The organism is Glaciecola sp. KUL10, assembly GCF_003203515.1.
GTDB lineage: Bacteria > Pseudomonadota > Gammaproteobacteria > Enterobacterales > Alteromonadaceae > Glaciecola.
The window spans coordinates 115,344-173,014 of sequence record NZ_BGNG01000001.1 but is presented as its reverse complement, the minus strand read 5'-3'; the positions used below and the strand labels follow the sequence as shown (position 1 = coordinate 173,014).

At 39.5% G+C, this 57,671-nt stretch carries 43 protein-coding genes and 1 pseudogene (1 of these 44 only partly in view); 13 read left to right on the top strand and 31 right to left on the bottom strand.

Annotated features, from left to right (window positions below):
• The first annotated feature begins 121 nt into the window (after positions 1-121).
• From KUL10_RS00755 to KUL10_RS00715, 9 genes are all read left to right on the top strand, one after another.
• Positions 122-793 (top strand): hypothetical protein, encoded by a 672-nt coding sequence (locus tag KUL10_RS00755; protein WP_146216740.1) that lies wholly within the window; start codon positions 122-124, stop codon positions 791-793.
• Positions 790-2,754 carry a hypothetical protein gene (locus tag KUL10_RS00750; protein ID WP_110427001.1) on the top strand — a complete coding sequence of 655 codons (1,965 nt, stop codon included), beginning with the start codon at positions 790-792 and terminating at the stop codon, positions 2,752-2,754. The genes KUL10_RS00755 and KUL10_RS00750 overlap by 4 nt, the downstream gene beginning before the upstream one ends.
• On the top strand, positions 2,744-3,676 hold the full coding sequence (locus KUL10_RS00745; protein ID WP_110427000.1) for an ATP-binding protein: 933 nt from the start codon (positions 2,744-2,746) through the stop codon (positions 3,674-3,676). The genes KUL10_RS00750 and KUL10_RS00745 overlap by 11 nt, the downstream gene beginning before the upstream one ends.
• A 1-nt stretch (position 3,677) precedes the next feature.
• Entirely contained in the window at positions 3,678-5,459 is a 1,782-nt protein-coding gene (locus tag KUL10_RS00740; RefSeq protein WP_110426999.1) for a hypothetical protein, read from the top strand.
• 368 nt (positions 5,460-5,827) lie between these two features.
• Entirely contained in the window at positions 5,828-6,385 is a 558-nt protein-coding gene (locus KUL10_RS00735) for a hypothetical protein (RefSeq protein WP_110426998.1), read from the top strand.
• Positions 6,386-6,677: 292 nt separating this feature from the next.
• On the top strand, positions 6,678-7,358 hold the full coding sequence (locus KUL10_RS00730) for a hypothetical protein (RefSeq protein ID WP_146216739.1): 681 nt from the start codon (positions 6,678-6,680) through the stop codon (positions 7,356-7,358).
• Positions 7,359-7,371: 13 nt separating this feature from the next.
• On the top strand, positions 7,372-8,238 hold the full coding sequence (locus KUL10_RS00725; protein ID WP_110426996.1) for an NAD(P)-dependent oxidoreductase: 867 nt from the start codon (positions 7,372-7,374) through the stop codon (positions 8,236-8,238).
• Between the two features lie 158 nt (positions 8,239-8,396).
• On the top strand, positions 8,397-9,032 hold the full coding sequence (locus KUL10_RS00720; RefSeq protein ID WP_110426995.1) for a hypothetical protein: 636 nt from the start codon (positions 8,397-8,399) through the stop codon (positions 9,030-9,032).
• Positions 9,029-9,766, top strand: a complete 738-nt coding sequence (locus tag KUL10_RS00715; protein ID WP_110426994.1) for a DUF3307 domain-containing protein — start codon at positions 9,029-9,031, stop codon at positions 9,764-9,766. The genes KUL10_RS00720 and KUL10_RS00715 overlap by 4 nt, the downstream gene beginning before the upstream one ends.
• 6 nt (positions 9,767-9,772) lie before the next feature.
• Here KUL10_RS00715 and KUL10_RS00710 read toward each other — a convergent pair whose 3' ends face one another.
• The 4 genes from KUL10_RS00710 to KUL10_RS00695 form a co-directional block, all read right to left on the bottom strand.
• Positions 9,773-11,905: an EAL domain-containing protein gene (locus KUL10_RS00710; RefSeq protein WP_110426993.1), complete on the bottom strand. Its 2,133-nt coding sequence runs from the start codon at positions 11,903-11,905 to the stop codon at positions 9,773-9,775.
• A 97-nt stretch (positions 11,906-12,002) separates the two neighbouring features.
• Positions 12,003-12,152 carry a DUF2256 domain-containing protein gene (locus tag KUL10_RS00705; RefSeq protein WP_110426992.1) on the bottom strand — a complete coding sequence of 50 codons (150 nt, stop codon included), beginning with the start codon at positions 12,150-12,152 and terminating at the stop codon, positions 12,003-12,005.
• The gene (locus KUL10_RS00700; protein WP_110426991.1) at positions 12,139-13,695 is read right to left on the bottom strand and encodes a cryptochrome/photolyase family protein; all 1,557 of its coding nucleotides are present in this window, start codon (positions 13,693-13,695) and stop codon (positions 12,139-12,141) included. Before KUL10_RS00700 ends, KUL10_RS00705 begins: the two co-directional genes overlap by 14 nt.
• A 1-nt stretch (position 13,696) precedes the next feature.
• Positions 13,697-15,133: a deoxyribodipyrimidine photo-lyase gene (locus KUL10_RS00695; protein ID WP_110426990.1), complete on the bottom strand. Its 1,437-nt coding sequence runs from the start codon at positions 15,131-15,133 to the stop codon at positions 13,697-13,699.
• 134 nt (positions 15,134-15,267) lie between these two features.
• On the opposite strand from KUL10_RS00695, the gene KUL10_RS00690 reads away from it, so the two are divergent.
• From KUL10_RS00690 to KUL10_RS00680, 3 genes are all read left to right on the top strand, one after another.
• Complete coding sequence (locus KUL10_RS00690) at positions 15,268-16,554, top strand: DASH family cryptochrome (protein ID WP_110426989.1); 1,287 nt, start codon at positions 15,268-15,270, stop codon at positions 16,552-16,554.
• Positions 16,555-16,568: 14 nt separating this feature from the next.
• Positions 16,569-18,041, top strand: a complete 1,473-nt coding sequence (locus KUL10_RS00685) for a cryptochrome/deoxyribodipyrimidine photo-lyase family protein (protein WP_110426988.1) — start codon at positions 16,569-16,571, stop codon at positions 18,039-18,041.
• Between the two features lie 126 nt (positions 18,042-18,167).
• The gene (locus tag KUL10_RS00680) at positions 18,168-19,289 is read left to right on the top strand and encodes an energy transducer TonB (RefSeq protein ID WP_110426987.1); all 1,122 of its coding nucleotides are present in this window, start codon (positions 18,168-18,170) and stop codon (positions 19,287-19,289) included.
• Positions 19,290-19,306: 17 nt separating this feature from the next.
• On the opposite strand, the gene KUL10_RS00675 is transcribed toward KUL10_RS00680, so the two are convergent.
• On the bottom strand, positions 19,307-19,627 hold the full coding sequence (locus KUL10_RS00675; RefSeq protein WP_110426986.1) for a hypothetical protein: 321 nt from the start codon (positions 19,625-19,627) through the stop codon (positions 19,307-19,309).
• A gap of 151 nt (positions 19,628-19,778) precedes the next feature.
• Between KUL10_RS00675 and fabA the strand changes: the two genes are divergently transcribed.
• On the top strand, positions 19,779-20,297 hold the full coding sequence (gene fabA, locus KUL10_RS00670) for a bifunctional 3-hydroxydecanoyl-ACP dehydratase/trans-2-decenoyl-ACP isomerase (RefSeq protein ID WP_110426985.1): 519 nt from the start codon (positions 19,779-19,781) through the stop codon (positions 20,295-20,297).
• A gap of 69 nt (positions 20,298-20,366) precedes the next feature.
• On the opposite strand, the gene rmf is transcribed toward fabA, so the two are convergent.
• The 26 genes and pseudogenes from rmf to KUL10_RS00540 all read right to left on the bottom strand — a co-directional run.
• Positions 20,367-20,543 (bottom strand): ribosome modulation factor, encoded by a 177-nt coding sequence (gene rmf / locus KUL10_RS00665; protein ID WP_110426984.1) that lies wholly within the window; start codon positions 20,541-20,543, stop codon positions 20,367-20,369.
• A gap of 292 nt (positions 20,544-20,835) precedes the next feature.
• Positions 20,836-22,521, bottom strand: coding sequence for a DUF3466 family protein (locus KUL10_RS00660; RefSeq protein ID WP_110426983.1), 1,686 nt, complete (start codon positions 22,519-22,521; stop codon positions 20,836-20,838).
• 28 nt (positions 22,522-22,549) lie between these two features.
• On the bottom strand, positions 22,550-24,460 hold the full coding sequence (locus KUL10_RS00655) for an ABC transporter ATP-binding protein (protein WP_110426982.1): 1,911 nt from the start codon (positions 24,458-24,460) through the stop codon (positions 22,550-22,552).
• Complete coding sequence (locus KUL10_RS00650; protein WP_233499660.1) at positions 24,457-24,723, bottom strand: glutaredoxin family protein; 267 nt, start codon at positions 24,721-24,723, stop codon at positions 24,457-24,459. Before KUL10_RS00650 ends, KUL10_RS00655 begins: the two co-directional genes overlap by 4 nt.
• A complete protein-coding gene (gene rlmKL / locus KUL10_RS00645; RefSeq protein WP_110426981.1) occupies positions 24,720-26,831 on the bottom strand; it encodes a bifunctional 23S rRNA (guanine(2069)-N(7))-methyltransferase RlmK/23S rRNA (guanine(2445)-N(2))-methyltransferase RlmL in 2,112 nt (703 codons plus the stop codon). Before rlmKL ends, KUL10_RS00650 begins: the two co-directional genes overlap by 4 nt.
• Positions 26,824-27,828 (bottom strand): quinone-dependent dihydroorotate dehydrogenase, encoded by a 1,005-nt coding sequence (gene pyrD, locus KUL10_RS00640; protein ID WP_110426980.1) that lies wholly within the window; start codon positions 27,826-27,828, stop codon positions 26,824-26,826. The genes rlmKL and pyrD overlap by 8 nt, the downstream gene beginning before the upstream one ends.
• A 61-nt stretch (positions 27,829-27,889) precedes the next feature.
• Positions 27,890-32,725: an NAD-glutamate dehydrogenase gene (locus tag KUL10_RS00635; protein WP_110426979.1), complete on the bottom strand. Its 4,836-nt coding sequence runs from the start codon at positions 32,723-32,725 to the stop codon at positions 27,890-27,892.
• A 195-nt stretch (positions 32,726-32,920) separates the two neighbouring features.
• Entirely contained in the window at positions 32,921-35,245 is a 2,325-nt protein-coding gene (locus tag KUL10_RS00630; RefSeq protein ID WP_110426978.1) for an RND family transporter, read from the bottom strand.
• 6 nt (positions 35,246-35,251) lie between these two features.
• Positions 35,252-36,310 carry a sialidase gene (locus tag KUL10_RS00625; RefSeq protein ID WP_233499659.1) on the bottom strand — a complete coding sequence of 353 codons (1,059 nt, stop codon included), beginning with the start codon at positions 36,308-36,310 and terminating at the stop codon, positions 35,252-35,254.
• A 51-nt stretch (positions 36,311-36,361) separates the two neighbouring features.
• Positions 36,362-37,729, bottom strand: a complete 1,368-nt coding sequence (locus KUL10_RS00620; protein ID WP_110427568.1) for a DUF1329 domain-containing protein — start codon at positions 37,727-37,729, stop codon at positions 36,362-36,364.
• A 10-nt stretch (positions 37,730-37,739) separates the two neighbouring features.
• Entirely contained in the window at positions 37,740-39,818 is a 2,079-nt protein-coding gene (locus KUL10_RS00615; RefSeq protein ID WP_110426976.1) for a DUF1302 domain-containing protein, read from the bottom strand.
• Positions 39,819-39,981: 163 nt separating this feature from the next.
• Entirely contained in the window at positions 39,982-40,212 is a 231-nt protein-coding gene (locus KUL10_RS00610) for a DUF2835 family protein (RefSeq protein ID WP_110426975.1), read from the bottom strand.
• A gap of 13 nt (positions 40,213-40,225) precedes the next feature.
• Positions 40,226-42,811 carry an aminopeptidase N gene (gene pepN, locus KUL10_RS00605; protein WP_110426974.1) on the bottom strand — a complete coding sequence of 862 codons (2,586 nt, stop codon included), beginning with the start codon at positions 42,809-42,811 and terminating at the stop codon, positions 40,226-40,228.
• Positions 42,812-42,821: 10 nt separating this feature from the next.
• Positions 42,822-44,279: a Na+/H+ antiporter NhaC gene (nhaC, locus tag KUL10_RS00600; protein WP_110426973.1), complete on the bottom strand. Its 1,458-nt coding sequence runs from the start codon at positions 44,277-44,279 to the stop codon at positions 42,822-42,824.
• A gap of 13 nt (positions 44,280-44,292) precedes the next feature.
• Positions 44,293-45,632: pseudogene (locus tag KUL10_RS00595) on the bottom strand (sodium-dependent transporter).
• A gap of 72 nt (positions 45,633-45,704) precedes the next feature.
• Positions 45,705-47,771: a carboxy terminal-processing peptidase gene (prc, locus tag KUL10_RS00590; protein ID WP_110426972.1), complete on the bottom strand. Its 2,067-nt coding sequence runs from the start codon at positions 47,769-47,771 to the stop codon at positions 45,705-45,707.
• 16 nt (positions 47,772-47,787) lie between these two features.
• Positions 47,788-48,444 (bottom strand): RNA chaperone ProQ, encoded by a 657-nt coding sequence (proQ, locus tag KUL10_RS00585; protein WP_110426971.1) that lies wholly within the window; start codon positions 48,442-48,444, stop codon positions 47,788-47,790.
• 27 nt (positions 48,445-48,471) lie between these two features.
• Complete coding sequence (locus KUL10_RS00580; protein ID WP_110426970.1) at positions 48,472-48,756, bottom strand: hypothetical protein; 285 nt, start codon at positions 48,754-48,756, stop codon at positions 48,472-48,474.
• A complete protein-coding gene (locus KUL10_RS00575; RefSeq protein ID WP_110426969.1) occupies positions 48,753-49,268 on the bottom strand; it encodes a GAF domain-containing protein in 516 nt (171 codons plus the stop codon). Before KUL10_RS00575 ends, KUL10_RS00580 begins: the two co-directional genes overlap by 4 nt.
• A 99-nt stretch (positions 49,269-49,367) precedes the next feature.
• Positions 49,368-50,597, bottom strand: coding sequence for a nucleoside recognition domain-containing protein (locus tag KUL10_RS00570; RefSeq protein WP_110426968.1), 1,230 nt, complete (start codon positions 50,595-50,597; stop codon positions 49,368-49,370).
• A gap of 512 nt (positions 50,598-51,109) precedes the next feature.
• Complete coding sequence (locus KUL10_RS00565; protein WP_110426967.1) at positions 51,110-51,631, bottom strand: gamma carbonic anhydrase family protein; 522 nt, start codon at positions 51,629-51,631, stop codon at positions 51,110-51,112.
• 89 nt (positions 51,632-51,720) lie between these two features.
• A complete protein-coding gene (locus tag KUL10_RS00560) occupies positions 51,721-52,581 on the bottom strand; it encodes an acyl-CoA thioesterase II (protein WP_110426966.1) in 861 nt (286 codons plus the stop codon).
• A 41-nt stretch (positions 52,582-52,622) separates the two neighbouring features.
• The gene (locus tag KUL10_RS00555) at positions 52,623-54,452 is read right to left on the bottom strand and encodes a protein kinase (RefSeq protein WP_110426965.1); all 1,830 of its coding nucleotides are present in this window, start codon (positions 54,450-54,452) and stop codon (positions 52,623-52,625) included.
• Positions 54,449-55,348 carry a 23S rRNA (adenine(2030)-N(6))-methyltransferase RlmJ gene (locus tag KUL10_RS00550; RefSeq protein ID WP_110426964.1) on the bottom strand — a complete coding sequence of 300 codons (900 nt, stop codon included), beginning with the start codon at positions 55,346-55,348 and terminating at the stop codon, positions 54,449-54,451. The genes KUL10_RS00555 and KUL10_RS00550 overlap by 4 nt, the downstream gene beginning before the upstream one ends.
• A gap of 107 nt (positions 55,349-55,455) precedes the next feature.
• Positions 55,456-57,108, bottom strand: coding sequence for a dihydrolipoyllysine-residue acetyltransferase (locus KUL10_RS00545; RefSeq protein WP_110426963.1), 1,653 nt, complete (start codon positions 57,106-57,108; stop codon positions 55,456-55,458).
• 7 nt (positions 57,109-57,115) lie between these two features.
• Positions 57,116-57,671 carry the 3' portion of an alpha-ketoacid dehydrogenase subunit beta gene (locus KUL10_RS00540; RefSeq protein ID WP_110426962.1) on the bottom strand. It continues 422 nt past the right edge of the window, so the window shows 556 of its 978 coding nt (coding positions 423-978); its start codon lies beyond the right edge, outside the window; its stop codon occupies positions 57,116-57,118.

The following is a 57,671-nucleotide window of genomic DNA, read 5'->3' as shown; positions in this document are numbered from 1 at the left end:
AAGGATTTATGCCCAAGGTAGACACCAATATTTGTTGTTAACCACAATTATTATTGTTGTTTTGAGTCAAATATCAACAGTTATTGTATTTTTTTCACACACCCATGGAATTGGTGAACATATGAATCTTCGTTTAGCAAAATTGAACGTAAACAACCCCAAACAATGCAATCTCAATGCGAAAACCTTGGTAAAACATGATTTTTATGAGAAATGTATGTTAAAACACCCTTTACGCTCACATTTTACGAGTCGATTTGCACTGTTGTATGCAGCACTTTTAGAATCGAAAAATTCAGTTCTTTCATATGTTCCCCGCCCTTACAAGATCGCATACCAAAAGACTTTTTATTACCCAGACGTACACGTAACGACCAAAAAGACACGGTTTGTGGTAGATATCGTGCCTGCATCGCTATCGGGAAACGTAAAGTCAGCAGGCCCCTCAATAGAAGAAAAAAACGCCTTTTTCTCAGCAGTAGATATTTCCTACAAAGTCATAACCACTAAGGAAATCATTAATAAACAAATTAAGGCTGAAAGCTGGCTTGATATTGTACAACGTTTATATTTAGCACGTCCCATTGATACCGACTTTGAGTATAAAACCATCTTAACATTGTGCGGATATGGAAAAACTAATACTACCCTTTATAAAATTCTAGAAGATGCGTCTGAGTTAGACATTTACAGAGCCGAAATTGCTTTGTTGAGATTAGTTTTTGATGGAAGGTTGAAGATAGATGTCAGCAAACATTCCTTTAATCATCACACTAAGGTCTCTGCAAAGTGAGCGCTTGGAAACAAAGATTAATCACACAGCCAGAACTTACCTCACTTGAATACTGGCCGGAAATACCTCTGTCACAACTATCGATAAAGCAAAGAAGGATATTTGATAAAAACATTAGAATAGTTGCATGTATATTAAATGGGGATAGCCTTACCAGCGCAGCAAAAAAACACAGTGTTTCTATCTCTCAAGTTCATAAAATATTAAATAGAGCTTTAGGAGGTGCACTAAATGAGCCTCCTGCCCTCTATCAAGCGCTTATTCCTTACTATCGAGTAAAAAAACCAAAACGAATCATACCTCTTGATTCTCTTGAGGCTAAAAAAGGTCACATGTATTCGTTTGAAACCTTACTAGAACAAGTCCCCAATTTACGTAAAAACCTAGATAATTTGTTAATGGCCAGACTAAAAGACGCTAAGAATGGACAAGTAGAAAGCGTTAGGGGGCTATTTGGAGAATTTAAACGGACACTTGAGGAAGTTAATTGGCCTAAAAATGTTTATCCGTATACCTGCGTAAACTGTGGGTATGAGGCATTACGATTATACTTTCATAGACGAAAGCAACACTTGATTGAAACGACAGCTCAAAGTAAGCAAGCTAAGAAGCATCGAAATGAATATTTTGATTTACCTGCTGAGGAGCGCGCATTACGAGAAATTCAGATAGATGAAAAATTAATTGATACACCAACTAATATTAGTATTACGTTTGGTAATCAGGTGCATGTTCTCAGAGTTTCAAGGTTCTCACTCATTGCTGCGGTGGACACCGATACTGATTGTTGTTTAGGCCTTCAACTTGTATTTTCTAGAGCGGCAAACCAACAAGATATGATGGCACTTTTTAGAAAAATCTTAACTCAACAACAATCGCTTAACTTGGGTGAGTTTGCTTCAGAGTTATTGGATGATGCTTCATATCCATTTCATAAAGACGGTAACAGTAATGGGTTTATTTTCTCAAACATTAAATTAGACAATGCGCTCATTCACCTCGCTAATTCAGTGAGAACCTTAGTTTGTGATAAGTACGGCGCTACCTTGAATGTTGGACGCCCTGCGAAACCAAATGACCGCAACTGGATTGAATTTGCGATGAAAAGACTTAATGGTTTTTCACATAGACTTTCATCCACGACGGGAACAGGTATTAGTGATGATAGAAAAGAAAGCAAAAAACTAGCAAAAACGCCCCCTATAATAAGTTTTGAACAACTTCAACAGGCACTACACTTAGAGATGTTAAACCATAACGTTGTGCCACAGGCAAGACTTCATGGAATATCTCCTCTTGCAAAATTCAATAGAGATATAACTAATCTAAGCATCCCTAGGTTACCTACATCAATGGAAACGTTTTGGGAACACTATAGCGAACGTGTGAAAAAGAAAATTCATGGGAAAGCTGCCGGATTAAGTCGATTCATAAATTTTCATTACTTGAAATATACAGGTAACGCACTTTACGAAACCAACGACGACTATGTTGAAATAAGGTTTAATCGAGAAGATATTCGTATTTTAGATGTATATAGCTTAACCGGTACTCAGCTCGGAAATATAAAAGCCCCTAATTATTGGCAAGCCTACCCCTATAGCATTTACCTGGTGACACTTTTGTTTAAAAAGATAAAAAAAGAAAACTTATCGAGAGTTGACCCTTTCGCTAACTATTTTTATCAATTACTCAAAAATAAACATAAACCTAGCTCAGTTTTAAACTTGACTCAATTGTTAACAGATATTGGTACTTTATCAACAACCTCCTTCGATATTGATGGCTCACTAGATGGCTCCCCCAAACTGACTAACAACGAAATAAGGCTAATAGATATTGGCAACGATGAGTCATCAACTAGTGATGCCACCTCAAAAGCACAAAACAAAGACGCAGAAATTCCAGATTGGGACGAGATTATGTTTAACACAACAATTGGGGAAAAACATGACATTTGATTCAGCTATCCACCCATTATTTAAACCATTTGGCCTTAAGTTGCCAACGAAACAAATAACTGTTTTGCACAAGACAATTACTCAATGGATTTGGTTTGGCGCAACGGGTGGATATATTGAGGGAGATTCTAGAGCGGGGAAAACTACAGCAGTTGAAATGTTGTCCACGTCACTCAAAGATAGGGAGGGAAATATACTACCATCTATGATTATTACTGTGCCGGAGAGAGATAACAAAACAGTTAGAGCAATACATTTGAATAATTGTGTTGTAGCAGGAATACCATTTACTGCCAGAGCTAGTTCTGATGCATTAAGCGCTACTTGGTGTTTTCATATAGCTGAACGATGTTCGCAAGATGAATCAGATACCTTTGTATTATTCGTAGATGAAATGCAAAGACTAATTCCGAAGCAATTCAACGCATTTGCAGAATTGCATGATAAGTTGAGAGCTATGGGGATATTGCTGGTAGTAATATTTTTAGGCAATCGGTATGAAAGCAATGAACTCATTACAGAAGTTCAGTCAAATAGCTACAGTCATATAAGAGGCCGTTTTTTTGTGCATAGCACCAAGTTTTACGGATTGAGAAACAAGGAAGAACTTAAACAATGTCTATCTTTGTATGATAGTACTTTCTTTCCCTTAGGATCATCTATTTCTTACACGGAGCATTTTTTGCCCCAACCATTTTCGAACGACTGGCGGTTAGAAGCACAAACCGAATTGATTTGGAATGTGCTAAATCAATATAAAAGAGACATGGGCTTAGAGTCGGTCGGAATGCAATATGTCATCATGACTATAAAGCTTCTACTTTGCGATTATTTACCTAAGATAGGTGTAGAACGCTTGTGCGATGAAATGGTCAGTAAATGTGTAGAGTTGTCGGGGCTTAAGCAATCAAGGTTTTTGTAGCATGAACGAGAATATGAGCCGTCTTAGCTTTGATGATCTAATTAAAAATTACGATACAATAAAACAAAATAAAAAGAAAATATATGCTGATAATGACCGGTTTGCAACGCTAGCTTTCAATACTGGAGAGATGTATCAATTGCCATGGGAAAGTGGCTTCGCAAAGTTTAGACGGTTTCTGGCAGTCAATCCAAGTATACGATTCAGCGACCTTAACAAAAGTTCATCAAATAAAGCGATTACTCAGGACGCGCTTAGTGCAGTTTTTACGAGATTATTTGCGCTAGAACCGGCAAAATTTAGTGCATGCCGCCCATTGTTAACTCTATCTTCGGGATCGCAAGGTATTTCTAGAAATTGCCCTGGGTGTAGTAAAAATGGATTTCATTCCGACTTTTTCGAATATGAATGGGTTGAGCGCTGCCCTGTTCATAATCTTCCACTTGTGAAAACGTGTGTTGATTGCGATAAACCATGGCCAATATTAAACGAATACAACGCTAGGGATTGCTACTCCTGTACTAAGATACCCCCAATAAAACTGAGCGACATGAAGATAATTAGACTTCATCATAATCAAGCGAAGAGTCAATTTGAAAGTTGGAAACAATTCATAGACCAAAGTTCCAAACAATTTGGGATAGTAGGCTACCCACAATATAGCAATACTAGCAAGTTCAGAATGATTTGTTTATCTGATAAAGACGCGCTCGAATATTGGCAATATTTTAACGTATCGAATGAGCAGCGCCAAAATAAGAATAAAGTGGAAGTATCTCAAATAAACTCTAAAGTTTTTAACGTTACCTCAATACACCGAAAAATACACATGAGTGAACACCACTACCTCGACAAGTATCTAAAAAAGAGAAAAAAATGGAGTAAAGGGGTGCGGCGCAAAGTTGCTAATGCCTTGGAAAAATTTTGTAATAACCACGCCAGTAATACACATAAGTTTCACCGCCAATCTCTTTTTTCTTCACATATAAACTCTGGTAAGAAAGTAAAGATTTGTCCGTATTGTTTTTCCGTAAATTTATGGTTGGATACAACATCAGATTTTGCGCTGTCTTATTCAGACAGTTATTTTTTTGTGAAGCAGCCTTCTATCGATGATTTGTTGAGGAAAGCGCCTTCGTATAAATCAATCGCACTCTTAGGGCGCGACGTCTTCAATAATCATTTGATTATTGAAGATACCAAGAACAACCAAGAATTCTTGAAATGGTCATTAGAATATCATTTAAGAGGATGGTTTATCGAAATATTCACTTCGGTAAATGATGCATTACCAGCCTTTGAAGAAAATAAGTGGCCGCAAGTAGACAGTCACGGGCAGTTCGCCAGTTTTCTGCAATCTCGTATATATGAATTTTGGCACTCTAATGATCATTTTGGGACCATACGCACGGTCAGTGACACATTAGAACAAATTACCGTAACCGGTAAGCAAAGTTTACTTCCATCTTTTGATGATTTGTTTAAGCTTGCATCGTATTCTGGATTAAGCTGCACGCACTTTTTTGAATCCAGTGTGTTAGTCGAAGATAGTGACGAGCGAGAGAAGTACTACTTTATTTATGATTATGGGGATCGTCCTCCCAAGAGTAATCCAGTTCAAAATAAACTAAGCGGTTTAGATGAGGTAAAGAAATTTATTAAAGCGAAGAGGCTAAATAGACAGCATCTAGAGGACGAACTCAAACAAATGACGCTAGAATTCGCAAAAAAAACAAATGACCCTTTCTTTAGGAAACGAATTATAGGTTTCAAACTTCCTTAGTGCATAAACTGCTTAATTTTATATGAAATATACTTCGTGCTAAGACTTAAAAATATAGCATAACTGTTTTACTACTTAAGAAGGATGTTTGTAAAATTAAAAAATCATCTCTACCTTTTTACTACTTAAGAAGGAATATAGGGCGTAATTCTTCGAAATGGGCTGTTTTAGCTAAAATATTTTTTACCACTTTAGAAGGTTGTCCGTAACGTAGGCTCAAATTTAATAAGAAAAATTACACCAACGAAACAACACTAAACAAATATATCTACCCTTGAGATCTAGAAACAGAAAAGCCAGAAATTTTTGAATTTCCTAAACTCATTACTTATAGTGCTTGAAAATAAAATTTTATCTCAGAAAAACTTATGTCTATGAAATCTCAAATTTTACTTTGCTCATTTATTTGCTTTTCTATCACTTATATTGCTGACGCAGCTCAGCAATCCGAACAAGAAACAGCGGTAGATTTAGAGCGCATAGAAGTCACGGGTATTCGTCCACTTGCTTTTTTCAGAGAGCAATTATCACTTACCAAACAAGCAATGTTAGATACGTTTAATAATGAGATTACAAATGCTGATATGCATTTTGTTTGTAAAAGGCAACAAAAAGAAAACTCAAGGATTCATGAGGAAGTTTGTCGGAGCGCTTTTGAAATTCGAATTAGAGAAGAATTGATGTCAGAAGGTATTCGGTCAGGTGAGAATTTATTGGATGGTATCAGTATAGGCTCAGGTTCAGCTGCAATTGGAACAAAGGAAATAGATAAGCTAAAAGGCCAAAAAGCAGTGTTAATTGAGGAATTGGCGAAGACGAACGAGCGTTTTAAAGCTAGTATTATTGAATATAATAAAGCAAAATTTTTTTTTGAAAAAGCGCATGCAGATAAGTTTGGTAAATTGAGCCCTTACTTCAAGAATTGAACCAATATATCGCCGTCGAGTACAGTAAAAGTCTTTTCAAGGTAGATAAAATTATTTTGAACAAATCTATAAAAAGTAACTCTGAGATTTAGTTTTATAATTAGATTTTGTTTTAACAATCAATATTTACCACACAAATACCTACCACAAACAATCGAGCGTTATTGATATCGATTTATTTAGTATCGATGAATCTTGTCGTGATGCTCCCACGGGCGTTAATCAGCGTTCAAAAAGGAGTAAATACGCATTTCTGTTTGTTGTTTCGGTTTTTATTCATTTCGTGTTAATTGTGTTTATAGCTTATTCAGCCAAACAGAGTTCTATTGATTTGGTGGATAACCATACCCTTAAAAATACTGAGGTAAAAAGCTATTTATTCATCCGTCCCAAAGTCAAATCGAAGCCTTCCATTGCGCCAGAGAATGAAGCGACCAATGAACAAATAGACAATAACATTATCTTGCCCGAAGCTTCTCAGGTTATTCAAAAGCAAATTGTTGAGCGAAATGTTGAAGCAACATTTATCAATACTGATCCGGTTGAGATAAAAGAATTGTCGCCAACCACCTCGAACAGTAAAAACACTATTCTTTCGCTAACAAAAGACTTAGGTAATCAATCAATTATTATCAAATCTTCAAATTTCGCAGAACGTTCAATGTCGAGTTATTTTCAAGAACACAATCGATATAAAGAAAATGAAATGAGCAAAATAGCCGCTGAGGAATTTAGGCAACGTCAGAACTCTACCGTAATTAACACAAAAAGGACAATCGACACCTCCCCTACTTCTGCTTTAAATATTGAACTTATCGATGAAAAGTTGGTAGCTAACAAGGTAAAAAATGTAAACTGTGATTCAGGTGTGAATAAGGCGCTTGTCATTTTGGTGAGTAGTACAGGTGGTGCAGTAAGGTGTACACCAAAACCTGATATTCAGTCGTTCATTGATAAGCACCAAAATAAATAATTAAGGAATATAAATGAAAGTCGCTTTTATTGGTTTAGGTGCAATGGGGTTCCCTATGGCCGGGCACATTGCTTCTCAAGGCTTTAAGGTCAATGTATTTAATCGCTCTCAAGCCAAGTCACAATCTTGGGTTGAAAAGCATAAAGGGTGCGCATTCCCTACCCCACGCTTAGCTGTATCTGGATGCGATGTTGTGTGTATTTGTGTGGGTAATGATGACGATGTTCGCTCGATCGTGTTTGGCGATGATGGTGTGTTAGCCGGTTTAAATAAGGGTGCACTAGTAATTGACCATACAACTACATCGGCAAGTTTGGCCAAAGAGCTTCATAAAGCCTTTGCTACTTCTCAGATTGACTTTTTAGATGCCCCAGTTTCTGGTGGTCAAGCAGGTGCTGAAAACGGCAAATTAACAACGATGGTCGGTGGTGACTCACAAGTCTACTCAAAAGCAACAGCGGTGCTCGATTGCTATTCACTTAAACATCAATTAATGGGTGATGTTGGTGCAGGTCAAACAACCAAAATGGTCAATCAAATTTGTATTGCAGGTGTGCTTCAAGGGCTATCGGAAGCGCTTCATTTTGCAGTAAATGCAGGTTTAAATACTGATCAAGTCGTTGATGTTATTTCAAAAGGAGCCGCTCAGTCTTGGCAGATGGAAAATCGCGCGCATACCATGGTAAAAGGCGAATTTGACTTTGGTTTTGCGGTTGACTGGATGAGAAAAGATCTAAAAATTGTATTAGAAGAGGCTAATAACAATCAAAGCTCACTTCCGCTAACTGCGATGGTAGATCAATTTTATGCGAAGGTTCAAAAACAAGGTGGTGGTCGCTTCGATACTTCTAGTTTAATTACTTTGTTAAATGAGAAATAGAAACATATGTCAATCTTGCGTTTTGTTTACGAAAACAAATACATTTTAATTTGGCTCATGCAAACAAATACGTTTAATTAACAACAAAGCAAACGAAATGATTTGCTTTTGGCGATAGCACTGCTACAATTTTTTCGTACAACCGAGGTGGTAATAATATGATAGCAGTGCTAACCGCTGACTTAGTCAACTCAAGCCAGTTAGATAAACAAGCCTACGTAAAGGTCATACAGTTTTTAAAATTACTGTTAAGTGAACTAGTTGAAGAAGAAAACATAAGTTTTGAGATATCAAGGGGTGATAGCTTTCAAATTGTCTTTACTAACCCTGTGATTGCACTGCGCTTATCTTTATTAATTAAATTTGCGTTATTATCAGGTCGATATTCTGAGAGCATAAAAGTGACACAGTCGCTAGCTGTCGGTGAGTTCGAGCACCTAACCAATAAACCAGGTGAGTCAAGCGGAGCCGTTTTCATTAACTCTGGTCGAGGGTTAGATAACACGGCCAAAGGCAACCTAAGTTTGCACAGCACAATTTTAAATCAACAAGGCTTTCATTTAGCCACTCAATTTTTAAATCATCACCTAACACAATTAAGTAAAAAACAGGCAGAAGTTAGTTACTTTTTCCTAAAACATAAATACCCAGAGCAAGGCATAATCGCTTCAGAACTAAAAATTACACGACAGAATGTAGCCACTCACTTAAAACGAGCGGGCGCTGACCTAATTAAAACATTTATTATTGAATATGAATCACTGATTCAACAACATTTGGAGCAATCTTCGTGACTTTTTTCTTTGCTATGCTCTTTGTTCACCTTATCGGTGATTTTTACACTCAAAAACAAAGCTGGATTGACTGCAAAATTACCAACAAACACCTTTCGATTGGGCTATTTAAACATATCTGCGTTCACCTAATTTTGACCAGTTTGGTGGTTGTATTTTTAACAGATTTAAATATCAAAGCGACTATTTTGATTATTTCAATTATTGTTTTAAGCCATTATCTAATTGATATATGGAAAACATATCAACAATTTACAATACTTTCATTTGTAGCCGACCAGTTTGCACATATAGTCGTGATATTATTGGTAAGTATGTGGATAGCAGGCATATTTCAAGACAACACATTGACTCAACTATCCCAATTGTTGAAGCTTGATTACTTACAAGTTCTTGTAATTTATCTATTGGCCTTTAAGCCTGTTTCTTTGCTGATGTATTTGCTATTAAGGAATTATACCACTCAATTAAATGAATCAAACAGCACATCAGTAGGGCTCGATAACGCGGGCGAATACATCGGTTTTCTAGAACGCGGTTTAATTATTTCTTTTATCTTATTAGACAGTCTAGCGTCGGTAGGCTTCTTATTAGCTGCCAAAAGTGTCTTTAGATTTGGCGACATGAGGCGCGAATCGGACCGTAAGCTCACCGAATATATTATGTTGGGTACATTATGCAGCTTTAGCTTTGCTTTATTACTTGGGCATATTGCAAAGTTTTTGCTGTCTTAATGTCAATTACTTTAAATAACGATTGGCTATAAAATCACCCAACGGAGTTGGTTTACCAAGTAAGAAACCTTGAAACTGCTGAACACCTAAAGATACTAAAAGTCTAAATTGTTCTTCAGTTTCTACCCCTTCAATAATAGTTTTAGTTTTTAATGCGCGGCACATTTCTAATATTGCATTAAATAAATTCAGTGCTTTATCATCTGAATTGAGCTCGTATAAAAATGAGCGGTCTATTTTTACAACATCAAATGTGAATTGGCGAAGGTAACTCAATGCAGAATAGCCTGTTCCAAAGTCATCAAGTGATATTTTAAAACCACTATCCTGAATCGCTTTTAAGCGTAAAAATGGATCATCGCCTTCGATCATAAATACACTTTCTGTAACTTCCAATTCAACTAATTCTCGTCTCACATGATGCTTATCTACGATACTAATTAATTGTTCTAAAAAACTATCGTCTGTCACCTGCGTCGCGCAAATATTGACTGATACAGGTATTTCGTAGCCAAATTCTTTTAGTGTTGCAATACCTTTGCATGTGGCTTCTATTGCGCATAAACCTAGTTCACTTTCTAAGCCATTTTGCTCAATAATTGGAATGAAGATACTGGGCGGAACTGAACCATACAAAGACGACTGCCATCGACATAATACTTCGCTACCGATTAACTCGCGCTCTTCATCGAATTTACCTTGAAACACAAAATCTAAAGTATTGTTTTTGAGCGCCGACTTAAGCTCACTTAACATCGTGACACGCTTAATCGCCTCATCGGTCAAGCCTTTGTAATATAACTGCCAACAGTTTTTACCTTGTTCTTTTGCACTGTACATAGCAGCATCTGCATTTCTCAACAAGGATTCTGCATCTTTTCCATGTTCTGGGAACAATGCTACGCCGACAGAGGCAGAAACCTCAATTTTTTGCCCTTCAACAGTAAACTGTGTAGCGTCCACGCAATCAACAATTTGTTGAGCAATTACATTCCATTTTATTTCATCTCTCTTGGGGTAGATAACAACAAATTCATCGCCGCCCCACCTTGATAAAATACTCATTTGAGGGAGTTTATCATTAAGCTTAAATGCAAGATCTTTTAGTAACTCATCTCCAGTTTCGTGACCAAATGTGTCATTGACTGTTTTAAAGCCATCAATATCGATAAAATAACAAACTAATTTATTGGCGTTCACGACGTTTAATAATTCATCTAAGCGGTGTTGTAATGAATTACGGTTCAATAAATCGGTTAAAGGGTCAAAGTGTGCAAGCTTATGCAGTTTCTTTTCTGCTAATTTTCTCTCAGATAAATCTCTTATAGTTGCAATAATGTATTCATTGTTCGCTTCCTCATCAATAAACTCGCTCATCGCTACTTCAATAGCAATCGGCTTTTGATTCGGGATTAACAAACGTGACTCCGTTTTGGTAACAGACGATTCAAATAGTTGATTGATCACATCACGCCTAAGTTCGACAAATTCGCTTAAACTGACGTTCGTAATATCCAATAATTCAGAACCTACAATATTGATAAATGCATCATTTACTTCAATTATTTCAAGGGAACGCGTTAATATAAGCATTGCATCCCGAGATTTTGAAAAAGCATATGACATTAGCTTAAAGGAGCTTTCTGTATGTCTAACGTTTGATATATCTTTTAAGGTTCCCGTAATGCTGTTCGCAGTATCGTCGTTTAACTCGACAACTCTGCCTCGGGCCCTCAACCATCTAACTTTGTCTTGAATAAATGCTCTAAATTCAATATCTAACTCTTGAGTTTGTCCGCTTTTAAGCATCTCCCAGGCACTTTGAACCTTGTTGTAACAGCTAGGATGGACGATTTCAGAGAGTGCTTTAAAATTAAAAACAGACTTTTCTACAGATTTGTTTTTATTGGAAAAACTCTTTATTAAAAAGGAATTAGAGCTATAGCACCAACTCCAAAACGACTCGTTAGTTGCCCAGAGAGCAAGTTCCAACTCGTTTTTGGCTTTTTCGGAATTCAGAAATTGAGAGTAAAGTTGTAAACTTTTACTGTTTAAAAGTTCTTCAGCCTCAATGCGCGCTTTCTTCTCACGCTGCACTCTTCTTTCGAGGCGTTTTATTTTATTGGCATCTTCAGTCAAACAAGCACCTAACTCACACTATTTCATATGAAAAATAACGCGCGAGATTTGATAAATTATTTTCAGTTTGTAAAGTATAACGCAATATAAATAATACTTAAGTACCAGCTTTGTTTTTTTTGCGATTACTACTGCATCTTTTAGAACAATACTTAACTTCTTTCCAATTCTTTTGCCATTTTTTACGCCATTTAAACGGCAAACCGCAAACAAGACAGGTCTTACTTGGTAACTCAGACTTCTTCATTATTTTCGACTTTCAACAAGAATACGTTTGCATCCTCTTTCATGTGAGAAAGTTTTTCAGGATCCATTTTTGACATGGTTCGATATATCATTGCCATTCTAGGATTTTTTTCAAAGCGGGATTGATGGCGTATTAAAAAATCCCAATACAAATAGTTAAATGGGCATGCCTGAGGACCGGTTTTTTCCTTCACGCTGTAGTGGCAATGAGAACAGTAATTCGACATTTTATTGATATATGCACCACTGGCCGCATAGGGCTTACTGGCAAGTTGACCGCCATCAGCAAACAATACCATGCTGCTGACATTGGGCAACTCGACCCATTCGTAAGCATCGGCATATACAATTAAATACCATTCGTTGACTTGCTCGGGATCTAGCCCAGCTAATAAAGCAAAATTACCTAAAACCATAAGCCTTTGAATATGGTGGGTATAGGCGTTTTCTTTGGTTTGTGAGACACATTGGCTTAAACAGTTCATCTGCGTGTTTGCCGTCCAGAAAAACTTAGGGAGCGCTCGTTTTGCTTCTAAATAGTTATCATTTTTGAGGCCTGGCATAAAGTACCAATAAAACCCTCTGATATACTCTCGCCAACCCAAAATTTGTCGTATAAATCCTTCTACAGAATTAATCGGAGCATCGCCATTGTCATATGCATCTTGCGCTGCTTTCATGACTTCATGAGGCATCAACAAACCACAATTTAAGTAAAATGAAACATGCGAATGATACATCCATGCTTCATCTTGTGTCATTGCGTCTTGATAGGTACCAAATAGTGGAAGCCTTTGCTCGATAAACTCATCCAGTACCTTTAAGGCTTGTTTGCGAGTGGTGGCATAGTGAAAGTCACTTAGATCGCCAAAGTGATCATCGAAATGCTCTTTAACTAAACTGATTACTTCGTTTGTAATATCATCGGGTGAAAATTTAGTGGGCTCTGGAACTTTATGGTCTTTTGGTAGTTTGTTCCTGTTGTCTGAATCAAAATTCCATTTACCTTTTTCAGGTTGTTTATCATCCATTAAATAACCTGTTGATTTGCGCATCTCTCGATAGAAATACTCCATCCTGAATTGTTTTCTTCCATCCGCCCACTTTTTAAATGCATCAGGCTCAGCAACAAATCGATTGTCTTCGGTGATATCAACTTCTACAGACAATTTCGTTTGCCATGTTTTTATTTCTTCAGCAAGGCGATATTCTGCTGGATGAGCAACAACGACGCGTTTAATTACTTGCCCACCCTCTTTCTTTTTACTATTAATGAACGCTTCGACTTCTGCATATAACGAGCCTTTGTTATCACTATCGTCATATTTTACGTATTTGACTTGATATTCATTACTCCTTAGCTCTTCAGCAAAGTGACGCATTGCGCTAAACAAGAAAGCAATTTTCTTTTTATGATGTTTTACATAAGTGGCCTCTTCCCTAACTTCAGCTAATAAAACGATGTCAGACGTTTTATCAAAGCCTTCAAGAGAAGACATAGATGTTGATAATTGATCACCCAGTAATAAGACAAGTGTCGACACACTACCCTCCTTTTATTTCAGAAAAAGCATCAAGTGCGCGAAGCCTAGATGACTTCAAATCAACAATGGGTTTAGGGTAATTTTTACCCAGTACAACAGAGCAAGCGTTTAAGATATTACTAGGGGCTTCCCACGGCTTGTGAATAAACTTAGGCGGCAGTTTTGCTAATTCAGGACAGTAGCGTTTGACGTATTCTCCTTCTTTGTCGAATTTTTCGCCCTGCAATATGGGGTTAAACACTCTGAAGTATGGCGCAGCGTCCGCGCCAGAACCTGCAACCCACTGCCAACTAGCAGAATTAGCCGCAGCATCGGCATCAAGTAAGCAATCCCAAAACCAGCGTTCACCCTCTCGCCAATCAATTAAAAGGTTTTTAACTAAAAATGAACCGACTACCATACGAATACGATTGTGCATGTAGCCAGTTTGATAAAGCTCTCTCATTCCTGCATCAATAATTGGGATCCCAGTATTGCCAAATTGCCAAGCTTTAAGATCCTTTTCATCTTTACGCCATGGGAACTTATCAAATTTTGTATTGAAATTATCAGTATGGATATTAGGCCAGTGATACAGTAAATAGTGACTAAATTCGCGCCAGCCTAATTCACTTAGAAATACATCAATGTTTTTATTTTCAATATCGCCATCAAACGCGTCTAAAACTGCGTACCAAACTTGATTAGGAGATATTTCTCCAAAATGTAAATGAGGGGAAAGCTGTGAGGTACCTCTTATTGAAGGAATATTGCGACCGTCTTGATATGCCAAACAAGCTTGCTCAATAAATCGAGATAACTTAGACGCAGCCCCCTCTTCTCCTGGCGCCCAGTGATTGGTAAAATCACTGTCCCAATCTAGTTTTGGCAATAATTCAAGCGCACTCAAATTGGCTTCAAAATTATAATCCACTTCGACAAAAGACTTTGGTTGAGTGGTGGAAATCGGCAGTCGAGGTTGTGAATGCACTAAGCACCCTTTTCGATAATACGGCGTGAATACCTTATAGGGTGTCTTATCTTTTTTGAGAATATTCATTGGTTCCCATAATAGGGACGCATTAAAACTCGTTGCAATCAGACCTCTTTCTTTGATAGCCGTTTTTATTTCACTATCTCGTTTGATTTGCCAGTCTTCATATTGCCTATTCCAAAATACTGCGTCTATTTGGTGCTCATCTATCAGGCTCTTGAGAATGGCTTTGGGGTCACCTTTAACTATTAATATGTTGTTTTGCAAGGCTTTACCTAAGCTAGTAAGTGAATGATGAAGCCACCAAGATGAAGCCCCTCCCAATTGGGCGCGCTCTGGCGCTGTTTCATCAATGATATAGACGGGTAATACGTGTTCAAACTCGCTTGCAGCATCAAGTGCTGGATTATCTTTAACTCGCAAGTCTTGTCGAAACCAAATCAGTGCTTTTTGTTTATTTGTCATAGAGTTATTAACAGAAACCGATGATTAATATGATTAACGAATTTGTACTCAATTGGACTACATACAGATCGTAAATACCTTTATTTGAGTAAGTATTTGTATAACAACCTTGGATAAGAAAAGAGTTATATAAATTGAAATCACTACATTGGTTCCGTCATGATTTAAGAGTGCACGACAACCCTGCATTAAAACAAATAAATCAAGATGCAAGTGAATTACTCTGCGTTTATGTACTAGACGAGCAACAGCTTGAGCAACAAGACTTTGACCCTATGCAGATAGGCAAGCAAAAAGGCATGGTAAATCTAAGTCAACATCGGCGACACTTTTTGTATCAATCCTTGGTTGATTTAAATAATAATTTAGCGAAACTCGGGCAGAAACTTTACGTAGCATATGGAGAGCCAGTCAGTGTGTTGTCTGATTTATGTAAAACGCATGAGATTGAGTGTGTATCTAGCACTTGGCATCCTGGTGTTATCGAACAAGAACAATGGCGATCATTGCAAGCGATTTCCAACAAACAGCAGTATCTTCAATTAAATGGAAATCTACTTTACGAAGAAGCTGATTTTCCATTCTCACTTGAAAATATGCCTGATACTTTTTCACCGTTTAGGCGCAAAGTCGAAAAGTATTGTGACGTAAAATTAAATACTGTCCATATCGACGATTTTGCTCCCTGTGTAGATACTCAATATTTATTTGAAGTTGATAAGCTCAACATTAGCGAAGTAACAGGTGAATATACTGGCGGTGCTTCTGCTGCGCTGGCGCGTGTCCAAGAATATTTTTGGCAAACAGATAATATTGCACATTACAAAGAAACGCGTAATGGCTTTGACGGATGGGACTTTTCTTCGCGACTATCCGCATGGCTGGCGCTTGGCTGTATTTCACCCAAACAAGTGTTGGTCGAACTTCATGATTATGAAAAGCAACGCACAAAAAACGAATCCACATACTGGTTGTTTTTTGAGTTGCTGTGGCGTGAATTCTTTCATTGGCAACATCATAAGCACGGTGCAAGGTTTTTCAAAAAGTCAGGTGTTCAAGGCAAACAATTGAATACGAAATTTGATCATCACAATTTTAATAACTGGGTCAATGGTACAACTGGCTATCCAATTTTAGATGCCTGTATGCGCCAGTTAAAAGATACAGGTTTTATGTCAAACCGAGGCCGTCAAATTGTGGCCAGTTGCTTTGTTCATGAACTGCAACAAGACTGGCGCTATGGTGCGGCTTACTTTGAACATCAACTCGTAGATTTTGATGTGGCTAGCAATTATGGAAATTGGCAATATCTGGCTGGCGTGGGTTCAGATCCGCGTGGGCATCGACAATTTAACTTGGTCAAACAAGCTCAGCATTATGACCCAGATGGCAGTTTCGTTAATTCATGGCTTAATAAGTAACGTTTGAAAACCGAATGAAACCGTCGATCAATATTGTTTGGTTAAAGCGTGACTTAAGGCTTCGCGATCATGAACCACTTGCCAATGCTATTGCGCACAAGCAACCTATTTTATTACTGTATATCGTTGAGCCTATCAATCTGAAAGATCCCCATATGGATATTAGGCATTGGCGTTTTATTTACGAATCTATACAAGACTTAAATCAACAACTAGAAGCAACGAATAACAAGATTCTGATCATGCATGGTGATGCTGATGATGTGTTTTCTGACATTGGTAATACCTTTGATATTCTAAACGTTTTTAGTCATCAAGAGATCGGGCTTGACCATACTTTTCAGCGCGACAAGAAACTAAAAACATGGTTTAGAAACAATAGTATTGAATGGCATGAAGCTACTTATGGTGCAGTAGTAAGGCCACTAAATGACCGTCTAAGGTGGAGAAAACACTGGGACCAAAGAATCTTAAGCCCACAACACTTTATCGATTTTGATAAGCTAAATGCTTTGTTATTAAGTCACAAAGCATTCCTCGAATTTGATACATTCCAAATTCCCATTGATTGGCAAACACCTAATGAACACTTTCAAATCGGCGGCGAAAAACGTGCATGGTATACGCTAAAGCACTTTTTTGAGACGCGAGGCAAAGGCTATTTTGGCAATATGGGTAAACCAACAGAAAGCCGTCAAACTTGCTCAAGGCTTTCTCCTTATTTAGCATGGGGAAATATATCGTTAAAACAAGTTTACCAATTTAGTTTAACGCAAGAGGGGCGAGATGGATGGAGCCGTTCAATCAATGCATTTCAATCTAGGCTTCACTGGCATTGTCATTTTGTGCAAAAATTTGAAAGTGAAGCTGATATCGAATTTAGACCCGTCAATAGAGCATACCTCGAATACCCCTATTTGACTGAACCGAAGAGCACTGAGCATTTGCAAGCTTGGCAAAAAGGTGAAACGGGTATCCCAATCGTTGATGCATGCATGAAATGCGTAGTAAAAACAGGTTACCTTAACTTCAGAATGCGCGCCATGGTCGTGAGCTTTTTGTGTCATCACTTAAATGTCGATTGGCGCCAAGGTGTGACATTTTTAGGTGCGCAGTTTTTAGATTTTGAACCTGGTATCCACTATCCTCAGTTTCAAATGCAGGCAGGAATTACAGGTACCAACACTATTCGTATTTACAATCCAATCAAACAGTCTATAGACAAAGACCCTGATGGGGTTTTTATCCGAAAGTGGCTTCCTGTTCTTGCAGATATCCCCTCAGAGCTAATTCATACACCATGGAAGCTGACCCCGCTTGAATGCCAAATGTATGATTTTGAATTTGGTAAAGACTACCCTACTCCCGTTGTTGATGTGGATAAGGCTGCAGCCCAAGCAAGAGAAAGATTATGGAACTATCGCAAGCGAGATGATGTAAAGAAGGAAGCAAAGCGAGTTTTGTTTAGACACTCGGTTTTGATTTGAAAGCTCATAGGACGATTAAGCCATATAGCAATCCAAAAGCCACTTTACCGACAAATTGAAGTGAATTCTTATCTTTGATACTCTCAAAGTCAAAAGATTTCTTAATTCTAATATTACGGACAATACATGAAGAAAATCACATCTACTATCATCGCAGCGAGTATTCTTACACTTACCCTCCAAGCTTCTGCAGAACAAGATTTTTCATCAATTTATGCTGAATACAAGGCGGCTTTAGCTTCTGAAGATAATCAAAAAACGATGTTACTGGCTGAACAGGCACTTGAAGCTGGAAAGAGTAAGTTCGGCGAAGGTAGTCTGAATACAGCCAACTTAAAATATAGCTTAGCGTTAGCCTATAAAAGCGGGCAACAGCCCAAGCAAGCAATGGAGCTCATGGATGAAGTCATTGAAGACTATAAAAATCACTATGGTGAATATTCGTTTGAGCATGCAAATGCTGTTTTAGAAAAGTTAGCCGTTGTGCATGTTTACGATTTTACAGAATCAGAAAGGAAAAAACTATTAACAAAACGCTTAATAAACGATGCTGAGGAAACGATTGAAGCGACCATCGAGCGCTCAAAAGAAAAGAACCTAAAAACCGCTTTGCCTTTGTATTATCAATTCGCAACTATCATGAACGATAACTCTATTTATTCGAGACATTACAAAAAGGCATATGCTGTAAATCAAAAAGCTGAGCAGGTCTTGTTAGATACCGTTGGCGAAAAGGATCAACGCACATTAAGAATCCGCTTCATGTTGGGTAAATACGCACAAGGTAAAAGACAACATAACCAAGCCATTGATTACTTTGAAAAGGTTGTAGAAACGGTTAATCAAGTTTTAGACACTTCACATCCATACGAGCTTGCTTCACATGCTTCATTAGTTGAATTATATCAATTAGAAAAAGAACCAGAAAAAGCAACTCAACACTGTATTGCAATAGGCAAACTAAAACCTTGGCAAGAAGATATAGAGCCTATTCCCCTATATCGCGTTGATCCCAAATACCCTATGGACTTAGCAAGAAGAGGAATGGAAGGATATGCAACACTTGAATTTAATATTACCGACGATGGTTTTGTAAAAGATATAAAAACATTAAACTCTACACATAAGAGATTCGCAAAAGCATCAGAGAAAGCTTTAGAACAATGGCGCTATGCGCCAAAAATAGTTGATGGAAAACCTGTTGTTAGTGAGCGTGTTAAAGTGCAAATGGACTTTAAACTGGGATGATTAATTGCTTTTTTTACCTAGCTATCAGATTCTGAGGAAGCGCTTTTTAGCGCTTTCTTTTTCGCTAATTCATCCTTACGCTGCTGCTTTTGATCTTGCTCTAACAACCATTTATTCAACAAGGGAATTTGGCCATTTTTATAAGCTGCAAAAGTAATGCGTAAAGCATTTGATAGCATTTCACTGTCAGTCCAGCCGGTTTTCTCTGAAAGTTCCTTATAATTATCCATAGCCTTTGGGGTAATATAGCCCCTAACAAGCTTTTTACCTGCCGCTTTTTGACGTTCTCTAAATTTTCTTTGCTTTTCTGCATTAGCAGTTTTTTTAGGATGTGGCATCAGACTTTCTAGTTTTATGTTATCAGGGCTGATAGTTTACTTTAAAAAGCTAGTTATTTTCATTAAAAACACTGTTCAGAGTTGTTTAGCGTACAAGTGTTCGCTAAATTAGCGGTTCTGATTTTTATTAACCTTTTTTATAAGAAATATAATGACAAATAGACAAAACGAATTTAACCGTGAAGAACTACTGAGTTGCAGTACTGGTGAAATGTTTGGCCCAGGCAACAGCCAGCTTCCCGCGCCTAATATGTTGATGATGGATCGCATCATTCGAATCGCTGAGGATGAAGGTGAGCACGGTAAAGGGATGATTATCGCTGAATTAGACATCACTCCTGACCTTTGGTTTTTTGACTGCCACTTTCCAGGTGACCCAGTAATGCCAGGTTGCCTAGGTTTAGATGCAATGTGGCAACTGGTTGGTTTCTTTTTAGGATGGTCTGGTGGCCCTGGTAAAGGTCGCGCATTAGGTGTAGGTGAAGTTAAGTTCACTGGACAAATCTTACCAACGGCAAAGAAAGTCACTTATCGTATCGATTTAAAACGCGTCATCAAACGAAAACTATTTATGGGCTTAGCAGATGGTTCAGTTGATGTAGATGGTAAAGTTATTTATACCGCCAAAGACCTGAAAGTTGGTTTATTCAAAGATACAAGTGCATTTTAAGACTGACTTTAAAATAGTACTACACAAAAAAGCCCGCAATTAGCGGGCTCTTTTGTACTAAATTGATTGTCAACGGGCGACTAACCCTGTCTGTCGGTCGGTAAATGCTTCACGCCATCCACCTAACCACTGTGATCTTGCTTCTGTTTCTTGAAAGGGACAATTATCTTTTGAACGACCTGTGATACCTGCTTGATAGCCCTTTGAATGTGCTCTCGTCAACTTATCTCTTTTTTGTCTTTTCATTTATGAACCTCATCTTGTTAAAAGGTGCGGCGTTCATGCTTGCAACATTTCATCATAGTTTTTTCTAGTCATTGTGAGCGCAAACATATCCCGCACATATATTGATACTCCTAAGTCTTGATTGGTTCAAATGTTTTTTCGCTGCAAATTTTTTATCTTTGCTAAGCATATGAAAAGCTTTGAAATGTTGTGTTTTATTAATTTAGTCTAACCAGCCAACTATTAGATTTGAATGTTATAAAAACAAAAAAGGTCAGGAAAAACCTGACCTTAGCAAATCTCATGAAAAACGTTACTTACGACGAAATACTCGCATTAAGCTTATTGTAAACAATGCGCCTAATAACCATAAAGATACGCTTGCGCCTTGCCTCTCATCCGCTGGATCAGCTTCTTGTTCAGAGCAGTCCAATGGTTCTTGACCGGTTGGCGTTAAACGAAGAGTTACTACGGAATCAATCAACTGTTCTTCGCCTGTACTATCTAAAAGTACCTGGCCCTTTGAGTCTCTGAGCGGTCGTTTTGTTAACGCAGTAGCAACTAATTCACCGCTATCATTGATATCAACGACTTCTGAAATAATATAATCAGACTCACAAGATACGAGCGTATTTACGTCGGTAAAGGTATCGTTATTGTAGTCATATAAAAAGCCAACTTTTCTCCTGCTGACGTTTCCAGCTTCAATATCTGCATTGCCCACGATAATATTATTTTCGTTGATTGCACGAGGTGTTGTGCCCGAACTATCGAAAAAACCATCTATGAAGCGAGTTTCATTATTTGTTAAATCATGAACAAACATTTTTTCCCTAGCGGCGCCATTGATAAGCTCTTGATAGCTACCAACAACCAATTGGTTGTCATTAATCGCAACAGCTGAGTTTGGCAAGCGGTCGTCATCTTCGATAATACGAGTAGACTCGCCATTTTCATACAAAGTTGCAATTGTTGTAATGACGGTATCATTAAACAAAATACTAGAAGAGCCTACCGCTTGACCTAAATTGTTGATACCCAACGCTGTAGAAAAATAAGAAGTGTTCTTTTGTAGATCGTCATCTAAATCAAACGTTAAACCATATGTTGTGCTATCAACTACACTTCCTTGAGAGTCTAGCGTCCAGACGTTTGCACGAGTCACCCAACGATTTGCGTTTCTAGTCAGGCTATTTACGCTTGTCGAAAACAAAAGGCTGCGATAACAACTCTCTATCGGGATATCACCCCGAACATCATCGTCATCACAATTTTCGATGGCTGAATCAAAAGCTTCAGTCGTGTTAACCGAGGTTGTACCCACAACCTGTAAGCTATCACTGATTGCAGCAACTCGCGTATTACCGCCTAAAACGACGTTTTCGGGCACTAACTCAGTGACGTTTTCACCGACTTGTACAAAAGCTCGTTGATCGTAACTAGGAAGGTTATAAACAACCACCTCGTTATCGCTGTTTATGTACTCAAACTTTTCAAACGGACCTTCACTATTTGCAACAATGTGCGTTCCGTTTGTTGAATCAACAGGCAAGGTATCTGATTCAAACTCAAAAGAATTTAGATCAGTGTTAATACTGTCAAAACCATTTATGTAAACCAACTCTGAAGACTGAGCGCTGAAACCAGAAAAACTTGCTAATTGTTGAGCGACAGGAGACTCAGATGCAGACGAAGCTCTTATAAATGCTACGATAAGCTCATAGTCGGTATCATTGAACTGCCCGTTTCTAACACCTTCTTCATCAGTTAAACTGGCAATAAACTGTTCGTTGTCTAAAGGTAGAAGTGACAAATCGATAGGAGGATTAAAAACATCTTCTGCTGAAGTCAGAATCAACCCTGTATTATCAATAGACAAACCAAAATTATTAGTAGCTACTTCTGCAGAGTTTAACTCTTCAATGCTGTACGCTTGTGAAAGCGCATTACTGGACAAGCAACTTAATGCGATAAGGCTTGCGATTGGGGTAAATTTCATTCAAATTCCTGTACTTACGTCTTACATTTTATTCTGCCAAGCTTTCTAACTCATCCCAACGGTCAAAAGCTTGCAACAACGACTCTTCTTTTTCTGCTAACAAAGATAGACTTTTTTGTGTTTCTTCTTGCGGTTGCTGAAAAAACTCTGGTGTATTGATTAACGTTTGAATCTCTTCAATTTCTTTTTCTAGTGTATCTATTTGTTTTGGCAAGTTTTCTAACTCGCGTTTTTCTTTATATGATAACTTTTTGCTCGCTTTAGGTGAACTCGATTTTTGAGTTTCAGCCTTTACTTGCTCAACGGGCTTTTGTTCGATCATCTGTTTGCGTTGTTGATCGCGCTCATCATACCATGCACGCATGTCTGAATAGCCACCTACAAACTGTCGCAACAGACCTTCGCCTTCAAAAACGATAGAAGATGTTACCACGTTATCAACAAATTCCCGATCGTGGCTGACTAATAGTACCGTGCCCTCATATTCAACTAACAAAGACTCTAATAGTTCGAGCGTTTCGACATCTAAATCATTGGTTGGTTCATCCAAAATCAATAAGTTGCTGGGTCGAAGCATCAACTTAGCTAACATTAAGCGATTTTTTTCACCGCCTGACAATGTTGAAACAGGTGCATTGACGCGTTCGGGTGAAAACAAATAATCTTGCAAATAGCCAATAACGTGGCGAGTGCCACCTTTAAAACTGACTTCTCTTTTACCATCAGCAATCACATCAATGACTGGCTTATCCAAAGGAAGTTGAGAACGATGCTGGTCAAAGTAAGCAACTTCAAGATTAGTGCCTTTAAATACTTCACCTTGTTGACTTTGCAAATCACCTAATAGCAATTTAATTAAGGTTGTTTTTCCACAACCGTTTGGCCCTATTAATGCTAATTTTTCACCGCGTGTGATTAACAAGTCGAGATCTTTAATAATGACTTTTTCATCAATTGAGTAACTGACGTTAGTAGTTTCGAATACGCGTTTACCAGATTGTCCGCCACTGTTTTGGTTGACCACGGCACTTCCAACTACTTGGCGCCTTGCCTGATGCTCATTTCTTAATGCTTTGAGCGCTCTAACTCGTCCTTCATTTCGAGTACGACGCGCTTTTATTCCTTCTCTTATCCAAGCTTCTTCTTTGGCTAGCTTTTTATCAAATTCACGATTGGCGTTTGCTTCAACCTCTAAATCATGTGCTTTTTGCGCTAGATACTTTTCGTAATTGCCCGGGTAACTGACTACTTGCCCTCTATCAATATCAACAATTCGAGTCGCAAGTTTTCTGATAAATGCACGATCGTGACTGATGAAAACAATCGCTCCTTGATAATTCAGTAAAGCTTTTTCTAACCATTGCACCATATCGATATCAAGGTGGTTTGTTGGTTCATCGAGTAGAAGTACATCGGGTTGCGCAACCAACGCTCTTGCTAATGCTGCCTTTCGACGCCAACCACCAGACAACTCAGATAACTTTTGTTCAGGCTTTAAAGACAGTTGAGTCAGCACGTTATTAATGCGCTGTTCAAACTGCCAAGCATTTCGAGTATCAAGTTGCTCTTGCAAGTGTTGTAGCTTGTTTAAATTAGCTTCACTTGGGTCTTCTGCAACCAAACTAGTTGTATGAAAATAGTCTTTAAGGACTTCTGCCACATCTTCAAGTCCCTCAGCGACATAATCGAACATATCACCATCAATCTGTGCGGGAGGATCTTGTGGCAAGCGAGAAATGACCACATCTTTGGGGACAACACGTTGTCCCTCGTCTAATTTGATGTCGTTTGCGATGACTTTTAACAGTGTCGATTTACCACTACCATTTCGGCCGACCACACAGACGCGCTCGCCAGATTGCACATTGAAATCGGCCTGGTCAATCAGCGGCGGTTGCCCAAATAGGATGGAAGCATTTTTTAATTGGATTAAATTCATAAAGATAAAAATTTCTTGAGGGCTTCTAGCTCAAAAGGCCACCCGAGTTCAGCGCCCGAGTCGACTCTCCGCAGCAGGGGTATTCTGACTGCATATAGATGATAGTGCTCTGGGTTGTCACGGATATTAAGCATATCCAAAGACATTGTATGTGCGCGTGGTTCGAGCTCTTTTAGTTCAGATATGAGTGCTAAAGCGTGGTTACATAATTCACAGTGCGGACCTGTAAAAAATTCAATTTTGAGCATGTCGTTACTGGTCATAAAGACAAGATCCAACACTTGTGAATTTTTTGATTGCGCGCAAAATCAATTGGAATAGTTTGATTGGATATGTCTTTGACTTGAAAACCCAATTCAATCATACCGGCTTCATCTAACTTAAATTGTCTTAGGTTGTTGCTAAAGAAAATCTTTCCATTTTCGCTTAAACAAGCTTTTGCATCACTGAGTAATTTAAGATGGTCACGTTGCACATCCCAAGTATCGCTCATACGTTTAGAATTTGAAAATGATGGCGGGTCAATAAACATCAAATCGTATTTATTGTGACAGCGCGAGAGCCATGTTAAGCAGTCTGCTTGGATAAACTCAAAGTTGCCTGACAAATTGTTGAGCTTAAAGTTATCCTTTGCCCACTCTAGATAAGTATTAGACATATCAACAGTCGTTACCGATTTTGCAGACCCCATGGCCGCCTGCACTGATACGCTTCCTGTATAAGCGAACAAATTAAGTACATTTTTATCTTTACAGTGTTGTTTAAACAGTTGACGTGTGTCGCGATGATCAAGAAATAAACCAACATCTAAATAGTCTGTTGGATTGACATAAAACTGAGCTTGGTTTTCAAAAACCGTTAATCTCAATCCTTTCTTATCGACTTTTTCGTACTGTTGCTTGCCTTTGTTTTGGCGTCTCACCTTAACTGACATCTGAGACGGGTCGATACCTAATACCTTTGGAATATACAAAAGGGCTTCTTGTAAACGTTGTTTTGCTTTTTCTTCGGGCACATTTTTAGGAGCGGCGTACTCTTGTACAACGACCCAATTGTCATAGCGGTCAATGGCTAGATTGTAATGAGGTAAATCGGCGTCATAAACCCGATAAGCGTTTGTCGTATTCTTTTTAATGAATGGCTGTAATTTTTTAAGGTTTTTACGTAGACGATTTGCAAACTCATGGTTTTCATCAAGCTTGGATTCAAATGAATCTAAGTTATCGCCACTCATATCGTATAAGCAGAACACACAGTCTAGCTTGCCGTTCATCAACTTATAACGTTTGTTGTATCGTAGCTTTAGGGCTTTTAGCAAATCTTGGTTTGAACTGAGTAAACCGATTGTCCAAGAAGCAAATAATGTTTTTAAGCTTTGTCCAAATTCGTCAAAGAATGGGATCAGCGAGGTGTATTCGTTTAATCGTTCACCATAAGGTGGATTTGAAATTAAGTACCCTTGCTCTGCAGGCGCACTACCAAGCGTTAGTGCATCGCATTGCTTAAATTCAATATACTGCTCCATGCCTGCCATACGCGCGTTTGCTTTGGCAATATCCAGTACTTTTGTACTTAAATCAGAAGCGAATATTGGGCACTTAGCATCGGTAATGTTTGACTTAGCTTGTTCAATCACGTTTTGCCAAATACTATTGTTGTGCTGTAACCAATGGTCAAAACCCCAATCAGCACGGTCTAAATTTGGAGGTGTATTGGTTGCCATTAATGCTGCTTCTATGGCGATAGTGCCAGAACCACACATTGGATCTAATAGGGTTTTGTTGTCACTTGCCCAACCGCTTCGGATTAATAAGGCGGCTGATACGTGTTCTTTAAGTGGCGCTTCGCCTGCGTCCTCTCTATATCCTCTTCGGTGCAAGCTTCCACCAGACATATCTAGACACAATTGAAAGTGGTCTCGTTTTAAACGACCTTGAAAAATGATACCCGGGTTTTGCTTATCGACTGAAGGTCTATCGCTTGCATCATCAGTAAAACGATCAACAATGGCATCTTTTGTCTTAAGTGCACCAAATTGACTGTTATTGATTACTTTATTAACACCGTTAAAGTGAATAACAAAAGGTACATGTGACGCAAAGTGCATGGTCCAGTCAACACCATACGCAATATCATACAAGTCTTGGGCTTCGTTAACCTTCCCTTCAGCCAACACAAGTAAAACACGGTTGGCTAATCTAGAATGCAAACACAGTTGATAACCAATTGATAAATCGCCCTCAAAGCTTACCTGACCAGGTGTTAATTTTAGGTTTTCCAGTTCGATTTGACTAGATTGAGCCAGTGCTTCAATTTCTTGTTTTAATAACTCGTCTAACCCTTTCGATGTGGTGATAACAAATTTATACACTGGCAATCTCTTTAATTAGGGCTGGACCTTGATAGATAAAAGCAGAATAGACCTGTACTAAACTAGCACCCGCTTTGATTCTGGCATCTGCATCGTCTTTGCTGCTAATACCGCCCACCCCTATTATAGGAATAGCCCCGTTTAATGCTTCACTAAGTTGCTTTGTCACAACTAAGCTTTTATTTGTGAGTACTTTGCCGCTTAATCCGCCCGCTTCTTCAGCATGTTGATGTCCTGCGACTGGTGTGCGATCGAGTGTCGTATTCGTAGCTATCACACCATCGATATTGGCTTTGAGTAATGAGTTGGCGATCGATTTAACTTCTTCTTCTGATAAATCAGGGGCAATTTTAATCAACAAAGGAATATATTTATTGTGGATCTTAGCTAGTTCTTGTTGTCTGTTTTTAAGCCCACTCAACAAACTATCAAGGGCTTCACCGTATTGTAAATTACGAAGCCCTGGTGTGTTAGGTGACGAAATATTAACGGTGATATAGGTCGCATGCGGATAGACTTTATCGAGGCAAATCAGGTAGTCATCCAGTGCATTTTCATCAGGTGTATCTTTATTTTTACCGATGTTAATACCCAGTACGCCTTTAAATTTTGCAGCTTTCACTTGTTCTATTAAGTAATCCACGCCTTTGTTATTAAAGCCAAAGCGATTAATGATTGCTTCATGCTCAGGCAGTCTAAACAACCTCGGTTTGTCATTACCCGGTTGTGGCTTAGGTGTTACTGTGCCCACTTCTACAAATCCAAATCCCATCGCGGCAAATGCGTCTATGCATTCTCCATTTTTATCCAAGCCTGCGGCAAGCCCTACTCTGTTTGGAAAAGTGATACCAAAACACTCAATGGGCGAATCATCGACATGTTGTTTGTAGGTCGCGTTTAAAAAATTACGTTGGGTCGATTTTAGAAAACGAATGGAAAAATCATGACTCCATTCGGGGTCACATTTTAGAAGGGCTTTTTGAACAAGGGAATACACTGATTTCTTTACCTATAAAAAAGCCCTGCAATTGCAGGGCTTATTGCAAAACGTGTGTATTCTACTGGTTTGCCTTGACGCTTAACAGCATCAATTCTCTTAATGCGACAGAAAATTTTGCAAATTCGTGCGTTTCGCTGGTTTTAAACTCAGACATCATGTGTGACCAACGATCAATTTCAGGCTTATTATCCTTACACCATATATCTAAAATCGTATCAGCATCTTTTTCGTCTGGATAGGTATTTAGCAATACACACACAATTGAACGTTGCTGCCAATCCAGTTCCTCACGATAAGAGGCTCTGGCAAGTGCTTGCCAGTGGTTAGCTACACTTTGTGCATTAATTTGTTCTAAGAACCAGTGCAATTCGAATCTAGACCCTAGCTGGTAGTAAATTCTAGCTACAGTAGAAACCGAGCGATTTTCTTGTTCAGCAATTTGAGCTAAATCAAGTGAAGAGAACATGTTACTTAATTTGGCCATACGTTCAGCAACTGATTTAGGCACGCCTGCGTCAACATAAAGCGTTATTTGATCTTCGACTTCTTTCATTTCTGAATCCACTAAAAATGAAAACAAATCTTTTGAAATTTCATCAAAGGCGGATTTGTATCGTGCAATCGAGTCTTGAATAGCCATCTTGCCACCATGACGCACATACCACCTAGACGTTCTGCGCAGTGTTCTGCGCATCGTATCAAGCATGTCTAACTGCAAGCTTGCATCTATTTTGTTATCTAGGCTTTCAACTTCTTCCCAAAGCGAACCCATATCAAATACACCTTTGACCACTGAATAAGCTTCGGCTATTTGTGCATGACTTGCGCCTGTTTCTTCTTGGAGTCGGAAAACAAAATTTAGCCCCATATCATTAACGATTTCATTCGTTAGTTTCGTCGCGATGATTTCGCTGCGCAATGGGTGATTTTGCATTTGCTTCTCGTACTTCTCTCTGAGAACAGGCGGAAATGCATTTACTAGGTAGTCATTGTAGTACTCATTATCGGTGATCTCAGAAATACAAAAATCTTCTTTCAATACCATCTTGCCATATGCAATCAATACTGAAAGTTCAGGGCGTGTAAAACCTTGTCCTGTTGCGACTCTATCAGATACTTCTTCATCCGATGGAATAAATTCAAGCTCCCTGTTCAGCGAACCACTTTTCTCTAATCCATGCACAAACCTGAGTTGCTCTTTTATCGCTTTAACACCAGATATTTGAGAAATTGAGATCGACTGTGTCTGGCGATAGCAATCTTGAAGCACAATTTCAGAGACATCATCAGTCATGTCGTAAAGCAATTCATTGCGTTGTTTGACAGTTAAATCACCACTATTTACGAGCGAATTTAATAAAATTTTGATATTAACTTCGTTGTCCGAACAATCAACCCCACCGACATTATCGATGAAATCAGTATTAACTCTGCCGCCATTAGCTGCATACTCAATACGGCCTAATTGTGTGAGACCTAAGTTCCCCCCCTCACCCACAATCTTGGCTTGGACATCTTCGCCATTTACTCGAGTGGTATCATTTGCACGGTCACCTACCTCAGCATGTGACTCTTTTTTACTCTTAACGTAAGTTCCGATACCACCATTCCAGATAAGATCCACTGGCATCTTGAGCGCATTATGAATAAGTTCGTTTGGCGTCATTGAGGCCTGGCGCGTGCCCAACCAACGCTTCATTTCTGGCGTTAATTTGATTGATTTAGCAGAGCGTTTGAATATACCCCCGCCCTTAGAAATGATGGATTGATCATAGTCTTCCCACGTTAAGCTTGGATCATCAAACAGGCGTTGACGCTCTTTATAACTTTTTGCTTCATCTGGATTAGGATCAAAGAAAATATTCATGTGGTTAAACGCGCAAACCAATTGAGTTTTTTCTGATAAGAGCATGCCGTTACCAAATACATCGCCTGCCATATCACCAACTGCAAGGGCGGTAAAAGGTGTAGTTTGGCAATCAGTTCCAATTTCTCTAAAGTGACGCTTAACGGATTCCCACGCGCCACGTGCGGTAATCCCCATTTTCTTATGGTCATAACCAACGCTTCCACCTGATGCAAACGCATCACCTAACCAGAAATTGAATTCGTCTGAAATACCATTTGCGATGTCTGAAAATGTAGCAGTGCCTTTATCAGCTGCGACAACCAAATATGGGTCATCCTCATCAAGCCTTAATACATCTTTAGGAGGGACGACTTCTCCTTCTACAATGTTGTCAGTAATGTCTAATAAACTCGTGATAAATATTTTATAACAAGCTTGCCCTTCTTTTTGAATATCAGCTCGACTTGCGTTTTCAGGCATGGCTTTACAAACAAAGCCACCTTTTGCACCAACAGGAACAATAACAGTGTTCTTAACTTGTTGAGCTTTAACTAAACCTAAGATTTCAGTTCTAAAGTCCTCTTGTCTGTCTGACCAACGCAGACCACCACGAGCCACTTTTCCGCCACGGAGGTGAACACCTTCAATTCTTGGCGAATAGACAAAAATTTCAAACTTTGGCAAAGGCAATGGCATGTCTGATATTTCAGAGGGAAGCAATTTGAACGAGATATAAGACTTGTCGTTTCCTTCGCCATCTTTTTGATAAAAGTTTGTTCTTAAGGTTGCTTCTAATAACTCAAGATAACGTCTGATTATTCTGTCGTCATCTAGATTAGAAACGCTGTCTAGTTTTTCATTGAGCTCTTCTTTGAGTTTATCTAATTTTTTGGGTTGTCTTTTAATGCTGGGACAGAAAGTTAGTCTGAATAAGTCAACCAAATCACCGGCAATGTCAGGGTAATTAGATAATGTACTAGCGATATAATCCAAACTAAATGAAGAACCAATTTGGCGCATGTACTTGGCATATGCGCGCAAGATAGTCACGTTTCTACCCGTGATCCCAGCGCTGAGAATTAAACGGTTAAAACCATCATCTTCTAAGTCTTTACTCCACACTTTCGAAAAGGCATCTTGGAAAAGCGCTTGTGCTTTTTCCATTTCGAATTTTTGGCCATTTTTGTGAAGCATTGTGAAATCCATCACCCAGCTGACTTCACCTTCTTGCGTTGTCACTCTATATGGACTTTCATCAATCACGCGTAAACCAAAGTTTTCGAGCATCGGTAATACATCCGACAAATGAATAGGCACATTTTTGTGGTAAAGCTTAAGTTTAACCACTTCACTGTCAGCGGCTTCTTCTTGAGGACGATAAAAAAGCATGTCCAAGGACTTTTCGTCATTGAGTTCTTCTATTCTTTCAATATCGACCAACGCCGCACTCGGCAGGTTTTCTTCGCTGTAGCTTCTTGAAAACGCTTGGTCGTATTTTTGCTGAATCGCTTTCCCTTTTGCCTCGCCATACGCCGAGGTAATTTTAGATGCTAATTTATCATTCCAAGAACGCGTAAGTTCAATTAGGTTATCTTCAATTTCTTTCACATCGAACTCCAAATTATTATTATTAACGCGCACGATGTAATGCGTTCTTGCGTAAACTGATTCAGAAAAATAAGTATTAAATTCCACAGGCTTCTCTGATTCAAATGCCTGCTTTAATAACGCTTGAGTATCTCTTCTAAGTTGAGTGTTGTAGATTTCTCGGGGAACATAAACGAGACACGAATAGAAACGCCCAAATTCGTCTTTTCTAACGAATAACCTGGAAATCCCTCGTTCTTGCATTTGAAAGATACCAAGGATTATTTGTGCTAGTGCCTCGTCTGATGTCTGTAAAAGTTCATCGCGCGGATAGGTCTCAACAATGTTAACAAATGCCTTATAAGCATGAGTTCCTTTATCGAAACCTGCAATTTTGCACATGCGATCAATTTTTTCGCTTAACATCGGTAAATCAGTAGCTGAACTATTGTAGAAAGATGCTGAGTAAAGCCCTAAGAAACGATGCTCGCCGATAAGCGTACCTTTTTCATCAAACTCTTTTACCCCCACATAATCCATATAAGCTGGGCGGTGAACGCGTGCTCTACTGTTTGTTTTCGTCAAGATAAGTGGATTTGAACTCAATGCTTCGTCACGCGCACTGGGTGGCAAAGTCGATAGTAAGCGTTGTCTATCGCTAATTGAGTTTTTCATTAACCCCATACTACTCTTTTTGTCTGGGATCCAACGATAGTCACCCGAAATCGCTTTAACTTCATAATAGCGATAACCCATCAGCGTGAAATTATGATCGTTTAACCAATTTAAAAAGGTTTTGCCTTGGGATTTTACAGAAGCTGGGGCCTTAGATTTTGATTTTTCGAAGCTTTTCGTAATACTGGCCAGTTTTTCTCTCATGGGCTGCCAATCAGCAACTGTCAAAGAAACTTCTTCAACCACTGACAACAACTCGTCTTTAAGTGTTTTTATTTCACTTGCTTTAGACTGCCTATCAATTTCAATCAAAAAGGCTGTTTCAGAGGATGTTTCTTTATCTTTTGATTCAGCATCCACAAATGACAAAAGTTTATTAGACTTATCTCGTTTGAGGTGCATAGGACTATGCAATAATAAGTGTGCGGATATGCCTAATCTGTTAATCACCATTCTGACTGAATCGACTAAAAACGGCATGTCTTTTACGATAATTTCAATAATAGTGTGACTAGACTGCCAACCATGCTTTGATATTTCTGGATTAAACACCTTAATCACAGGTTGTTCTGCATCATTTGTCTGCATGATCCGCCATAGACTGAGTGTAGCTCCATACAAATCGCTATCACTTCTGCCGACTAAATCTTCAAATGACATATTTTTGAATAAAAGACGCGCAAACTCTTTGATAAGAGGCGCCTCTTGGTTACTCACTTTTTCTTTAATTAATGAAAATACACGCCCGAGTAAAACTGAATCTTGATGCTTTGTGACCGACATTTCGTGTTCTCTTTACAGTGTGTTACGTCTTAGGATAGACCTTATTCCTTGTTATATCGGTATTTTCTCTAAATAAATGAAGGATTAAAAGTGATATTTAACGACTAATTTACAAATTGCATAAGCATGTTTATTTTATGCATAAAAAAGGGCCTTTCGGCCCTTTTAAGCATTAATTAATCAAAATTATTTTTTCTAGTTTTTCTCGCTTCGCTTAAACCACAACAAGCGCGCTATCGCAGGTAAAACAATAATCGCGCCTAGCATATTAACGATAAACATAAACGTCAATAAGATTCCCATGTCCATTTGGAACTTGAGTGATGAAAATACCCAAGTACTAACGCCGATCGCTAGTGTTATACCGGTGAACAATACTGCACTTCCACGCTCTTTAAGCGCAGCAAGATAGGCAGCCTGAACAGAATCGCCAGCTTTTAAGCGCTCATTCATTGTCGATAAAATATAGATACCGTAGTCGACACCAATACCGACGCCTAAAGCAATCACCGGTAGTGTAGAGACCGTCAATCCAATTTGTAAGACTGTCATAAGCGATTGGGCTAATACTGAAACAACATATAGTGGAATAACGACAGAGAGCGTCGCTCTGATAGACCTAAAACTAATTAAGCATAATGCTATAACGGCACCGAAGACATAATACAACATCGGGTCTTGTGATGCTTTGACCGCTTCATTAGTCGCTGCCATTACACCTACTGGCCCAGATGCGAGTTTAAAGTCTAAGGTGCTTGTTTGATACTCTTCACGAATTTGCTTGACCGCTGCTACTATTGTTTCGATCGTCTCAGCTTTATGGTCTTGCATAAATAAAATGATAGGCATTACTGAGCAGTCGCCGTTTAAAAGGCCACTAGACGTAGGCACACGAGAAACAGCTTGTACCATAGTTGATTGATTACGCGGAAGCACTTGCCATTTAGGATTACCTTCGTTATATCCTGCATTGACCTGTTTAGCTACAGATGCAAGAGATATTGCTGACTGAACACCTGGAATGTTCTCCATTCTCCATTGAAAATCATCAATTGCAGTCATAGTGTCAAAATCAGTACATGCCTCAGCAGATGTTTCAACGATAACAGATATATAATCAACAGTTATTTCAAACTTATCTGTGATTAAGAACGTGTCTTGATTGTATCGTGAGCTTTCATGAAGTGCGGGAGCACCAGCATGTAAGTCTCCAATTTTCATCTTACTAGCTTGCATACTACCTAACACAAATAGTATTGACGTGAGTGCAACAATAACAATCGCAGTCTTTGAACTCGCACATTTAGCAACGTTCTCCCAGACTTTGTTGCCTTTGTCTCTTTCATTTTTAAATGAATCCACATATTTTTGACTAAGCTTCACATATGACATTAAAACTGGAAGCAATAATAAATTTGTCAGAATGATCACAGCGACTCCCATGCTTGCAGTGATCGCTAGCTCCCTAATGATGCCAATATCGATTACCAGTAGTGTCATAAACCCTACCGTGTCGGAAAGCAATGCAATGCCGCCAGGAATCAGAAGTGTTTTAAATGCATTTTGCGAAGCAGTCTTTACATCCACACCAACAGATGCTTGTTTGCCAACTGCATTGATCATTTGAACGCCATGACTTACACCGATCGCAAAAACTAAGAAAGGCACTAAGATAGACATCGGATCTAAGCCAAAACCAAATAATGTTAGCAATCCGAGTTGCCAAATTACCGCAATAATTGAGCATAACAATGGCAGTAAGGTCAGCATAATCGAACGAGAGAAAAAGAAAACCATAATAGCTGTTATTGCAATCGCGATAGCAAAGAAAAGTAAAACGTCTTTAGCGCCTTCAGCTACATCACCAATCATTTTAGAAAAACCGATAATATGAATACTTGTATTCTCGTTTTCGTATTTTCCTCGCAATTGCTCTTCTAACTCAGAGGCAAGCGCTAGCGTATCTAGTTTCTCACCGGTTTCAGGATCTATATCTAACAATTGAGCAGTGACCATTGCACAACTAAAATCGCTGGAAACTTGCCGACCCGCAATACCAGCCTTGTCGATGTTCTTGCGAACTAGATCTAAGGCGGATTGATTTTTAGAATTAAAATCTGCCGGAATAACTGGACCACCAGAAAAACCGCCCTCCACTATTTCAGTAAATCGAGTAGAAGGTGCAAACAGCGAAATGACTAGTGAACGGTTAACGCCATTTATGAAAAATAATTGGTCGTGAACATTCTTTAGCGTGTCAAAAAACTCTGTATTAAAAATATCTCCATCAACATCACAAACGGAAACAAGCACATTATTTGCGCCACCGAAGTTTTCCCGATGTTGCATGTAAGTCTGCATATACTCATGATTAAGAGGAATATTTTTTGTAAAACCGGCGTCCAGCTTTAATTGAGACGCGTTATAAAGTAGAAACACGGTAACAAGTGTAAAGAAACCAATCACAATAGCGCGATGTTTAAAAACGGTTTTTTCCACTGATTCTATAAATTGATTCATATAATTTTATTCTGCATTTAAAAATTTAATACCAGATGCGGTAACAGCGAATAATTGCCCATTTTGATAATCAGCATTCAGAATTGCATCATTTACTCCACTATCTATCATGGTTAATGCTGCAGACTGAGCGCAGCCATCAGCGTCTAGCGGTAAAGTTTTGTCAGTAAAGACGCTTTCTATATCCACTGCGAATAAAACGCCATTGTTACCCGTAACAAACGTCTTTTCGTTATTTATAACAAATGAATTTAAGGATGTTGTTACACATGTTTCCACAGAAAACCAATCAGAATCTACATCTCTGCGGGCAAATAAGTTTCCTCTCAATCCTGCTGCCAGCGTTAACGTAATCTCATCCACTTTAAATTGAGAAACGTCAAAAAACGAACCGTAGTAATCTATATCCTGTCTTTGCCATGACTCCCCCAAATTATCGCTAACGGCAAGTAAACCAGCCTCTCCCGCTAATAGAAGCTTTCCGTTCTTGTACGTAACACGGTTGAAATGAGGTAATATAAACGATAGCTCTTCTTCATAAAAAGCTTGATCACTTTTTATTGTGTCAAGATACTCTATGTCTGCTAGTGGGAGCACTGACGCATGTAGTTCTTTATTCCACGTCGTTCCACCGTCTCTTGTTCTATAAAACAAACCGTAGGCACCAAGCGCTATCCCATGTTGGTCATCAAAAAAGAGGACGTCTAAAAAGGGACGGTCTAACTCTGGCATTTGCAACTGAATAGACCAAGACTTCCCCCCATCAACTGATGCAACAATTGTTGCATCATGACCAACCGCCCATATTTTATTACCAATCGTCGAAACGGCTGTAAAGGTAGTTTTAGTGGGTACGTCTAGCTGAACCAAGTCACCATTTTGTTTAATTAAAATATGGCCGCGTTCGCCTACAATAACAATCATGTCATTGACTGCTATATCGAGTAACATTGATTCAGTAACCAAAGGTGCTTGAAAACTCTGTTTTTGCGCTGATAAGGCTGCACCACAACTTAGCAAAGTGGTGGTTAACACACCCAACATACTTACTTTTTTTAGATACATATTCAAAAAGCTCTAGTTGAAAAAAAAGGTTGGCAAATGCCAACCCTTTATTTATCTCTTTCCTTCCCGTCTTAATGCTTGCGGGGTGAACTCCCTATCGTTTGGCGTGATAGTGAAGTCGTACATCTTCTCTTCATTATCAAGGCCGATTGCCAGATATCTTCGAGAGTTTAAATCATGATAAACGTCCAGTGTAGACCAATGTGTTGGAACATCATAGTAATTTACACCGTGTGCCATCGCCACGCGATATAACTCACCACGTCCATCATACATATCAGCAACTTGCACTTGCCAGCTATCTTCATCGATATAAAACACTCGCTTCTGGTAAACGTGTCTAAATTCTTCTTTAAGGTTTGCTTCAACTACCCAAACACGATGCTTTTCAAAACGTGTTAAGTCTGGATTAACGTGACCAGCTTGAAGAATATCGTCGTAACTAACCTTGTCGCTATGCACCTTGTAACTATTATAGGCTACGTATAATTCTTGTTTACCTTTCAATGTCCAGTCGTAGCGGTTAGGAGAACCATTGAACATGTCAAAATCATCAGTAGTTCTTAAACCATCAGCCGCGGTTCCTGGTGCGTCATATGCGATGTTGGGCGCCCGACGAACTCGACGTTGCCCCGTATTATATGTCCACGCTTGACGAGGCTCTTTTATTTGGTCTACCGTTTCATGAACCAATAATGCAGTGCCCGCTAATCGAGCAGGACTTGTGACACTTTGCTTGAATTTGAAGAGAATATTGTCTTCAACCAGTGACTCAGGTGTCACACCTTTTTCGGCATATTTTATCATTAAGGTTTCATCGAAACCTATAACGTTAAAATCACCGCCGGCAGTTACCGCCGCTTGACCACCAAAACGCTGAACTGCAGCGCCACGATAACGCAGAATATGGTTCCATATTGCTTCTAAGCCATTAGAAGGAATTGGGAATGGGATACCAACTGCTGCACCCTTCAAGCCATTCCCGCCCTCAAGTAATTCAGCACGCGTAGCATTTGCTTTAGTCGCATCATAAACCTCTTGAGAATTTGAAGCTGTTCGACGAGTTTGGTAAACGGGCATGGTAAAGGTATCAGGGTATGCTTCAAACAACGCTTTTTGGCCGTCAGTTAAGTTTGCAGCATATTCCTGATAATTGGCTTTTGTAATCACAAAAAGCGGCTTGTCATCAGCGAATGGGTCAATGTGGAAACCACCTGGTGTGTAGCCTGCTGGCGCAGACGTAATCCCGCCAGTCCACGCAGGTATACTGCCATCAGCATTTCCAGCTTTTTCTGCACCTAAGGGCGTTAACTCTGCACCAAGTTTAGCCGCATCAGCTGCACTTACCTTTGCCATTGCCAATTGGCTTGACAAGGCGAGAGCAATCCCAGCGGTTATTAAACCTAAATTCTTTATCATTACGACGTCCTTAAATTGCATATTTAATATTGAAAGAAACGAAATCTCTATCTGATAGAGCATTAGTAGTGCCTATGCCGCCCCAAAATGCACTGTATGATGCAGTGGCAGACCATTTACTCAGATAGTCGAAAGTGAACGAAACATTTGCCGATTTTCTATCTTCTAAAAATAAGAAAAGTGGGTCAGGCGTTGTTCCCTCAACATCATGAGCAAAAGTTGCTCTTGTTCTAAGGTTTATGCCCGCAAACACGTTATTATAATCAGCCACTGCTAACAAACGGTAACCCCAAGCATCATCAGTTGAGAACGGATTTGTTTCCGGGCCATCGGATAAACCGATGTGAAGTCCTTCTCGATTATTATTCGTGCCTGGAACAGGCTCTAAAGATGGCGTTCTAGCGGTACCTGGCGCATTCAAACGAATTACTTCTGGGTCTGGGAAATCTTCTATTTTCACATAACCCGCTTCTGCCAAAAATATTAAGTTGTCAGTACCTAATGAAGGACCAAACACATGAGAAGCAGTAAACTGCATCTGCCAAGTATCTGATAAAAGGAAACCTTCTGCAGTTTCACCTGGCCCAACGTTTCGGCCGATATTGTTTAGCTGTGAAATACCGACTAAGTCAGGGCGAAGACCCGCTGCACCAAGTTGTTCTGGCATACCCGTATATAACAATTCAACATCGTCTATCTGAAGCGGCTCATCAACGCGGTAAGCAAATTCACCAGCTAATGCCGTTTCGCCTACATTCGTGTTAAAGCTTAAACCATATAGTTTAATATCTTCAGGATAAGTGAACCTCGACTCTGTAAAGGCTCCTAACTCAGTTATATTGTCACGTGTAATCTCGTTTTGCGCCAAGAAGTTTAAATCGGCTTGAATGCCTGCCGCTGTAAAATCAGAGGTTACACCAGCAACTAACGGTCGTTGACTGTGGTAGTTGATATGGTAAAAACCGAACTCTGTTTCATTGAGTTCTTCTGCAAACCACGTTAAACGCACACCATATTGGCCTTGATCGTCCGCATCATCATGAGCAGCGTCACTGCGTGCGCGAACTGCAACTTTAGTTGGGTACGCTAGATAAGCCTGACTTAACTGACCCAATACCGCTGGATTAGTAGCGTTTTCACGTACTTGACCACCAATTACGTTTAGTGCTGGAATCAAGGTATCCATATCAATATCAGGATTACCAGTAAATCCAAGTTGAATGTTATTAAATGAACCGCCCTCACCTGCAAAATCATTCGCGGCAAAATAACTACCGGCAACAGGTAACAACGAACGCTCCCACTCATATTGATAATATGCAGATAAACTGACCGTGTCAGTTAAGCCAATATTCGCAGATATCATTCCAACTGGAATAAATACTTCTTTTAATTCAGCCCCTGGTGCTCTGGCGCGCGTTACGTCAGCCGGGTTTGTTGTATTGATACCGTGCTGAATAAAAGTACTCTCTCCCCAGCTTATTACTTGATCACCTAATCTAACCGAAATAGGCATGTCACCCACATAAAAATCAGCATACACAAAAGCGTCTAACAGTCTAATGTCACTGCACAGCTCATCAGAAGCAGTTGAATCTCTGCATGGGTCAACTTCGAAGCCCGTAATTGGATTAGACCAAGCGCGGTCTCCATCTGATAACTCAAAGTCATAAAAATAGAAACCACGTGCAAAGAAACCAAAGTTTTCGTACTGAATCTCTAGCTCGTGCAGGCCAACAAATTGTGTAGAAAACGCTTCGCCACTATCGAAGGAAAGATTACCTAAATCGCCATTGCTTGAATATGCGCCATCAGTCAATGCCCATACGTCAGCAGATGGATAAATAACGTTCGTTGCAGCATTATAATTGTTCCAGTCTAGACCTGGCTGATTACTGTGTCCGATCAAATTATAGTCGCGATCTTCAACTCTGATACTGGTAGCTAAAGTAAAGTTAGAATCTAAGGTGACACTTACATCGCCAAAATCCCAGTTAGCTGCTTTTGCTGTCTGAGCGCTAGCCACTAATACTGTGGCGACAGTCAACGCTAAAGAAGACTTTTTGAATGCGCGAGGCTTGTTTATCATTTGATTACATTCTCCAGAACTATCGTTATTCCGATACGTTTGTTGTTATACGTGCATTATTAACAAAATGATTACATCATTTTGACTCAATCGCAAGAACTAATCGTACCAGTTAACATAGCTTGCCGAATTATTAGGCAAAATCCATTGATCACGAGCTAATTTAAGCAATACGAACTAAGGCTTGTATTTTATGTTTGTCATCAACAGTTAATCTAAAACGACCCACAAGGCCGCGCGTGTCTACAAACTTCCTCACATTAATTGAGGGGACTTGAATTCTCTCGCCGGTATCAGCAGTAACGACAACATGCTTTACTTGCCCTAAATAAAGGCTCTCACATTCACTGTAAGGCATATTTACACTAAATAGATAATGCGTTAGCTCTTTCATACATCACTACAGCTTAGTCACTGGCTAGACTTTTGCTAACTTTTTCAAACAAGTCTTTACTTAATTCCTTGTTAGTAAGTAATCGACCTAGTTGTGTTTTAATCAAGCCCTGTCTCTGTTTGTCAAATTTTTTCCAAGAAATAAGGCAAGTCACAATTCGCGATGCAACTTGGGGATTAATGTTATCTAATTCCATCAGGTAATCTGCAACATACTTGTAACCACTACCATCAATAGCATGAAATCCCTGCGTGTTATAAAACGCAAAACTACCAATTACAGAGCGCACTTTATTAGGATTGGTAATCGAATATTGGTTGTGAGCACGCACCATATCTAAGTGACTAAGCATATTATTTCTATAAGTATTTGCTTGTAATGTGAACCATTTATCCATGACAACAGCGTCATGTTGATAACTCTGTTCAAACTCTGAAAGAAGTTGGTCAAACAATTTAAGTTCACACTGTTGCGCTGCTTTTAATGCGCCCAATTTATCTGTCATATTGTCAGCTTCAAAGTATTGTTTTTCAATTAGCGAAGAAACTAATACTTTGTAACCTGCATTCGCTAACAGGCTTATCACATTATTTTTTAACTTCCGTATGTTAATTTGATCTTTAGAATACTCGTACACCACAGGTAAGAACGAGTGATATAGGTCAATTAAGTCGCCCTTTAAATGATCAGATAACAAACTCAGAAATTGCTGCCTTGCATTATTCACTCGCAAGGGATCAACTTCATTTATCTCAAGTAAAATCGTTTCAGTGCTAGGAACATTGATCAGTTCAGCGAGGATACCGGGCTTGTCTTTATTACGATCAATTATTTGTTTGAGAGTATTTAGCGCGAGAAGGTCTATTGTAAAACTAGGGTCATAATATAGCGCGACCGTTTGTTTTAGAAAAAACTGTTGAATAGCGTCCCACTTTGAATAATCCGATTTGGAAAATGTCGCAATCGTCAACAGTTCTTGGTCAGTGTATGGATAGTCTATTTTTATCGGCGACGAAAAATCAGAAAGTAAAACAGGTATAAAGCATTTTGAATCTGTCTGCACAAGCAAAGTGTCTTTTCGCTTGTCTAATACAAAAATACTGTCGTCACATACAATTTGCTTACCCTCTTCTGTGAGGCATTCTAAAGCGATGGGAATGTACATAGTATGTTTTTCTGATTGATCTGCAGTGGCAATATTAATTTGCTCGAAATTGAGCTCACAAACGTCACCAATACTTTTACTAACTTTAACCTGAGGTGTACCTGACTGAGAGTACCAAAGTTTGAAATGCGTCAAATCTATCGCATTAGCGTCTTCCATCGCGGCCACAAAATCATCACACGTCACCGCCTGACCATCATGGCGCAAGAAATACAAATCCATGCCTTTTCTAAAACCATCTTTACCTAAGATAGTGTGCATCATTCGAATAACCTCAGCGCCCTTATCATAGACCGTCACCGTGTAGAAATTATTCATTTCGATAACTTCGTCAGGCCTAATTGGATGGCTCATAGGGCCTGCATCTTCTGCAAACTGGTGCTCTTTCATGACTTTAACTTGATCAATTCTCGTACTTAATGGATTGAACATGTCTGCGCTAAACGATTGATCTCTAAATACTGTAAGCCCTTCTTTCAAACTGAGTTGGAACCAGTCTCTACAGGTAACACGATTTCCGGTCCAATTATGAAAATATTCATGCGCGATTATCGCTTCAATATTAAAATAATCTTGGTCAGTAGCCGTGTCTGGGGCAGCGAGCACATATTTACTATTAAAAACATTTAGCCCTTTGTTTTCCATCGCCCCCATGTTAAAGAAGTCAACTGCGACAATCATGTAAATGTCTAGGTCATATTCTAGTCCATAAGTTTCCTCATCCCATCGCATCGACTTTTTTAATGAATCTAGCGCATGACGCCCTTGCAATAAACGGCCTTTTTCAACAAATAACTCTAGTTTTACGCTTCGACCTGAATGCGTCATGTAGTCATCAGCTAGGCAATCAAAATCTCCAGCAACAAGAGCAAATAAATAACATGGTTTTTTATGAGGGTCATGCCAAGTTACAAGTCTTCTTCCATCGTCTAAAATCTTATCTCGCGTTTTATTTCCATTGGATAACAAATACTTTAAATTTTTATCGGAAGAAATGATGTTGCATGTATATATTGAAAGTACATCTGGTCTGTCTAGAAAATAAGTTATTTTTCTGAAGCCCTCAGCTTCGCATTGTGTGCAATATGACCCGTCTGTCAAATATAGCCCTTCAAGCGATGTATTGCTTTTTGGAGAAATTAAATTTTCGATATTGAGTTCAAAACTTTCGTTAAGAAGAGCTGAGGGCAATATTAGATGTGTATCTGTAACTTCGTATTCACTGAATGCACGTCCATCAATGAAAACGCCTTTCAATTCAAGTCCTTCGCCATCTAGTACTAAGTCGCCTGCCCCGATAGGGTTACGCCTAACCTTAAGTATCGATTTAACTTTAGTTTGATGCGGCTCTAATTCAACAGTTAATTCAATTTCATCTATAAAAAAAGACGGCGCAAGATAGTCTTCGCGCCGTTTAATATTTGTTTGCGACATAACGGCCCTCTTAGGTCTTTATCGTCACCTTCGGTGGTGTTAAACGTAAAATCTTTATGCCTAGATACGCATAAATCACAGCTAAGATCGGATTGATAAGGTTGAAGAATGCATAGAAGAAATAAGTAAACGGATGTACCCCAAGCACGCCATGCATGTAAGCACCACAAGTATTCCAAGGTATCAAAGGCGAAGTGATCGTTCCGCCATCTTCTAAACTTCTTGATAGATTTAGTTGGTGCAATCCTCGTTTTTCAAATTCTTCTTTATACATTCTGCCTGGCATAACAATTGAAATGTACTGGTCGGCAGTTACTAAGTTTGTACCTATGCATGTCAAGATAGTTCGACTGACCATGGAGCCAGCTGAGTCTGCGCCTTTTAAGCAAGCAGATACAATCGCTTTTAATAATCCGACTCTTTCTAATACTGCACCAAAAGACATCGCGCAAATTATTAGCCAAACTGTGTTTAACATACTCGACATACCGCCACGACTCAACAAGCTGTTTAAGTTGTCATCTGGTGTGTTAAAACTCACACCATCAAACAAGGCGGTCCAAACCACCATCAGGTTTTGAACGGATGATGAAAACTCATTATCCAACATTGATGAGACTAGATCGTTTTGAAAAAATAGTGCCCAAATGCCGCCGATTAATGCACCAATAGATACCGCGGGGAACGCAGGTACTTTCTTAATTGCAAGCGTCAATAGCACAACTAATGGCACCAAAAGGTGCACCCCGAGCGCAAATTCTTCAGAAAGTATTGTTTGCATCTGCTCTATTCGTGAAGACACTTGACTTGTATCTTCGCTCAAGCCCAAGATTACAAATAGGATAAGAGATATAGTGAAGCTAGGTACCGTTGTCCAAAGCATATATTTGATGTGCTCAAATAAATCAGTGCCTGCAATAGCTGGCGCTAAGTTTGTCGTTTCTGATAATGGCGAGAGCTTATCCCCAAAGTAGGCACCAGATACGATCGCACCCGCGGTTATCGCAAGCGACATATCCATGCCAGTTGCCACCCCAATTAGGGCTACACCTACGGTAGCAGCCGTCGTCCAAGAGCTACCAATACTCATTGCAACAACAGCACAAATTAAACAAGAAGCTGCATAAAAAAATGTAGGGTTGAGTAAAGAAAGTCCGTAATAAATGAGCGTAGGCACTGTTCCTGCAAGCATCCATGTACCTATTAGTGAGCCCACCGCAAACAAAATAAGACAGGCCCCCAAAGACATTGAAATACCCTTAACAATGCCTTCTTCGATGCTCTTCCATGTATGGCCATTTTTCAATCCAATTACTGAAGCCACTCCCATCGCCATTAGCAAGGAGATCTGGTTTGGCCCATATGATGAATCATCAGCAAACAGATATACCGCACTGCCCATCATCAATACCAATAAAACTAGAGGAATGAGTGCATCAAATAAACTAGGTTCTTTTATATTTTTCATTTTTCAGAGGCCATTATGCAATTGAGCGGTAAAACATAAAAACAATAACAAGCGGGCAAACGAACTTGATATACCAAGGCCAAATTTTCCAGAAGACGCTTTGCTCAATCTCGGCATCACCTTGTTTTAGTTCTGATAGTATCTGATCTCTTCTCCACACCCAGCCAGCAAACAAACATAAGAATAAACCAAGAATTGGTTGACTATATTGAGTTGTAGCGGTAATAACTAGGCCAAATAACGCTTCAAAGTTAAAAACGATTACCCCACTACTGATCAGCACTAAGCACATCAATACAATCGTGGCTTTATTGCGTTTAAACCCCTTGCTATCAACTAAATAAGCAACTGGAACTTCCAGCATAGAAATTGAAGAAGTTAACGCTGCTATCACCATCAATGCAAAAAACGCGGTGGCAACTAGGGGACCAACGATTTCAATCTTGTCAAAAAGTGCAGGTAGCACATTAAAAATAAGGCTATCACCTTGAATCAATGCCCCACTAGCAGTAAATATTTCAACACCATTTTGCAACGCTACGTACATGGCAGGAATAATCAGCATCCCTGCTACAACGGCGACACCAATATCTACCAATGCTACAGAAGCGCCTAATTTCGGTAAACTTTCGCTTTTTTTATGTATGACCCGTAAACGAGCATAGTCCCTACGCCTAAAGACATCGAGAAGAAAGCCTGCCCCATAGCATCTATCAAGAGTTCCGCATCCATTACCCGAGAAAAATCTGGTAATAAATAGACCTTCCACCCTTCAAGAGCGCCATCTTGAAAAGATACGTAGATAATCAATGCAATTATAATCGCAAATAATGTTGGCATAAGACGAACTGACCAACGCTCAATCCCCTGACTCACACCGCCTGAAACTACGACGGCAGTTAAGCCTACAAACACTGCCATAAAAATGGCGTTTCTGGCATTTGAGAACTCAGTTAACCAAGGGATATTTTGACCAATAACGCTAAAAAGCGCATCGAAAAAGAATGCAATCATCCAACCTGCAACAATTGCGTAAAAAGAAAGAATTAAAACAACGGTAATTGCACCGATACTGCCAGTAAATCGACCGAGTGTTTGTTTAACCCCCGATTCACCAATTTGACCAAGCGCATCAACCATATTGGCACGTTTAGCCCGCCCAATAATTAACTCAGCCATTAACACAGGATAGGCAAGCACAAAGGCCATGATTAAATAGACCAGTACAAAAGCAGCGCCTCCATTTTCAGCCACTTTTGTCGGAAAGCCCCAAATATTACCTAAGCCAACAGCAGAACCAGCTGCCGCTAATACGAATCCGATTCGCGAGGAAAACTCACCCCTTGCGCTCATATAGACCTCATTTTTATTATAATTATTCGTTGTCCAGTTTAAGAGCAACGCGAGCCTATTTTGGCTCAAAGTTTATTTTTTTAGATTAAGCGCGTAACTACCTGCATCAATCATATCAAACGTTATATTAGCTGCTTCACTCAAAAATGGATCGATGTCATCAAGTTCATCAGGCAGATCGTCATCAAGTGACGCTAGCTTTTCTAAGCCTAAACGTTCTAATCGTTCATTGACTCGCACTAGTTGCTTTTCTTCGGCTTCTTTCTTTTTAGCACGCCTTTCTGACTCGACTAAACTTATATACTTGTCATTTTTTGTGCGATTGTATTCATCTATATCTTGATAGATATAAGCAAACTCAGGATCCTTTAGTGCTCTAGCAGAATGTTTAGCACTCAATACGTCTATAACGCCATCATAGCTTCCAACTGTTGTATAGTTTGCTTTTTTAATACTGTCGTAAGGAAGCGCATTTTCTTCTTTGCTCTCTCCCCACTCCTCAGGGTCAATCGCTGAAGGATATAAGATATCAGGCTTGACACCTTTTTGCTGAGTACTACCGCCACTTATTCTATAAAATTTAGCAATAGTATACTGAACCGCACCAAGGGGGCTCTCGAACATATCATAGATTCGACCCAAACCTCTGTGCTGCTGAACCGTGCCTTTCCCGAACGTTTGCTCTCCGATAATAATAGCCCGGTTGTAATCTTGCATAGCCGCGGCAAAAATTTCGCTTGCAGACGCGCTATAACGGTCGACTAAAACTGTCAGTGGACCAGCATAGTGAACAACACCATCGGTATCACGGTCAACATTAACTCTTCCATTTTGATATCGTACTTGGACCACAGGGCCTTTATCAATGAACAAGCCGCTTAAATAGATAGACTCTGGTAAGGAACCACCGCCGTTACCACGTAGGTCAACGATCACACCTTTGACATCTTGCTCCATCAATGAATCTAGTTCTTTTTTAACATCAACATGAAGATTGTGATAAAACGAAGGTATGCTAATCACACCTAACTTTTCTCCGGCATTTTCACCTGATGAAGGAATAAATACCTCTGACTGTGCGGCGCGATCTTCGAGTTTAACTTTATCTCGGACGATGGCTACTTCTTGTATTTTCTTGCTTGAACTCGTGCCTTTTTGAACCTGTAATTTAACTGTGCTGCCTTTCGGACCTTTGATCAATTCAACGACGTCATCTAGTCTCCACCCAACGACATCGACAAAGTCTTCGCCGTCTTGTGCCACTGCAATAATTTTATCTTCTGGTTTAACTGCATCTGACTTATCTGCGGGTCCGCCAGCAACCACACTTACAATAACGGTATGGTCATCTTCACTTCTTAAAACAGCGCCTATTCCCTCTAAGGACAAGTTCATTTGCATTTGAAACCGCTCGGTATTGCGCGGAGACAAATAACTTGTATGTGCCTCAATACTTCTAGCAAACGAGTTCATTACCGTTTGAAAAACGTCCTCACTGTTTGTTTGCGTAAGACGTCGTATCGCGCGCTCATAGCGTTTGGTTAGGATATCCGTGATTTCTTCTGGTGTCTTGTCAGCTAACTTTAAGTTTAAAGCATCATACTTAACTCGTTGACGCCAAACCTCGTCAAGTTCCTGCTGTGTGCTCGCCCAATTTGCGTCTTCGCGATCATAAAAGAATTTGTCGCCTTCTTTTTCAAAATCAAATTTTGTATCGACAAGACTTAATGCGTATTGAAAACGTTCTTTTCGACGCTCAAGGCTGACTCTAAAAATATCATATGCCAAATCCAAACGACCCTGCTTAATTGCATCGTCAAAGTCGTTTCTATTTTTTTCAAAGGATTTTATGTCGTTTTCTAAAAAGAAGTTTTTATTTACATCTAAACTGCGAAGGTAGCGATCGAATATTTTTGCCGATAACTCATCATCAATGTTTACTTTCTTGTAGTGAGAGCGTAGGAACTGGTCAGAAATACGCTTTGCTGATTTTTGATGCCAAGTTTGTGGTGATAACTCTGGAAGTTCATCTACAGTTTCGCCACTGGGTCCAGCTGCTATGCCGAACGAGAACAGTGTCGAAGCAACGGCTAAGGCTACTACTGTGCGCTTTAAGCGTTTACTGTTAGAAATTTGCATATCACCACCTTATTTATTAATTCACCAATCGCAATTGTTCGCGTTGTACTTTGACAGACATTCCGCTATTTAGTTGCACTTGAATACCATCTTTACTGATATCGGTAATCGTTGCCGGCATGGGCGTCTTACCCACTTTAACAGACACTTGCTTACCCACAACCACATCAGACTCAACCAATTCTTTCACAACTTTTCTAGGGGCACTTGGTTTGTTGGTTTTATTGTCACTTCGATTTGCACTTGGTTTCTTTGTTCTTTTGGCCGCTGCAGGATTTGCCGCACGATTTTTGTAGCTTCGCTTTTGTGCTGCATCTTGCTTAAGCTGCTGACGCTTTTCAGCCGCCTTAGCCTTACTTTCTTTGAGTTGCACTTGAGCATGCTCGGCATGCTCTTGATCAACAGCATCACCCGCCTCACCATCTAAATCGACTCTGAATGCACCTACTTTGACCGAAGCTAGGTACTTCCAGCCGCTGGTATAATGTCTCAAAGCCATTCTAAGCAAACGTTTACTGACTCTTTCATCGCCTTCTAGTCTGCTGGCTAAATCATGAAAAATACCAATCTTTAAAGGCTTTGCTTCGTTTTCTAAAGTAAAGCATTTGGGAAATGTTTCGGCCAAGAATGCTAAAACTTCTTTAGTGTTTGAAAATTTTTGAGTGTCTTCCATTAATCTACTTTGTTTAAGTCGGCTTTTTTAAGATAATTCATCATCATTATCCTCTGTTGAAAACAGATGATCCACCCAATCGACTAAATCGTCAACCTCAATATCCAATAAATAGGAATCTTGGTGCCAATGATGCCAAGTTTTAGTTAGTAATTTTTCTAGCCTTTGTGTTTCAAAATCATCATCTGCTGCATCATATACCATGTGCAAAATAGTATTTAATTTCTCAGAAGCTTCGTAAGGATCATCGTGGATATCTTCCATATCATCTGCTGTGCTTAGCAAAGTATGAATATCGACAAAGTGTTTCATAATAAAGGCTTGCCCTGAGTTATATTCTCCTCGATGAGCTTGACGATGCGGCTTAAGGCATTCAAATCATCGAGGTTAAAACGGGAATATCGGGGACTATCGATATCTAAAACACCGATTAGTTTTTGCTCAACAATAATTGGAATGACAATTTCAGAATTTGAAGCAGCATCGCAAGCTATATGCCCTGAAAATTCGTGCACATTATCAACCAACACTGCTTCTTTTTTAAACGCTGCAGTACCGCAAACACCTTTGTTCATTGGAATTCTGATACAAGCTGCTTGTCCCTGAAAAGGTCCTAGCACTAATTCCCCCTCTTTAAACAAATAAAAACCGGCCCAATTTACATCATCGAGGTTATTGAAAAGAACCGCACTAACATTCGCTAGGTTAGCGATTAAATCGTGTTCATCCTCAATCAAGGCCCCGACTTGCTTAACGATTAAACTATAGGCAGAAGAGACTTCTTTATCTCTTGGTTCCTGCTCCAAAACTGAATTATCCAACATTTGTTATCTCAACATTTCACTTTATTTAGCAATATTATCATTAGCCAGAAACCCTGATAATGGTTCAATTAAACTAACTTATACAATTATTGGCTAGCACTACCCAAAGAACCAATACGCGACACAAATGGCGGCAAAGATACCCGCAAAATCTGCAGCTAAACAGCAACCAACAGCATATCTACTGTGTTTTACGCCAACAGCGCCTAAATATACTGCTAACACATAAAAGGTAGTTTCGGTTGAGCCTTGCATGATGGAGGCAAGTCTACCGGCAAACGAATCGGCACCATGAAATTGCATTGTTTCAATCATAAGCGCTCGTGCTCCGCTGCCGCTCAAAGGCTTCATAAGCGCCGTTGGAAGAGCGTCGACAAAGCGAGTATCAAAGCCTACTAACGCTACAATATAGCTAACGCCATCACTCACAGCATCCATCACCCCACTTGCTCTTAACATGCCAATCGCAAACAACATGGCCAGTAAAAACGGGATAATAGTTATTGCGACTTCAAAACCTTGCTTTGCACCTTCAACAAATTGCTCATAAGTATTTTGCTTTTTAAGATAACCACTAATTAATACCAACACGATAAAACTCAGCAACGCAAAATTCGCGATTAAGGCTGATTGCTCAGAAAGTTGCTGCGCAGCAAGCGTAGCGAAATACAAGATTACGGCCGCCAAGCTTGAAAATATAGCAAGTAAATAAAGTACCACTACTTTATTTAATAAGTTTACCTTTTGAATGACGCACGTCACTATTAGGCCAACAAGTGTTGAAGCACTTGTGGCAAGCAAGATGGGGATAAAAACATCTGTTGGTGACGCAGCGCCAGCATCGGCTCTATATAAAAAAACAGCAATAGGAAACAAAGTGACTGAAGAAGTATTTAAAACCAAGAATAAAATCTGTGAATTAGTCAAAGTGTCTTTAATTGGGGCGAGCGTTTGCATGTCTTGCATCGCTTTAATTCCAAAGGGAGTAGCAGCATTATCTAACCCGAGGACATTAGCCGACATATTCATGGTTATACTGCCAAGTGCGGGGTGACCTTTGGGGATATCTGGCATTAGCCTGCAAAGTAAAGGTTCAAGGACCTTTGAAAACTTTGCAATTAATCCAGCATTTTCTGCCACTTTAAAGATTCCCAGCCAAAATGCCAACAAGCCAATTAAACCTATTGCGATATCAACACTGGTGCGTGCCATCGAAGTAACGGCTTGCATTACGTCCTGAAAAGCACCTAAATTTCCAGACACGAGCACTTGATAACAACTTGCGACAAATGCGCTGAGGATAAAACCCAACCAAATTTTGTGTAACATGCGAATCTCTTTTTATCTTATTATGTGCTTTCGCTTTCTGCACATGCTAGCGCATCACAATTTATATGCCCACTTTTATTAAATGAAGCATGTTTTAAGTGAAGCGTATTAACTTGTTAGAACCTGTGGATAAACTGTGATTTACTTCTGGGTAAAATGTGCACTTCCTGTTGAGAGATGTTAAAGCTAAGTCTCTGAATAAATTAAACTTTATTAAGTTCTAATGTAATGATATATTCATTATGCATTGAATTATAAGAAAAAATATTTACAAACCTGTTTATTTTATGAGCGCAAATGGTCTATAGTATCTGTCCGGTAAAGATTTTGTAGTCGCTCTCCCCAATAAGGATGTTATTGGAAGACCAACGCTTCACTCAAAGTACTTAGTAGCTACGGTCTGGATTTTCAAAGTTAGCGCACGGCTCAGCAATGAGCCATTCCCCTAAGCCTGGAACGTTTGTTCCGGGCCTTTTTAATTTAGGCACTCTTAAAAACGAATTGCTCCAAATCTAAACTTGTTCGTGTAAGTCTGTTTTAAATCTTTGGGCATTTTTCACGTAATGCAATGCAGACTGCTCTAACATCTTTGCTTGAGATTCACTGACTTGTTTTACAATTTTACCGGGCGACCCCATCACCACGCTATTGTCCGGAATTTGCATATTCTCAGTCACTAAAGCATTAGCACCAATGACACAATGCTTACCAATTTTTGCACCGTTTAAAATCACTGCATTGATGCCAATTAGAGAAAAATCACCGATGGTACAACCGTGAAGCATAACCTTGTGGCCAATAGTAACGCCCTTGCCTATCGTCATTGGGAAACCAAAATCTGTGTGTAAAACCGAACCGTCTTGCACATTGCTGTTTTCGCCAATAACGATAGGATCGCAATCTCCTCGGATAGTCGCATTGAACCATACACTTGCATTTTCAGCCAAGCTTACCTTTCCCATTACTTGAGCACTCGGTGCTATAAAGCTGCTTGGGTGGGCATCGACTTTGTCTTCACCTAGTTTATATATCATGTGTTTTCTCTTTTCTTATTTTAATTTTATTGGTGCTACTTTAAATTTTAATGGTGTTAAACGCCTTTATTAAAGATGATTTTGCCTAGTCAATCTTTTATTTGACGCATCAAGCCTTCTTGAACGGCAGTTGCAACCAATTCACCTTGCTTGTTGTATATCTTACCTTGTACTAAGCCTCTACCATTGCCACTGAAAGGGCTCTCCATTTGATAAAATAACCATTCATCAAATTTGAAAGGTTTGTGAAACCACATCGCATGGTCAATGGTTGCCAACCTTAGTGATTTATCTTGTACAGACAATCCATGTGGTTGAAGACAAGTACTAAGAAAATGGTAATCCGATGCGTAAGCCAAAGATGCTTGATGCATAGCAAGTGGCGCATCAAGCTCGTCTCTGCCTTTTATCCATAGATTTCTGAGTGGGTCACGCTTTTTGGCAACATAAGCGTTTGCAGAATCAATAGTGTGGACTTCAACGGGTCGATGATAACTCAAGGCTTCTTTCATGCGCTGTGATAGCTTGTCGTAATTATCTTCATAAAATCGAATATCTGGCGCAACGGTATCAGGTTCGGGTGCGCTGGGCATGTCAGTAAACTGATGCTCCAAACCAGGCTCTGCGATTTGAAATGAAGCAGTCATATCGAAAATTGTGCGGCCATTTTGAATTGCTTTAATCCGCCTAGCTGAAAAGCTGCGCCCATCCCTCACGTTTTCAATGTCGTACAAGACCGGTTTTGACGCGTCTCCGGGCAGCAAAAAATAGGAATGAAAGGAATGAATCGTTCTATCAGGTTCGACTGTTTGATAGGCAGCGGCAATAGATTGACCGAGTACTTGTCCGCCAAATAATGCTCTAAAACCTAAGTCCCAACTTTGGCCTCTGTACAAGCCTTCTTCAATTTTCTCTAGCTCAAAAAGGCTACTGAGTTTTACTTCTGACACGCATCTTACTCCGCGATAAATATGTGTTTAAGTGTAGTCTATCAAACTGCTTTTGGGTTCTTTGGATAAAATTTTTCTGGTAACGACGCTTGCTGTTCAAAAAAGCGAGTGTCTTTATATGGTAGTTTCATAAAACCAGAAATTCCCAATCCGTCAATAAGTGGGATCAATTCAATAACTTTGCTAAGAAGTTGTTGAAATTCTTCAGCTTTAGCGTGATCCAGCAAAGTATAATAATTGTGAATTTTTAAGTGCTTGGGTAACGCTTCAAAAATAATACAGCCAGTATGATGAATGCGATTCAATTGTTCAATCACCCGCATCATAGGCTCAGGTAATTTAAGTAACTCATCGGGATCTTCTCCGTCTTCAAAATACGAATGCATGCGGCTTTCGGCTTCTGAAATTGAGACAGCACTAATTTCATACGGTATTTGAGTGTTTGGTGCTGGCGTAAACGGTGTTTTTTCAGATGTTCGTTCAACGTGCAGTGTATTCTTTGCGTTGAACATGCAGCTTTTGAATATACCTTCTCGCTCTATCGCTCTTGCTAACGTAATCACGTTGTCTACTGAGCGTTCAAACGACAACTTCATGGACGGGTCAAACAGATTTAAGCTTGAATCAACATAAATCCCGCCATTTTCCCATCTAATGGCTAGACCGCCTACAACAGGGTATTTTCCTAAACGGCTGACGGCAGCGATAAAGCCTTTTTCGGTTTCTCCCATGCCTTGTAAATAATTTTTGTAATAGCGATCAAACTGGGCATCATCCACATAATTGAGTTCATTGAGATTAATACCTTCTTGCTGACGTAAATAAGACTTACGAGAACTGTAGACCACCGTTTCGATGTCTTTTTCAACTGCATGCACCCATATAGGCACTAAGCACGGTTTATCCTCGGGTACAGACCTAGTAAATACTAAATTTGCGAAATGTTTGTGGTTTCTGAGCAGATAATCACCACCTTTAATTCGTGTTTGATGTTCGTCACTTAAAAGCGCCTCTAAGGTCAAAGCAAATTCTTTTGGAAGCCCCAACGATGTGACATTTATCGCTTTCCTGCCAAAACGCGCACTTTGGCCCGATGCGATGGCATATAAGGTTGACGCTAGACCTTGTTCATCAAAACGAGGGCTTGATAATGCTCCGTTTAACTGATCCTCTCCAATAAAGTAAACATCACCCAGTCTTGCGTTGGTTTGTTGAAGGTCGCTAGACATTAAATCCATTACATTTGTGCATACGGCTTGATGTTGATGGTCAAGCTGCGCAAACACACAACTTCCCCAATCAATTAAAGCCACTTCTTCGTTAACTTCATCCCAAACCAAATTAGAGGGCTTAATATCACCATGCACAATAGGACGGGCTTGGCCATTTTCAGAGTAGTTTCTTAGATAGACTAGGATTTCGCACACCTGAACGGCTATTTTCACAACGACCTGAGCAGATAATGGCCCTTTTTTTAAGCAGTATTGCTCTAAGTCCTCACCTTTTGCACGTTGCATAACAAGTACTTGCTGGCGTTTAATTCGCTGAAACTCTATTAGCGCAGGTACTTTTGGGTGCTTAACTAAGCCAAGCATGAAGGCTTCTTCTTCAAGGCGATCTTGGATGTGTTGAGGTAAGGTGATGCGCGAAAACTTAAAGACTAATTCTTCGCCGCTTGCTTTTGTGCCGCAAAATGCAAAACCAAACGCGCCCTTACCAATTAGCGAGATGTTTTTATAGCCTAGTTTTTCAAGTTGATTGGTACAAAGCGCAAACCAATTTTTTAGTTTTGTGGCATCTTTATGCGATAGCAAATATACCGACTGATCATCAGGAATATAAAAATGTTTAAGCGCCGAGGGCTTATTCATACTTCAGTTTTTATCCAATTTACTTGGCATAAGTGGCTTGTGTCCTTATCTTTGTCACCTGCAAATACTGTTTGTAAGGTCGCTAAAACACCTGATAAATCTTGTTCTAATTTCCAAGGGGGATTGATAATACACATGCCCGAACCATACATACCAATTTGCGGGCTGGGTTGTGACACACATAGCTGGATGTTTAAAACGCTCTTTGCCGCTAATGCACCAAGTTTCGCAATCATCTCTTCAGATAAACCCGCTTTAGGGTTTTCAGCAACTTCTTTAGTCTTTCGGTCTACTCGTGTGGGTGAAAGTAGAGGATACCAAATTAAAAAGCACCCATTTGGCCAAGCAGATAATGCGCTTGTAATCGCTTTGTATACATCTGCATATTCTGAGGCTTGCTCGTAAGGTGGGTCGACTAATACCATTCCCCTATTTGGTTTGGGGGGCATAAAGGCATTTAGGGCTTCATAGCCATCTCGTTGATGAGCGCTTAACTTCGAACGCCTTAGGTATTTCTTTAGGTCTTGGCTAGCTTGCGGGTGCAAATCAGCAGCATGTGCATTATCAGTCTCTCTTAATAGATAGTCAGCAATGATAGGAGACCCTGGGTATTGTTTTGCCTTGGTAAATCCTGAAGTGATTGCCAAATAGTCTTTCACTATTTCATTATTTGAATTGCGCAATAAGGACTGAAACTTTAAAACGCCTCGCTCAAACTCAGCATTTAGCGCGCCATTTTCATCATCCATTTGATAAACGCCAGCGCCAGCATGGGTATCTAGATAAAACATAGGCTTTGCTTTAATAGTGAGTTTTTTTAACACTGACATAAGCGTGAGGTGTTTTAATACGTCGGCATGATTGCCAGCGTGATAAGCATGTTGATAACTAAGCACAAGTCGTCTCTTTAAAATTAATGGGCTATCGCACAGATCTAAGTGACGCTTCCTAAAACGGTTGCGTATTACCTATTACTAGCGAACAGCCCACCATCATAAATTGCTTACTTTAAATGCACCAACATTTTTTCAGGTGAGCTAAGATAACTCATCCATAAATTATTGAACCTCACCATGGTTGCGCCGTCGATGACACGATGATCACCCGACCAATTAATCGTCATGATGTTACTCGCATAAACTTCGCCACTTTCATTGAAGCGAGGTAAGCGCTGAGTTTTTCCAAGTGCTACAATTGCCACTTCAGGTTTATTGATCACTGGAGTAGCAATGGTGCCACCTAATGCACCAATATTTGAAATACTGATCGTGCCGCCTTTCAAATCTGCCGAACTGAGTTTGCCTTCCCTTGCAGCATCGATGATGCGATTAAGCTCTTGTGTAACTTCTAATAGCGACTTGTTTTGCACCGATTTAATGTTAGGTACTAATAAACCCACTTTTGAATCAACTGCTAATCCAATATTGTGATTGGCAAACACTTTTAGCGTATTTGATTCATCATCAAATTGGGCATTAATCTCTTCAAATTCAGTCAATGCCAATGATAAGGACTTGATAAAGAATGGCATAAAGCTAAGCTTAAGGCCTTTATCTGCAAAGTCACTTTTTAAGCGCAAACGCAAGTCTATCAAGCTGTCCATGCACAACTCATCTGACACTGTAAAATGAGGAATGGTTGAAGTACTTGCGACCATTTGCTTGGCCATTGCAGCGCGCATTCCCTTCAATACAACGGTCTTAAAAGTGCCATTTTCAGCTTGTGTTTGTTGAGTATTTTGTATCTCGTCTGAAGCTTTGTCTGCATTAGTGTATTTAGCATTTGTAGCAGACTGATGGTTAGCTCTGTTATCAGATACAGCACTTTGTTGTTGGTTAATAAAGCTATCAAGATCGTGCTTTAGTACTCTACCCTTTTTACCGCTACCGGATACTTGACTTAAATCGATGTTATTTTCTCTAGCGATACGTCTAACCGCGGGACTAGCCAAGACTTTCCCACTGATTTCAACAGGCGCTTCGAACAAACCGCCTTGTTTGTTTAGTTGTGGACTGACACTGTTACTTTGTTTCGTTTCGTTAACTGAAGTTGTCGTAGTTTGATTTGAGTTTGTCGACGCTACGCCAGCAATTTCTTGCTCAAACAAAGGTGTGTGCACTTTTGCAATTTCACCTTCTTGATAAAACAGTTTGGTGACTTTGCCAGAGAACTTTGCAGGGATTTCAACAACCGCTTTATCGGTCATGACTTCTACAACGACTTGATCTTCTTCTACAGTGTCACCTGCCGAAATACACCATTTAACGATTTCGCATTCAACAATACCTTCACCGATATCGGGCAAGATAAAGGGTTCTACCTTGCTACTATTTTCAGTTTCAAGCGCAGCAGCACTCTCATGCTCATCGACAGAGTCAGTAACTGCATTATTGTCATTAAAGTCTTGATTTGCTGTACCATCGACATCCATCGCAAAAAGAGGCTCATGTACTTTTGCAATATCACCCTCTTTATAATGAAGTGTTTTGACTACACCAGAGTACATTGCAGGTATTTGAACCGTAGCCTTATCTGTCATTACTTCTGCAACAGGTTGGTCTTCGGTTATCACATCACCTTCTTTTACCAACCATTCCAATAGTTCACATTCAACGATGCCTTCACCAATGTCGGGCAAAATAAATTCAGTCATCATTTGCTCCTTAATAATCCATTGTTCGTTTAATGGCTTCGTATGTTTTTAAGTGATCAGGCATATATTCTTTTTCATGAGCCAATGGATAAGGTGTATCTAAGCCACATACGCGCGCGATGGGTGCTTCCAAATACAAAAAGCATCTTTCCTGAACGCTTGCGGCGATCTCACTTGCAAAACCACCAGTTAAAGGCGCTTCGTGATTGACTAGCAAACGCCCGGTTTTAAAAACAGATTGCGTAACTGTTTCGACATCCCAAGGCAAGATGCTCTGCAAATCAATTATTTCACATGATATCCCGTCTTTTTCTGCCATTTCAGCTGCTTTTTCAATGATTTCGACTTGTGCCCCCCAAGCCAGCAATGTGATGTCTTTGCCTTCTTTTACAACATCAGCCTTACCTAAAGGAAGCTCATAGTCTCCCTCTGGCACTTCACCAACCGCCGCACGATACAGGCGTTTGGGCTCCATAAATAAAACGGGGTTATCATCTCGAATACTGCTTAGCAACAAACCTTTTGCTTGCTTAGGATTACGCGGAATTACAATTTTCATTCCAGGT

What these genes read in the sequence shown, in the direction of transcription:
- KUL10_RS00745 (WP_110427000.1), top strand. Translation starts at nt 2,744, where the DNA reads ATGACATTTGATTCAGCTATCCACCCATTATTTAAACCATTTGGCCTT.
- KUL10_RS00740 (WP_110426999.1), top strand. Translation starts at nt 3,678, where the DNA reads ATGAACGAGAATATGAGCCGTCTTAGCTTTGATGATCTAATTAAAAAT.
- KUL10_RS00695 (WP_110426990.1), bottom strand. Translation starts at nt 15,133, where the DNA reads ATGACAAATAAACAAAAAGCACTGATTTGGTTTCGACAAGACTTGCGA.
- fabA (WP_110426985.1), top strand. Translation starts at nt 19,779, where the DNA reads ATGACAAATAGACAAAACGAATTTAACCGTGAAGAACTACTGAGTTGC.
- KUL10_RS00570 (WP_110426968.1), bottom strand. Translation starts at nt 50,597, where the DNA reads ATGTTACACAAAATTTGGTTGGGTTTTATCCTCAGCGCATTTGTCGCA.
- proQ (WP_110426971.1), bottom strand. Translation starts at nt 48,444, where the DNA reads ATGGAAGACACTCAAAAATTTTCAAACACTAAAGAAGTTTTAGCATTC.
- KUL10_RS00705 (WP_110426992.1), bottom strand. Translation starts at nt 12,152, where the DNA reads ATGAAGAAGTCTGAGTTACCAAGTAAGACCTGTCTTGTTTGCGGTTTG.
- nhaC (WP_110426973.1), bottom strand. Translation starts at nt 44,279, where the DNA reads ATGAAAAATATAAAAGAACCTAGTTTATTTGATGCACTCATTCCTCTA.
- KUL10_RS00555 (WP_110426965.1), bottom strand. Translation starts at nt 54,452, where the DNA reads ATGAATAAGCCCTCGGCGCTTAAACATTTTTATATTCCTGATGATCAG.
- KUL10_RS00620 (WP_110427568.1), bottom strand. Translation starts at nt 37,729, where the DNA reads ATGATAAAGAATTTAGGTTTAATAACCGCTGGGATTGCTCTCGCCTTG.
- KUL10_RS00575 (WP_110426969.1), bottom strand. Translation starts at nt 49,268, where the DNA reads ATGTTGGATAATTCAGTTTTGGAGCAGGAACCAAGAGATAAAGAAGTC.
- KUL10_RS00610 (WP_110426975.1), bottom strand. Translation starts at nt 40,212, where the DNA reads ATGAAAGAGCTAACGCATTATCTATTTAGTGTAAATATGCCTTACAGT.
- KUL10_RS00630 (WP_110426978.1), bottom strand. Translation starts at nt 35,245, where the DNA reads ATGAATCAATTTATAGAATCAGTGGAAAAAACCGTTTTTAAACATCGC.
- prc (WP_110426972.1), bottom strand. Translation starts at nt 47,771, where the DNA reads ATGCAAATTTCTAACAGTAAACGCTTAAAGCGCACAGTAGTAGCCTTA.
- KUL10_RS00650 (WP_233499660.1), bottom strand. Translation starts at nt 24,723, where the DNA reads ATGACCAGTAACGACATGCTCAAAATTGAATTTTTTACAGGTCCGCAC.
- KUL10_RS00655 (WP_110426982.1), bottom strand. Translation starts at nt 24,460, where the DNA reads ATGAATTTAATCCAATTAAAAAATGCTTCCATCCTATTTGGGCAACCG.
- KUL10_RS00625 (WP_233499659.1), bottom strand. Translation starts at nt 36,310, where the DNA reads ATGTATCTAAAAAAAGTAAGTATGTTGGGTGTGTTAACCACCACTTTG.
- rmf (WP_110426984.1), bottom strand. Translation starts at nt 20,543, where the DNA reads ATGAAAAGACAAAAAAGAGATAAGTTGACGAGAGCACATTCAAAGGGC.
- KUL10_RS00615 (WP_110426976.1), bottom strand. Translation starts at nt 39,818, where the DNA reads ATGATAAACAAGCCTCGCGCATTCAAAAAGTCTTCTTTAGCGTTGACT.
- KUL10_RS00680 (WP_110426987.1), top strand. Translation starts at nt 18,168, where the DNA reads ATGAAGAAAATCACATCTACTATCATCGCAGCGAGTATTCTTACACTT.
- KUL10_RS00635 (WP_110426979.1), bottom strand. Translation starts at nt 32,725, where the DNA reads ATGTCGGTCACAAAGCATCAAGATTCAGTTTTACTCGGGCGTGTATTT.
- KUL10_RS00725 (WP_110426996.1), top strand. Translation starts at nt 7,372, where the DNA reads ATGAAAGTCGCTTTTATTGGTTTAGGTGCAATGGGGTTCCCTATGGCC.
- KUL10_RS00675 (WP_110426986.1), bottom strand. Translation starts at nt 19,627, where the DNA reads ATGCCACATCCTAAAAAAACTGCTAATGCAGAAAAGCAAAGAAAATTT.
- KUL10_RS00735 (WP_110426998.1), top strand. Translation starts at nt 5,828, where the DNA reads ATGTCTATGAAATCTCAAATTTTACTTTGCTCATTTATTTGCTTTTCT.
- KUL10_RS00685 (WP_110426988.1), top strand. Translation starts at nt 16,569, where the DNA reads ATGAAACCGTCGATCAATATTGTTTGGTTAAAGCGTGACTTAAGGCTT.
- pepN (WP_110426974.1), bottom strand. Translation starts at nt 42,811, where the DNA reads ATGTCGCAAACAAATATTAAACGGCGCGAAGACTATCTTGCGCCGTCT.
- KUL10_RS00545 (WP_110426963.1), bottom strand. Translation starts at nt 57,108, where the DNA reads ATGATGACTGAATTTATTTTGCCCGACATTGGTGAAGGCATCGTTGAA.
- KUL10_RS00720 (WP_110426995.1), top strand. Translation starts at nt 8,397, where the DNA reads ATGATAGCAGTGCTAACCGCTGACTTAGTCAACTCAAGCCAGTTAGAT.
- KUL10_RS00660 (WP_110426983.1), bottom strand. Translation starts at nt 22,521, where the DNA reads ATGAAATTTACCCCAATCGCAAGCCTTATCGCATTAAGTTGCTTGTCC.
- KUL10_RS00565 (WP_110426967.1), bottom strand. Translation starts at nt 51,631, where the DNA reads ATGATATATAAACTAGGTGAAGACAAAGTCGATGCCCACCCAAGCAGC.
- KUL10_RS00580 (WP_110426970.1), bottom strand. Translation starts at nt 48,756, where the DNA reads ATGAAACACTTTGTCGATATTCATACTTTGCTAAGCACAGCAGATGAT.
- KUL10_RS00755 (WP_146216740.1), top strand. Translation starts at nt 122, where the DNA reads ATGAATCTTCGTTTAGCAAAATTGAACGTAAACAACCCCAAACAATGC.